The following is a 57,671-nucleotide window of genomic DNA, read 5'->3' on the forward strand; positions in this document are numbered from 1 at the left end:
GGAACAGCGCTGCGGTGATCGAGCCGCCGCCGATCCTGCGGTCCTCGGGCACGTGCCGCAGGTCGGCGACCGACGACCGGACGGCCTCCTCGTAGTCGGCCACCAGCGGCATGTGCCACGTCAGCTCGCCCGTGCGGTCGCCCGCGGCGGACAGGGCCGCGACGAGCGCGTCGTCGGTCCCGTAGAGCGCGGCGTGCTGCCGGCCCAGGCCGAGGCTCGCGGCGCCCGTGAGGGTGGCGACGTCGACGAGCACGTCGGGGTCGAGGGTCGCGTCGGCCCACGCGAGGGCGTCGGCGAGCACGAGACGCCCCTCGGCGTCGGTGTTCGCGATCTCGACGGTCGTGCCGCCGTGGATCGTCACGACGTCCCCCGGGCGGTACGAGGCGGCGCCGACGTGGTTCTCCGCGAGGGGCAGGACCGCGGTGACCCGGTCCGCGACCTTCGCCTCCGCGGCCGCGAGCACGGTCGCCAGCGCGACGGCGGACCCGGCCATGTCGGTCTTCATCGGCACCATCGCCTCGCGCGGCTTGATCGACAGCCCGCCCGTGTCGTAGGTGATGCCCTTGCCGACGACGACGACGTGCCGGCCGCCGCCACCCGCCGGGGTGTAGGTGAGCCGCACCAGGCGCGGCGGGGACGCGGAGCCCGCGCCCACGGCGAGGATGCCGCCGAAACCTCCCGCGGCGAGCTCGCGCGGTCCCAGGACCTGCACGTCGAGCCCGGCCGCGGTGCCGAGCCGACGGGCCCGGTCGGCCATCCACGCAGGGTCCTTGACGTTCGAGGGGGTCGTCGTGAGGTCGCGCGCGAGCCAGGTGGCGCTCGCGCCGATGCGTGCGGCGTCGACCGCCGCGGCGACGGCCGGCCCGTCACGGCCCAGCAGCACCAGCTCGGCCGGCGGCTTCTCGTCCGGCGTCGCCGTGATCCGCGGCGCCCGGTAGGCCGCGAGCAGGTAGCCCTCGACGACGGCGCGCGCGGCCTGCGCCGCCCCCGCCGGGTCGTGGTGCGTCTGGGCGCCGACGGTCGTGGCCACGCGGCGCAGGCCCCGGGTCGCGCGCGCCAGCGCGGCGCCCGCCCGTCGCAGGGCCGTCGTGCTCTCGTCCCCCACACCCACGAGCACGATGCGGGCGGGCAGACCTGCCCACGGCAGCTCGACCGACGACCCCACGGGCAGCGGCAGGTGCACGGTGAACGCCTCGCCGGCCGCCCCGGTCAGGCCGGCCCGCTCCGCCAGCTCGGCGAGGTCGATGCCGTACCGCGCGGCCGCCTGCGGGGTCCCCGACCGGGGCTGCAGCGCGTCGTCTCCCGCCCGCCCGGGGGCGACCTGGACGGCGACGGCGTCGACGGACCCGTCCGCCAGCAGCGGGGAGTCGCCGACACCCGCGTCGTGCAGCGTGACGGTCGGGGGCGTGCGCGGCGCGGGGGCGGCCGCCGCGCCGGTGGTCCGAGGGCTCATCCGCGGGTCGTCAGCCGACGACGGAGGTGAGGGCCTCGCCCAGCTCGGCGGCCTCGGTCGCGTTGAGCTCGACCACCAGCCGTCCGCCGCCCTCGAGCGGGACGCGCATGACGATGCCGCGCCCCTCCTTGGTCACCTCGAGCGGTCCGTCGCCGGTCCTCGGCTTCATCGCGGCCATCCGGGGCCTCTCCTTCGCCTCGTACGTTGCCGGCCGACAGTCGTCGGGCAGCCCCGACAACCTCCTGGTCAGCCGGTTGTCCAGCGACCATCCTAGTTCACCGCGCGCCGCCCCGGCCCGGGTCCCGCCCGCGCGAACGGGTCACGGCGGCCAGTCGCCGGACGGGTTGAACTGCCACATCTGCCGGACCCAGAGCACCTGGAGCCCGAGCATGAGCACGAGCACGGCCGCGAACCACGCGCGCCGCGCCCAGGCCGGACGCAGCACGGCACCGGCGGTCGCGGCCCCGAGCGGGAAGGCGAGCAGCAGGAAGCGCGCGAGGCTCGACCCCGGCTCGATGACGGCCAGGATGTACACGACGTACGCCGCCGACCACGCGTGCAGCTCCGGCCCCAGCCGCCAGGCGGCGGGCACGAGCAGGACGGCGGCCGTCAGGGCGAACCCCGCGACCATGACCGGTGTCCCCCACGCGCCGAACCAGAACTGCGGCACGTACGTCCACCCGGAGAACGGCACGACCTCGCGGACGCCCCGCCAGGCCTCCTGGGTCTGCAGGTAGCCGTCGGGCACACCCGTGACCCACCCGCAGATCGCCGGCCACGCGACCCCGGACACCCCCGCCGCGGCCGCCAGGCCCGCCAGGCCCGCGCCGTCCCGCCACCCGAAGGTGTCCTCGCCGCGGCGCGCCCGCCACCACCGCACGGCCGCGTGGACCACCACCACGGCCGCCATCGGCAGCGCGACGGCCCGCGTGAACCCGAGGGCGACGACCACGAGGGCCGCCCACCCGTACCGCCGGCGCACGAGCAGCAGCAGCGACGAGGCGACCAGCAGCAGCGCGGCCGACTCCGTGTACGCGACCTGCAGCACCGCCGCCGTCGGGAACGCGCACACGAGCGCGACCGTGGCCAGCGGCAGGCCGGGTCGCGCCGCCACCGCCCGCGGTGCCCCGTGCCGCACGGCCTCGTGGACGACGAGCACCGCGGCGCCGCCGAGCAGCAGCGCCACGGTCGGCGCGACGACGACCCAGGTGCCGCCCGTGAGCGTCATGACGGTCCGCACGAGCATCGGGTACAGCGGGAAGAACGCCCACGGGTTCTGCTGGACCAGGCCCTGGTCGTCGCGCGGCAGCTCCGCCGGGTACCCGCCCTCCGCGATCTGCCGGTACCAGCCGGCGTCGTAGAACAGCCCGACGAACTCCTGGTACGACGGGTGCGCGCCGGTCCACAGGTTGGCCTCCTGCACCGTCGCCGTCCACAGGAACGCGACGAGCACGAACACGCGCGAGGCACCCCACACCAGCAGCACGTGGACCCACCACGGCCACGCGCGCACACGCTCCCACCAGGACACGGTCACGACGGCGGTGTCGGCGGCGTCGGTGTCGGCGGCGTCCGTCCCGGCGTCCGGCGCGCCAGGGGCGGCGACCGCGTCCCGGGTGCGCGCGCGTGGGGCGTCGGCGCTCACAGCATGCCCCGCAGGGCGTGGGCCGGCGCCCGCTCGGCGCGCAGGGCCGCCACCATGTCCAGCGCCCGCCGCGTCGCCGCGACGTCGTGGACGCGGAACACCCGGGCCCCCAGCCAGGCCGCCACCGCCGTCGCGGCCAGCGTGCCCTCCAGCCGCTCCTCCGGCGGCAGGTCCAGGGTCTCCCCGACGAGGTCCTTGCGCGAGATCGCCATGAGCACAGGGTGCCCGATCTGCACGATCTGCGGGGTCCGTCGCAGCAGGTGCAGCGAGTGCCACGTCGTCTTGCCGAAGTCCAGGGTCGCGTCGACGAGCACGGACGCGGGGTCGACGCCCAGGTCGACGGCCCGCGCGGCCGCGGCCGTGAGCGTCGCGACGACGTCGGCGACCACGCCGTCGAGCGGGTCGACGCCCTCGGGTGCCGGGTAGGTCACGCGGAACGGGTCGCTGCGCGGGGTCGCGCCACCGGTGTGCGAGCACACCACGCCCAGGCCGCGGTCCGCGGCGACCTCGACGAGTCCCGGGTCGTGCCCGGCCCACGTGTCGTTGAGCAGGTCCGCTCCGGCGTCCGCGACCGCCCGTGCGACGCCCGCCCGCCACGTGTCCACGCTCACCAGCAGGTCCGGGTGCCGGGCGCGCACCCGCCGGACGACCGGCAGGACGCGCGCGATCTCCTCGGCCTCGTCGACGGCCGGCCCGCGGCCGGCGCGCACACCGCCGACGTCCAGCACGTCGGCGCCCTCCTCGACCGCGCGGTCGACCGCGGCGTCGACCGTGTCGTCACCGTGGCGTGCGGCGGCGTAGAACGAGTCGGGGGTGCGGTTGACGACCGCCATGACGACCGGGTGGTCGACGCCGAACGTGCGCCCCCGCAGACGCAGCGGTGCCGCGCCGGCGGGGACGCCGGGCAGCGGGCCGCTCGTCACCACCCGCCGTCCGCCAGGGCGTCGTCGGCGTGCGGGTCCGCCGCCGCGCGCTGGTCGCGCGCCGCCGCACGCACCGCCGCCTGCTCCTGGGCGCGCAGCTCGGCACCCCGCCGCACGACGATGTCCACGGCCTCGTCGGCGTCCGCCGCGACCTGCAGCAGCTCGACGTCGGCGGCGGCGATCATCCCGTGCGCGTGGACCGTGTCGCGCAGCCACGTGAGCAGCCCCGACCAGTAGTCCGCCCCGAGGAGCACGATCGGGAACCCGGTGACCTTGTGCGTCTGGACCAGGGTGAGCGCCTCGAACAGCTCGTCGAACGTGCCGAACCCCCCGGGCAGCACCACGAAGCCCTCGGAGTACTTGACGAACATCGTCTTGCGGGCGAAGAAGTACCGGAAGTTGACGCCGAGGTCGACCCACCGGTTCATGCCCTGCTCGAACGGCAGCTCGATGCCCAGCCCCACCGAGAGCCCGTCGGCCTCGGCGGCCCCGCGGTTGGCGGCCTCCATGATCCCGGGCCCGCCCCCGGTGATGACCGCGTACCCCGCCTCGACCAGCCCCCGGGCGACGTCCTGCGCCATCGCGTAGTACGGGTCGTCCGGTGCGGTGCGCGCCGATCCGAAGACGCTGACGGCGGGGCCCACCTCGGCCAGCGCACCGAACCCCTCGACGAACTCGCTCTGGATCCGCATGACGCGCCAGGGGTCGTCGTGCAGCCACGAGGCCCCCTCGGCGCGCGAGAGCAGGCGCTGGTCGGACGTGGTGGCGGGGATCTGGTCGCGGCGCAGCAGGACCGGGCCGCGGCGGTACTCCGGCGTCGGTGCCGACGAGTCGTCGTGGGTCATCGTCCGAGCCTATGCGCCGACCTCAGGACAGGCCGAGCGGCAGGTCCTCCGGCTGCGCACCGGTCAGCCAGGCCCGCAGCGCGCGGTGGCACAGCTCGATCTGCGCGACGGGCACGCGCTCGTCGTCCTTGTGCGCCAGCAGCGGGTCGCCGGGGCCGAAGTTCACGGCCGGCACCCCGAGCGCGCTGAACCGCGCGACGTCCGTCCACCCGTACTTGGGCGCCGGGCGCCCGCCGGTGACGGCCAGCACGGCGGCGGCGAAGTCCTGCGCCGCCTCGGCGTCGAGGCCCGGGCGCGCACCCGCCGCGGAGTCGGTGACCACCACGTGGTACCCGTCGAGGAGCTCGCGGACGTGGGCCGTGGCCTCCTCGACCGTGCGCGACGGGGCGAACCGGTAGTTCACCGTGACGACGCAGGAGTCCGGGATGACGTTGGTCGCGACGCCCCCCGAGATGAGCACGGCGTTGAGGCCCTCGCGGTAGGCCAGGCCGTCCACCTCCACGGTCGCGGGCTCGTACGCCGCGAGCCGGCGCAGCACCTCACCGGCCGCGTGCACGGCGTTGACGCCGACCCACGCGCGCGCCGAGTGGGCCGCGACACCCGTCAGCCGGACCTCCGCGCGCAGGGTGCCGTTGCAGCCGCCCTCGATCCCGCCGTCGCTCGGCTCCCCCAGCACCGCGAAGTCGCCCGCCAGCCAGTCGGGGTGGTGCGTGACGACCCGGCCCAGCCCGCTGAGGGCGGCGTCGACCTCCTCGTGGTCGTAGAAGACCCACGTCACGTCGTGCACGGGGGCGTCGAGCGCCGCCGCCAGGTGCAGCGCCACGGCGACGCCGGCCTTCATGTCGACGGTCCCCCGGCCCCACAGCACGTCGTCCTCGAGACGCGTCGGCAGGTTGTCCGCCACCGGAACCGTGTCCAGGTGGCCCGCCACCACGACGCGCCGCGCCCGGCCCAGGTGCGTGCGCGCCACCACGGTGTCGCCGTCGCGCAGCACCTCCAGGTGCGCGTGCGCGCGCAGGGCGGCCTCGACGGCGTCGGCCAGCCGCGTCTCGTCGCCGCTGACGGACGGCACGTCGCACAGCTGACGCGTCAGCGTCACGACGTCGGCGGACAGGTCGAGGAGGTCGTCGGCAGCCACGTGCGCGACCCTACGCGCGCCGCCGCCCGACCGGGTGGCCGCGTCCGCACCGTAGGCTTGTCCGCCATGACCGACCGCACGGCCTGGGGCCTCGGCCTGGCCACCGTCACCGAGTCCGGCACCACCCTCGACGTCTGGTACCCGGCACCCGCCCTCGGGGCGCCGCCCGCGACGCTGGACGTCGCGGACCCCGCCTCGGTGCGGCTGCACGCCCCGGAGGACCTCGCGGCGTGCGAGCGTGCGGACGCCGCACGCGGTGTCCGCGTGACCCTCGTCGCGACCGTGGTCGACCTCGCGGACCCGCCCGCCGGGACGGCCGACGCCTACCTGCGCCTGCACCTGCTCTCCCACCGCCTCGTCGCGCCCCACGGGCAGAACCTCGACGGGATCTTCGCCGTGCTGCCCAACGTCGTGTGGACGGACCGCGGACCGTGCGCCGTCGAGGACTTCGAGACGACGCGCCTGCGGCTGCGCGCGGCGACGGGCACGCCCGTGACCGTCTACGGCATCGACAAGTTCCCGCGGATGGTGGACTACGTCCTGCCGTCGGGGGTGCGGGTCGCCGACGCCGACCGGGTACGCCTCGGGGCCCACCTGGCGGCGGGGACCACCGTGATGCACGAGGGCTTCGTCAACTTCAACGCCGGCACCCTGGGCACCTCGATGGTCGAGGGCCGGATCTCCGCGGGAGTCGTCGTGGGCGACGGGTCGGACGTGGGTGGCGGAGCCTCGATCATGGGCACGCTGTCCGGCGGGGGGCGGGAGGTCGTCTCGATCGGACGTCGCTCGCTGCTCGGCGCCAACTCCGGGCTGGGCATCCCGCTCGGTGACGACTGCGTGGTCGAGGCCGGCCTGTACGTGACCGCCGGGACCAAGGTCAGGCTCGTCGGGTTCGACGTCGACGGCGCCGTGGACGAGGACGGGGCGCGGGTCCTCAAGGCCCGTGCGCTGGCCGGCGCGGACAACGTGCTGTTCCGGCGCAACTCGCGCACCGGTGAGGTCGAGGCCGTCGCCCGCTCCGGAGCCGGTGTGCAGCTCAACTCCGCGCTGCACGCCAACTGACGCGATGGCCCGACGCCGTCGTCGTGGCGGGTGCCTGCCCGCTCTCGCCACCGCTGCCCTCGCCGTGGTCCTCGTGGCCGTCGCGGTGGGCGCCGTCGTCGCCCTGCTGCGCAACGCCCGGCCCGTCGCGCCGGTCGCCGAGGGGTGCGTCGCGCACCTGGACGGGACCGACTGGGGGCTGAGCCCGGACCAGGCGCAGAACGCGGCCCTCGCGTCCGCGGTGGCGACCCGGCGCGGCCTGCCCGCGCGGGCCGTGACCATCGGCATCGCGACGGCCCTGCAGGAGTCCCGGCTCGTCAACATCGACTACGGCGACCGCGACTCGGTCGGCCTGTACCAGCAGCGCCCGTCGCAGGGCTGGGGCACGGTCGAGGAGATCATGGACCCCGTCTACTCGACCACCAAGTTCTTCGAGGGCCTCGAGAAGGTCGACGGCTACCAGGACATGGCGGTGACCGAGGCGGCGCAGGCCGTGCAGCGCAGCGGGTTCCCGGACGCGTACGCGCAGCACGAGGTCCGAGCACGCGCGTGGGCGTCGGCCCTGACGGGCCACTCGCCGGCGGCGCTGCGGTGCACGCTGCGCCCCGTCGAGCAACCGGGCGGCACCGACCCGGTGCTCGCGCGCGTCGCCCGCGACCTCGGGGACCTGCCGGCCGCCGTCACCGCCGGCGCCGAGGGGACGCCGTCGGCGATCGACCTCACGGGGTCCGCGCTGCCGATCGACGACCCGGCACGTGCCGGCTGGTCGCTCGCGCACTGGGCGGTCGCGGTCGCCCGGGACGTGGGCGTGGAGACGGTGACGGTCGGGGACACCACGTGGTCGCGCGCCGAGCCGACGTGGCAGCCGTCGGGCGCGGCACCGCTGCCGGCCGGGCAGGTGCGCCTCACGGTGCCGGGCTGAGCCCGGCGCGCCGTGCAGGGCGGCGACGTGCGGTCGGGGCGGCCCCGCTCGTCAGCGGCGCTCGACCGGGACGTACGCGCGCTCGGTGGCTCCCGTGTACACCTGCCGCGGGCGACCGATCTTGGTCTGCGGGTCGTTCATCATCTCGCGCCACTGGGCGATCCAGCCCGGCATGCGCCCCAGGGCGAACAGCGGCGTGAACATGCGCTCCGAGAAGCCCATGGCCTTGTAGATGAGGCCCGTGTAGAAGTCGACGTTCGGGTACAGCTTGCGCGAGATGAAGTAGTCGTCGGACAGCGCGATCTCCTCGAGGCCCATCGCGATGTCGAGCAGCTCGTCGGCGCCGCCGAGCGCCTCGAGCACCTCGTGGGCGCTCTGCTTCACGATGGCGGCGCGCGGGTCGTAGTTCTTGTAGACCCGGTGGCCGAAGCCCATGAGGCGGACGCCGTCCTCCTTGTTCTTCACGCGGCGCATGAACTCCGTCGCGTCGCCGCCGTTGGCCTTGATCTGGTCGAGCATCGTCAGCACGGCCTCGTTGGCGCCGCCGTGCAGCGGGCCGGAGAGGGCGTTGATGCCGGCGGAGACCGAGGCGTAGATGTTGGCCTGGCTCGAACCGACGACCCGGACCGTCGACGTCGAGCAGTTCTGCTCGTGGTCCGCGTGCAGGATGAGCAGCTTGTCGAGCGCGTTCACGACGACCGGGTCCGGGTCCCACTGCTGGTACGGCACCGCGAACGTCATCCGCAGGAAGTCCTCGACGTAGCCGCGCGAGTAGTCCGGGTACAGCAGCGGCTCACCCTTGGAGGCGCGGTGGACGTACGAGGTGATCGTGCGCGTCTTCGCGAGGATCAGCACCGTCGCGAGCTCGACCGTCTCGGGGTCGAACGGGTCGAGGGACTCCGGGTAGAACGTGGACAGCGCGTTGAGCGCCGAGGCCATGACGGCCATCGGGTGCGCGTTGCGCGGGAACGTCCCCATGAAGGTGCGGAAGTCCTCGTGGACCAGCGTGTGCCGGTTCACGCGCTCCTCGAAGGCCGAGAGCGCCTGCGGGCTGGGCAGCTCGCCGTTGATGAGCAGGTAGGCGACCTCGAGGAACGACGAGTGCTCCGCCAGCTGCTCGATGGGGTAGCCGCGGTACCGCAGGATGCCGGCGTCACCGTCGATGTAGGTGATCTGCGACTCGCAGGACGCGGTGTTCATGAAGCCCGGGTCGACGGTCACCATGCCGGTGTCACGCAGCAGGGACGACACGACGATGCCGTCGTTGCCGTCGGTGGCGGGCACCACGGGCAGGTCTCGCACCTGCCCGTCGACCACGAGCTGGACGGGGGCCTGCACCGGTGCGGTGACGACGTCCGACATGGGTGTTCCTTCCTGCGCCGACGAGCGGGTCCAGCCGGCCCGGGCGGGTTGCCGTGCGGTCCGGTGGGGTGACCGACGCGCGGTGATGCCCCCGTCGGCCCACGTGACGGTACCTGCGATAGCGGTGTCTTGACCAATGTGCGACAGACCCTTGGCCCGGATGTGAGGTTCCTCACAGACGGTGCGGTCAATGTACGTCGTCCGGCGCCGTGGGGCCACGGCACGGGACCGACGGTCGCGGGCTACGCGCCCGACAGCCGCGCGGCGGCCTCCGCGACGTGCTCGTCGGAGGCGGTCAGCGCGACCCGCACGTGGCCGGCCGCGGCCGCGCCGTAGAACGCCCCGGGCGCGACCAGCAGCCCCAGACCCGCCAGGTCGTGCACGGTCGTCCACGCGTCCTGGACCGGCCCGTCCGGCCGCACCCACAGGTACAGCCCGGCCTGCGACCCGTCGACCACGTAGCCCGCGTCCTCGAGCCCCGCGCGCAGCGCGGCCCGGCGTCGGCGGTAGCGCTCACGCTGCTCCGCGACGTGCGCGTCGTCCCCGAGCGCGACCGTCATCGCCGCCTGCACGGGCGCCGGCACGATCATGCCGGCGTGCTTGCGCGTCTCCAGCAGCCCCGCCACGAGCGCCGGGTCGCCCGCGACGAACGCCGCCCGGTACCCCGCGAGGTTGGACTGCTTCGACAGCGAGTACACGGCCAGCAGGCCCGTGGGGTCGCCGCCGGTGACCCGCGGGTCCAGCACGCTCGGGACGCCCTCGGTCGCCCACGGCTCGTCCCAGGCCAGCTCCGCGTAGCACTCGTCCGACGCCACGACCACGGGGCGACCCGTGCGCGCGCCCGCCGCCCGCGCCGCCGCCACCACGCCCCGGAGCCGGTCGACCCCCAGCACCGTGCCGTCGGGGTTGCCCGGGGAGTTCAGCCAGACGAGGCGCACGTCGTCCCGCTGCGCCAGCAGCCGCGCCGGGTCGTCGGCCGGCACCGGCGTCGCACCCGCGAGGCGCGCCCCCACGTCGTACGTGGGGTACCCGGTCGCCGGGTGCAGCACGGCGTCGCCGGCTCCCAGCCCCAGCAGCGAGGGGAGGAACGCGACGAGCTCCTTCGAGCCCAGGGTCGGCAGCACCGCCGCGGGGTCGAGTCCCGGCACGCCGCGGCGCCGCGCGAACCACGCCACGACGGCCTCGCGCAGCGCGGGCGTGCCGTGCGTCGTCGGGTACCCCGGGGCGTCGGCCGCGGCCGCGAGCGCCGCGCGCACGACCTGGGGGGTCGGGTCGACCGGTGTCCCCACGGACAGGTCGACCAGACCGCCCGGGTGCGCACGGGCGCGCGCGGCGACGGGTGCCAGCGAGTCCCAGGGGAAGTCCGGCAGCGCGCCGGTCAGCAGACCCACGAGTCCCCCACGGCCCGGCGCGCGGCGCTCACTCGCCGTGGACGCGCAGCGGGAGCGTGGCGATGATCGGGTGGTCGTGCGCGATCTCGCCCATCTTCGCGGCGCCGCCGGGCGAGCCGATCTCGTCGAAGAAGTGGACGTTGGCCTCGTAGAACGGGGCCCACTGCTCGGGGACGTCGTCCTCGTAGTAGATCGCCTCGACGGGGCACACCGGCTCGCAGGCGCCGCAGTCCACGCACTCGTCGGGGTGGATGTACAGCGACCGCTTGCCCTCGTAGATGCAGTCGACCGGACACTCCTCGATGCACGCCTTGTCCTTGACGTCCACGCAGGGTTCGGCGATCACATACGTCACGGGGCTCCTCCACGGGTGCAGCGGTCGACCTAGTATCCCCCACGTGCGACCTGTCACGCCCCGCCGTCCAACCTCCGACACGAGGTGCTCCGCGTGAGCCCCGACACGTGGCGCGGCTGGGCGCCGGGCACGCGGGTCGTCGTGCGCCGTCGCCGCGACGACCTGCCGGCCGGGGCCGTCGCCGGAACGCTGCGCGGCGGCGAGCCGCCGTTCACCGACGTCCTCGGGGACGTCGTGCACGTCGACGACGACGGTCTGACCGTGCGGACCCGGCGCGGGGACGTGCACGTGCCCGCGCGGGACGTCGTGCGCGCCAAGACCGTCCCGCCCGCCCCGCCGCGGCGCGGACCGCGGCGGGGGGCCGACTGACGTCAGGGCGCTGCCGGCGTCCCCGGTGCGGGGGCGGTCCCGCAGATCACCCGGTTCTGCGGCTTGTACTTCCACGTGTGCGACTCGGTGTCCACGAGCTCGCCCGCCAGGTAGACCCGCCGGGTGTTCGTGACCGTGAAGCCGGGGTTGCCCATGCTCTGCGCCTCGCACGTCGGCGACTGCGAGTACACGGTGGTCGGCGCCTGCACCCCCGAGCGTCCGCTCTTCGTCGTCTCGACCGTGAAGTGCTTGGTGCTCCAGATCCGCACGTGCGCCGCGCCGTCCGCGACGTAGCCCTGCACGAGCGCGCCGTACGGGGTGTTGTTCTTCCACTTCATGTCGATGACGCCCGTGAAGATGGTCGCCTCGCGCCCCTCGGGGTACCGCTGGAACCACTCGCTGTGCGGCGTGTGCTCCACGTCCTCGAAGCCGGCGAAGTACGCGGCGTTGTACGTGGTCGTCGACACCTGCGACAGCCCACCGCCCCAGGCGTCCTTGTGCTCGCCGTTGACGATCGCGCCGGCCTGCACGAAGCCGTGCGCAGCGTCGATCGGGCCCAGCGCCTCCGTGAGGCTGAACGTCTCCCCCGGTCGCACCAGCGTGCCGGTGATGTTCGCCAGACCCGTCGCGATGTTCGACGTGCGTCGCGGCTCGCTCGTCAGCGGCGTCGAGAACTCGGACACGACCTCGGTGACGCCGAGCGCCTCGAGCGCGGCGGTCGTCTGCGCGGGGTCCGACTGGACCAGCTCGACGGGCGCGACGCGGTCGGTCCCGGTCGTGGCGGCCTGGGCGACCGACGTCGCCAGCGCCGCCGGGTCGAGGGTCGTCCCGGGCGTGCCGGGGACGATGACCGGGGCACCCCCCTGGAACTCGAAGCGCGCGTCGGACGCGGTCGTCAGCAGGTCGGGCACCTGGCCCAGCACCGCCTCGGACAGGGCCGCGCCGTCGAGCTGCAGCGTGAGCGTGCCCTCGACCGGGACGACGGCCGCGCCGGCGGTGAGGGTCGGCACGTCGAGCACGGCCTGGCGCTCGCCGACCTGCACGGTGACGGGGGCGGACGCCAGGGGCTGCGCGAGCTCCGCCAGCGCACGGTCCGCCTCGTCCTGGGACACGGCGGGCGCCACCGCGCTGGTCGGCAGCTCGACCGGACGCGGCGCCGTGAGCCACCCCTCGGCGAGGACCGCGACGGCACCCTCGGTGTCGAGCTCCCAGCCGTCGACGGCGTCGGTCGCGAACGCGGCACCGTCGGCGAACACGACCGTCCCGTCGACCGGTGGCAGGGTCAGGGAGCCGGAGAGCTGCGTGAGCGCGTCGTCGAGCGCCTCCTCGTCGACCCGCGTGACGGGAGGCTGCTCCCCGACGCCGGTGACGTGGCGCCACAGCCGCACGGGCTGCGTCAGGTCGACCCCCGTGAGGCGGGCGACGGTGGCCTCCGCGTCGAGGACCAAGCCCGCGGCTGCCGGGTCGAGGTCCGCCTGCACGTCCTGCGCCGCGACCGGCACCGCCGCCGTGGCACGGTCCCCGAGACCGTCCACGAGCGCCTGCTCCGCCTCGTCGGAGGACATCGAGCCGATCTCGACGCCCGCGACGGTGGCGCCGCGCGGCACCTGGTCGGCCAAGGCGTAGGACGACCCGACGTAGAGCGCGGCGAGCAGCGCGACCGCGCCACCGGTGATCGCGAGCGCCCGGGGCCAGTGCGACCGCCCGTCCTCGGGCTCGAACTGGTCGAGCGGGGAGGGCTCGCGCTCGGCGAGGGGTGTGCGGTCGACGGGGCCGCCCGGCGTCGGGCGCGGTCCGTCGCCGCCGCGGGCCGTGCTCGGCCACGACGCGGGCGCCACCACGGGCGCGGCCCGGGTCTCGACGTCCTCGGCCGCAGGAGCGGCGGCCGTCGGGGCCAGGACCGCCGTCTCGTCCGCGCGCGGCGAGACGGGCGACGTGACAGCGGCGGCCGCGGGCGCCAGGACCGCGGTGTCGTCCGCTCGCGGCGAGGAGGGCGCCGCTCCCGGGGCGACGGCCGTCGCCGCGGCGGTGTCCTCGCCCGGGGCGCGCGCCGCGGCCCGGTCGGCGTCCTGGCGGTCGGCGTCCCGGCCGTCGGCGCCCCGGCCGTCAGTGTCCTGGCCGTCGACGTCCTGGCCGTCGGTCTCCGGGGAGTCGGTGTCCGGGGAGTCGGCGTCCTGCGGGTCGGCGTCCGCCTGCTCCGCCGACGGCGTGCCGGCGGACGACGTCCCGGCGCCGTCGTCCGGCTCGGACGTCGGCAGCGGGCTCTGCGGCAGGGCGTGCGCCGGGACGCCCACCGAGGCCGCGTTGAGGGCGGTGAACGCCAGCGCCGACAGCCCGCCGAGGTCGAGCGGCGGCAGGGGCGCCGGCGCCCCCCGGTCGTCGTCGCCGGGTGCGGCGGGTGCGGGGCCGTCAGGAGCCTCCTGCCGGACGGCCGCCTCGTCAGCCCGGTCGGCGGGCGCCGGCGCGGAGGCAGCCGGTCCGTCCTGCTCGGGCGTCGGGGCCTGCGCCACCTCCGCGTCCGACGCCGGCGGCGCCGTCACGGCGACGTCGTCCCACGAGGGCCACGCGGCGAGCGGCTCGGCCGTCGGCGGGGCCAACGGGCGCGTGCCGGACGGGACCCGCGTCACGACGGGGCGCGGTGCCGCGTCGGGCACCGGGGCCGGCTCCCGGTCGGCGGCCGCGTCATCGGGGCCGTCGGCACCGGGCTGGTCGGCGGAGGGCTCGTCCGCGGTCGCCGCGCCAGGGGTGGGGGAACCGTCGGGGGCGTCGTGCGGACGCGGCACGTCGACGCGGTCGTCGTCCGCGGCCGTCCGCCCGGGCGCTGCGGAGGCATCACGGTCGGCAGCGCCCTCGGTCGGCGTGTCGCGGTCGGTCCCGTGCGTCATCGATCCCCCGTGATGGTCGTGCGCGCGCACGACGCGCGCGCGGTGATTCTACGGTGGCTGCTCACGACGGCGGGGCAGGTGGGCCCGTGCAGACCATTCCTCACCCGGTCCGCACCTCGTCGTCGCACCACGCGCACACCAGGCGCTACCGGACGCCTCGCAGCCGCCCCCGCAGGTGCACGAGCGCACCACCGTCGGCTGCCCCCTCCGCCGCGACCTGCACCCGTCCCACCACCACGTCGTGGTCGCCGGCGCGGTGCACGACCTCCGTCCGGCAGTCGAACCAGGCGACGGCGCCGTCGACCCACGCCGCGCCGGACACGGGACCGACGCGGTGCGGGACGCGCTCGAGCTGGCCGACCGCCGGCCGCCCCGGCGACGCCAGCCAGTCCGCGACGTCGCCCTGGTCGTCCGCCAGCACCGACACCGCCCACACGTCGACGTCGTCGAGCACGTCGCGCAGGCGGGCGTCGACGTGCACGCAGAACAGCAGCAGCGGCGGGTCGAGCGACACCGAGGCGACCGAGCTGACCGTCGCGGCGTGCGCCACCCCGCGGCGGACGGCGCTCACCACGACCACCCCGGCGGCGAGCCGGGAGACGATCGCCCGGAACGCGTCGGGGGTCACGCCGTCGGGGCTCACGACGCCGGGCTCACGACGTCGACGGCGCGTCGTCCTCGACCCAGCGCCGCGGGACGAGCGCGACGGCCCCGAGCGCCAGGACCACGCCGATGGCCCAGCCCCAGCCCCACAGGTCGCTGCCGGGGACCAGCACGTCGCCTCCCGGCCCGCTGCCCGCGAGCACCTGGACCGCGACGAGCGTGCCGACGACGCCCGCGAGGTAGCCGGACCACCCGACCCAGGCACGCGCCGTCAGCACGACGACGAGCACGAGCAGCAGGCAGACGAGCAGCCCCCAGGGGCGCACCGCCCGGTGCATCACGGTGCCCAGCGTGCCGGCCACGACGCCCAGTCCGGTCGAGGCGAGCACACGCCAGACGGTCGCGGCGGGGGGCAGCTGCACGGCGCTCAGGCTACCGGGTGCACACCGGCGGGCCACGCGACCCCGGCGTCCTCGGCGCGCAGGCTGCCGAGCCCGTAGCGGTAGGCCTCCGCCGCCGGGACGGCCGCCAGCACGTCGTTGCTCAGGGCGTAGCACCCGACCAGCGCGTCCTCGCCCTCGACGGCGCGGACCGCCTGGACCTGCGTCGCGTGCGCCCGCAGCGCCGCGAGCACACGGTCCCGGACGGGACCGACCTCGACCAGCACGTCCACCTCGTCGTCGAGCACCGCCATCGTCGGCGGCTCGGCGGCCGGGTCCGGCAGCGTCAGGTCGGCGATCGACCGGCCCAGGGCCGCGAGCACGGCGTCGCCGCCGAGCGCGACGTGCGCGCGTCGCAGAGCCGACCGTCCGACCACCGACCAGAGCACGACCGGGACGGTGTGCGCCGGGGAGTGGACGTCGTCCTCGCGGGCGGCGAGCTCGAGCGCGAGCGACGTGACCTCGTGCGCGCGCACGTGGTCCGGGTGCCCGTACCCGCCTCCGGGCTCGTACGTGACGACGACCTGAGGCCGGCGTGACCGCAGCACGCGGGCCAGCGCGTCGGCGGCCGCCTCCAGGGGGGCGAACGCGAACGCGTCGGGCGGGACGTCGTCGGCGGCTCCCGCGCGGCCCGTGCCGAGCCACGCCATGCCGGAGTCCTCGTACCTCGCGTCCACCGCGACGGCCTCGTCGAGGAACCCGTGGTCGTGCACGCCGAGCGCTCGCAGCGCGGCCGCGAGCTCGCCCTCACGGTGCTCGGCGAGGGCGCCGCCGTCGCCCTCGAGGTGCTTCCACCGGGCCCCGATGACCTCGCCGCGCTCACCGCGGGTCGCGGTCACGACGGTGACGGGCCTGCCCGACGCCGCCCACGTCGCGAGGAGCGCACCGGTCGCCAGGGACTCGTCGTCGGGGTGCGCGTGCACCGCCAGCAGGCCGCCGGTCACGCGTCGCCGTCCACGGGTCGCGCGGCGGCCGCGGGGTCGGCGTCCCGCGGTCCCCCGCGCCCGGCGCGCCGCACGTCGAGCGCCCGGGCGACGCGCTCGCGCTCCGCCGCCACCCCTTCCCCGATCGCCTGGGCGAGCAGCTCACGCTGGGCCAGCCGCTCGGCGACGAGGGTCGCGTGGTGCTCCGCCCGGAACGCGCGGACCGTCGAGGCGACCATGGCGAGCATGACGACCGAGAACGGCAGCGCCGTGAGGATCGCCGCGGTCTGCAGGGTCACCAGACCGCCCGCGACGAGCAGCGCCGCGGCGAGCAGCGCCGTGACACCCGCCCAGGCGACGCGGATCCAGGTCCGCGGCGAGGGGTGGCCGCCGGTCGTGAGCATCGCGACCACGAACGAGCCCGAGTCGGCGCTGGTCACGAAGAAGAGGCCGATGAGCAGCACCGCGCCGGCGGCCAGGACCACACCCCCGGGCAGCGAGGCGAGCATGTCGAACAGCGCGTTGGTGGTGTCCACCGCGCCGTCGGGCCCGACGAGCCCGCCACCGCCCCACAGCTCGGTGTGCAGGGCGGTGCCACCCAGCACGGAGAACCAGAGGAACGTGGCCAGCACGGGCACGCCGAGCACCCCGACGACGAACTCCCGGACCGTGCGACCGCGCGAGATGCGCGCGATGAACACCCCGACGAAGGGCGCCCACGAGATCCACCAGCCCCAGTAGAACGTGGTCCACGCGGCCTGCCACGCCTCACCCTCGACGCCGGTGAAGGCGCTGACGTTGAACGACAGCGGCACGATCCGCGACAGGTACACGCCGATCGACTGCACGAACTCCCGGAGCAGGAAGAGGGTGGGACCCAGGACGAGCACGCAGGCCATCAGGGTCCCCGCGAGGCCGACGTTGACGTTCGACAGCCACTTCAGGCCGCGGTCGAGCCCCGAGACGACGGAGACGGTCGCGACGGCCGTGATCCCGATGACGAGGCCGACCTGCAGGCCCGTCGACGCCGGGACGACGCCCAGGTGGTCCAGCCCGCCGGAGATCTGCAGCACGCCCAGGCCCAGCGACGTCGCCAGGCCGAACACCGTGCCGACGACCGCGACGACGTCGACGACGTCCCCCAGGGCGCCGGCGGCACGACGCTCACCGACGAGGGGCTCGATCGCCCAGCGCATCGACACCGGCCGGCCCCGGCGGTGCACGGCGTACGCGAGCGCCAGGCCGACCACGACGTACACCGACCAGGCGTGCACCCCCCAGTGCATGTACGTCTGGACCATCGCGGTCTCGGCGAGCTGCGCGGGTGTCCCGCTCGCGCTCGGCCGCGGCTGCGCGAAGTGGTTGAGCGGCTCCGCGACGCCCCAGAAGACCAGGCCGATGCCCATGCCCGCGGCGAACAGCATGGAGAACCACGAGCCGAGCGAGAAGGCGGGGCGGGCGTCGTCCGGGCCCAGCATGATGTCGCCGAAGCGGCTCAGGCCCATCCACAGGGCGAAGACCACGAACCCGGCGACGATGAGGACGTAGTACCAGCCGAACGCCCCGATCACGTCCGCCTGCAGGAGCTCGACGGTCCGCTCCGCCCGCGCCGGGAACGCGACGGCCAGCCCTGCGAGCAGCACGATGAGGACCGCTGCGGGGGCGAACACCCGCCACGCCACCCGCGACGGCGCCGCCGGCACCGTCGCGCGCTCGGCGGGGTCGTCGGACTGCACCTCGGGCGTCGTCACGTCGTCGTCCTGCGGTCGGCCGTCAGGAACGCTTGTTGCGCGCCGTCTGGCGGGCCCGCTCGGTCTGGTCGAGGACGACCTTGCGGATGCGCACGACCTCGGGGGTGACCTCGACGCACTCGTCCTCGCGGGCGAACTCGAGCGACTCCTCGAGCGTCAGCTTGCGCGGCGGCACCAGGTTCTCGAACGACTCCGCCGTGGAGGAGCGGATGTTGTTGAGCTTCTTCTCCTTGGTGATGTTGACGTCCATGTCCTCGTTGCGCGAGTTCTCCCCCACGACCATGCCCTCGTAGACCTCGGACGTCGGCTCGACGAAGAACGCGCCGCGCTCCTGCAGGTTGAGCATGGCGAACGGCGTCGCGACCCCCGAGCGGTCCGCCACGAGCGAGCCGTTGACACGGGTGTCGATCGGGCCCGCCCACGGCTCGAAGCCCTCGGCGATGGACGACGCGATGCCGGTGCCGCGCGTGTCGGTGAGGAACCGGGTACGGAACCCGATGAGACCGCGCGCGGGCACGACGAACTCCATGCGCACCCACCCGGTGCCGTGGTTGCTCATCGTCTGCATGCGGCCCTTGCGCTGCGCGAGCAGCTGCGTGACCGCGCCCAGGTACTCCTCGGGCACGTCGATCGTCATGCGCTCCGTCGGCTCGTGGACCTTGCCGTCGACCAGCCTGGTGACGACCTGCGGCTTGCCGACGGTGAGCTCGAAGCCCTCGCGGCGCATCTGCTCGACGAGGATGGCCAGGGCCAGCTCGCCACGGCCCTGCACCTCCCACGCGTCCGGGCGCTCGGTGGGCAGGACGCGCAGCGACACGTTGCCGATGAGCTCGCGGTCGAGGCGGTCCTTGACCTGGCGCGCGGTGACCTTGTGGCCCTTGCCGCCCTTGCCGGCCAGCGGGCTCGTGTTGATGCCGATGGTCATCGAGATCGCCGGGTCGTCGACCGTGATGAGCGGCAGGGGCCGCGGGTCGTCGGGGTCCGTGAGCGTCTCGCCGATCGTGATGTCCTCGATGCCGGCGACGGCGACGATGTCACCCGGCCCGGCCTCGTCGGTCGGCACCCGGTCGAGCGCCTTCGTCTCGAGCAGCTCGGTGATGCGGACGTTCTGCAGGGTGCCGTCGTGGCGCGCCCACGCCACGGTCTGCCCCTTGCGCAGGGTCCCGTTGTGGATGCGCAGCAGCGCGAGACGCCCGAGGAACGGGGAGGCGTCGAGGTTCGTGACGTGCGCCTGCAGCGGCGCCTGCGGGTCGTACGTCGGCGCCGGGATCTTCTCGAGGATCGTCGCGAACAGCGGCTCGAGGTCCGCGCTGTCCGGCAGGCCGCCGTCGGCGGGCTGCGTGAGCGAGGCCCGGCCGGCCTTCGCAGCCGCGTACACCACCGGCACGTCGAGGATCGCGTCGAGGTCCAGGTCCGGCACGTCCTCGTGCAGGTCCGACGCGAGACCCAGCAGCAGGTCCGTCGCCTCGTGGACGACCTCCTCGATGCGCGCGTCGGGGCGGTCCACCTTGTTGACCACGAGGATCACGGGGAGCTTGGCCTCGAGCGCCTTGCGCAGGACGAACCGCGTCTGGGGCAGCGGCCCCTCGGAGGCGTCCACGAGCAGGACGACGCCGTCGACCATCGACAGCCCGCGCTCGACCTCGCCACCGAAGTCGGCGTGGCCCGGGGTGTCGATGACGTTGATGGTGATGCCGTCGGGCTCGCCGACCGCCGCGGCCGCCGGCCCGGAGTACCGGATCGCGGTGTTCTTCGCGAGGATCGTGATGCCCTTCTCGCGCTCCAGGTCACCCGAGTCCATCGCGCGCTCGTCCACGTGGTCGTGCGCGCCGAACGCGCCCGACTGCCAGAGCATCTTGTCCACGAGGGTGGTCTTGCCGTGGTCGACGTGCGCGACGATGGCGACGTTGCGCAGGTCGGAGCGCACGCCGGTGCTGGTGCCGGTGGCGGGCATACAGGTACTCATCTCAGGAGGTTGAGGGGGATGCGCCGACGACGGCGCGCCCCCATCCTACCGGCCCTCCCCAGGACGGTCGCCCGGAGGCCCCGACGGCGGCGGCGTGACGGTCAGCCGTCCGCCGTCCGCGCCCAGTCCCACCACGACGTGAGGTCGGCGAGCGACGCGGACAGCACGGGCACGTCGGTCACCACCGGCAGGCCGGGGTCCTGCTCGCGGTCCCGCACAGCCGCGAGCGTCAGGGCCGGCGTGCGCACGACGGGCAGCGCGGCTCCCCCGGCGAGCAGGGCGTCGGACGCCGCGGCGAGGGACTCGGCGGCCCCCTGCGGGTCGGCCTGCGCGGCGAGGGCGTCGAGCACCGCGTCGAGCGCGGCGTCGGAGTGGCCCGTGACGTTGGTCGCACCGCCCGAGCGCCAGCGGGCGACGAACGCCGCGACCGGCAGGTCCTCCTGCGCGACGGGCACGAGGGCCGCGTCCCAGTCCTCGGGCCGCGTCCGCAGGGTCTGGGACGGGTCGTCCGCGTCGACGGGCACGACGTCGAAGCCCGCCTCCGCCGCGGCCGCCGTCAGCAGCTCGAGCGCCGTGGCGCGCACCGGGTCGGCGGTGTTCGTCAGGACGCGCACCGTGAGCGGGTCGTCCGTCACCGGCGCCCCGGGCTCGGCCTGCTCCCCCGGCGCGGCGGCGGGGCCGGTCGGCCCGACCTGCGCGGCGACGACGTCGGAGACGTCCGCCCGGGCCCACAACGGCTGCACGGCACCGGCCACGACGCGGTCGCGCGGCACGCTCGCGAGGAACGCGCGCCGCAGGTCCGTCGCCGTCGCCGCGGGGTCGGCTGCCGCCGCGTGCGCCGCGGGGTCGAAGACGCCGCCGGCGGACTCCTGGACGACCAGCTGCAGCACGGCGTCGCCGTCGGTGCGCAGGGCGACCGCCTCGAGGCGCTCCGCCGCGGCGAGCACGTCCGTGGTGCTCAGCGGCGCGGCGACGTCGACCTCGTCGGCCGCCAGCGCGTCGACCTGGGCGAGGGGGTCCAGGTCGGTCCGCACCTGCACGCGGTCGTAGGCCGCGGGGGCTGCGCCGTCGTAGTGGGCGTTGCGGACGGCCTCGACGCCGGACGCGTCGACCCGCGCGAGGACGTAGGGGCCGGTCGTCGTGGTCAGGGTCGGGTCGGCCGTCACGTCGCCCGCGCGCCCGGCGGCCCGCCAGACGCGGGAGAGCGGCACGAGCGCGGCACGGTCCTGCTGCTGCACGGCCGTCGTGACCGCCAGGGCCCAGGCGGCCGCCTCGTCCGTCGCGTCGGCGTCGTCGGTCGCGTCGGAGGCGTCGGCCGCGTCGGAGTCGTCGGTCGCGTCGGCGTCGTCCGTCGCCGTGGGCGTCGGCGTGCCCGGGGCGTCCGTGGCGGGGGTGGTCGCCGCGCCCGTGCCCGGTGACGTGGCACCGGCGGCCGGCGTGCCCGCGGCGGCCGGGACGGTCGGGGTGCCCGTCGGCAGCGGGGGCGCCGCGGGGTCCAGCGCGAGCCTGCCGACGACGTGCGCCGGCAGGTTGACGTCGAGCGCGACCTGCCAGTCGGCCACGGGGCTGTCGTAGACGACGGTCACGGTGGCCCCCTCGACGGCCGGGACCGCGGAGGCCCGCACGAGCGCGGCCGACGCGGCACCGAACACGACGACGTCGTCGGGGGTGGTCGCCACGACGCCGTCGGCGTCGAGCTCCGGGACGATCTCGTCGAGCTGGGCGCTGCGGGCCGCCCACTCGAGCAGCAGGTCGGCGGGGGTGACCGGGACGCCGTCGGACCACCGGGCCGTCGGGGCGATCGTGTAGCGGACCGTCAGGGGCGCGTCGGACACCTTCTCGACCGTGCCGAAGGACTCGTCGGGCACGACGGTCCCGTCCGCGGCCAGCGTCGTGAACCCCGACTGCACCAGACCCCGCACGAGCACGCTGCCCGGAGCCCGCCCCGCAGCGGTGGCACCGTTCAGCGACGCGAACGGCAGGTCGGCCGAGACGACGACGGTACCGGCCCGGGCCGGGTCGACCGGGTCGGACGAGCAGGCCGTCAGCCCACCCAGCGCCAGACCCAGCAGCGCCAGGACCACGCTCCCGCGCGCCGCGGGTCGCGTCACGACCCATGTCCGCCTCGTCGTCACGGTCACCCGTCCGCCTCCTGTCCGCCGCACCGCCCGCCCCGTACGGACGGGACCTTCCCACGACCACCCGGTCGTCGGCGGCCCGACGCGCGGTCGGACCCGCACGAAACGGCGGAAGACGCGCGTACCCGCCGGGCTGCGGACACACCCGGCGGGTACGGACGGTGGTGCAGGTCAGCCGTGGTCGACGAGCATCCCGCGCAGCAGCCGGCGCTCGCGCTGCTTCTCCGGGTTCGGCAGCGGCACGGCGGCGATGAGGCGCTGCGTGTACGGGTGCTGCGGGCGGCGCAGGATCTCGTCGCGCGAGCCCTGCTCGACGATCTCGCCGCGGCGCATCACCACGATGCGGTCGGCGAGCATGTCGACGACGGCGAGGTCGTGCGTCACGAACAGGCAGGCGAACTGCAGGCGTCGCTGCAGGTCCTGCAGCAGCTCCAGGACGCGGGCCTGGACCGACACGTCGAGCGCCGACGTCGGCTCGTCGGCGACGAGCAGCTGCGGCGACAGCGCGATGGCCCGCGCGATGCCCACCCGCTGCTTCTGCCCGCCGGACAGCTCGTGCGGGTACCGGTTGCGGTACGCGCGCGGCAGCTCGACCTGGTCGAGCAGCTCCTCGATGCGCCGCTGCAGCGCGACGCCCTTGGCCTCCCCGGCGAGGAACAGCGGCTCGCCGATGCTCTCGCCGATCGGCAGCCGCGGGTTGAGCGAGGACGACGGGTCCTGGAAGACCATGCCCACCTTGCGACGCAGGGCGCGCATCTGCGCGCGGTCCGCCGTGCGCAGGTCCAGGCCGTCGACGGTCAGGCTGCCCTCGACCGTCGGCAGCAGCCCCACGGCGGCACGGCCGATCGTGGTCTTGCCCGATCCCGACTCCCCGACCAGGCCGACGACCTCCCCGGCGTGCACCACGAGGTCGGCGCCCTGGACGGCGCGGAACGCCGGCATGCGGCCCTGCTTGGGGTACTCGATGGCGACGCCCGCCAGCGCCAGGACGGGCGCCCCGGCGCTCGCCAGCCGGAGGCGCTCGCGCTCCGCGGCTGCTGCCAGCCGCCGCGCGTTCTCGGCCTCGCGGGCCTCGAGGTCGGCGGCCGACACGTTCTGGACGAGGTTCTCGGCGCCCGTGGCGGAGGCCAGGGCCGCGGTGAGGTCGATCTCCGGGCCGCCCAGGTGCGGGACCGCGGCGAGCAGCTCCTGCGTGTAGGGGTGCTGCGGCCGGTAGAAGATGTCCTCGGACGTGCCGGTCTCGACGATCAGCCCCTGCCGCATGACCGCGATGCGGTCCGCCAGGTCGGCCACCACCCCCATGTCGTGGGTGATGAGGATGACCGCGGAGTCCAGCCGGTCGCGCAGGTTGCGCATGAGGTCGAGGATCTCCGCCTGGACCGTGACGTCCAGCGCGGTGGTCGGCTCGTCGGCGATGAGCAGCGCCGGGTCGCACGCCAGCGACTGCGCGATCATCGCGCGCTGCCGCTGCCCGCCCGACAGCTGGTGCGGGTACGACCGGAACGCCTTGTCCGGATCGGGCAGCTCGACCATCGTCAGCAGCTCGATCGCCCGCTCGCGCGCGTCGTCCGGGGACATCTCGCGGTGCAGCCGGAGGGTCTCGATGATCTGGAACCCGATGGTGTACGCCGGGTTCAGCGCCGTCATCGGCTCCTGGAAGATCATCGCGACGTCGTTGCCGCGGATCTTGCGCATCCGGGACGCGGACAGGCCGCGCAGCTCGGTGCCGCGCAGCTTGATCGAGCCGCGGACCCGTGCGTTGCGCGGCAGCAGGTCGAGGATCGCCATGGAGCTCACGGACTTGCCGGAGCCGGACTCGCCGACGATCGCCAGGACCTCGCCGGCGTGCACGTCGTAGCTCAGGCCGATCGCGGCCGGCACCCAGCGGCGGTTGACCGCGAAGTCGACCGACAGGTCCCGGACCTCCAGCACGGCGTTCGAGCTCGGAACGGGCGTGGTCATCGCGGGGCTCCTGGGATCATGGGCGTATGGAACGACGGTGGACGTACAGGCCGCGCAGCTCGGCGCTGCTCGCAGGCGCGACGGTGCTCGCGGCGCTCGCCGCGACGGCCGCGCAGCTCGCGGCCGACGGGCCGGCGGCGGGTCTGCGAGCGTTGCCCGCCGGCGCCGCCGTCGCGCTCCTGGGGTGGGTGGTGTTCGCGCGTCCCCGCGTCGACGTGGACGACACGGGCGTGCTCGTCGTGAACCCGTTCACCACGACGCACGTCCCGTGGGGCGCGCTCATCGAGGTCCGCACGCGCTACACCTGCACGTTCGTGACCCCGCACCGGCGGGTCGAGGCGTTCGCCGCACCCGGCCCCGGTCGCCACGTCGCCGCGTCGGCCACCGCCGCCGACCTGCGGGGCGTCGGCCCCGGCGCCGCCGACGGTCGTGGGTCGGTGCAGATCGGCGAGGTCCCCGGGTCGTCGTCCGCGACCGTCGCGACGTACGTCCGCCGGCGCTGGAACGACCTGGCCGAGGACGGCCTGCTCGACCTCGGCCAGGCCGAGCAGACGCCGGTGCGCCGCGAGGTGGACGTGCGGGCGCTCGCCGCGCTGGGCGTGCTCGTCCTGCTGGCGGTGGCGGCGCAGCTCGTCTGAGCCGACGGCGCGAGCATGACGCGCCGACGTCATGCGCCGGTCCCGTCGGACGGGCCGACGTCCCCGTCCGACGGACCATCGGGCCGGGCGGCCGTGCCCTCGAACCGGCCGTACGGCGCGGCCCCTGCGACGACCGCGCCGGCGGCCGGGACCGTCTCGCGGACACGGCGCGTCGAGATCTTGCGCTGCCGCGGGTCGAACGCGTCACGCAGGCCGTCACCGATGAAGTTGATGCACAGGCAGATGATGACGATGAACATGCCGGGGAACCAGAAGAGCCACGGCCGGGTCGAGAAGGCCGCCTGGTTGTCGCTGATGAGCCGGCCCAGGGAGGTGTCCGGCGGCGTGATGCCGAAGCCGAGGTAGGACAGCGACGTCTCCAGGAGGATCGCCGAGGACATCAGCAGCGTCGCGTTGACGGTGATGACGCCCACCGCGTTCGGCAGGATGTGCTTGAAGATGATGCGCCGGTCCGACGCGCCCGCGAGCCGCGCGGCGTCGACGAACTCCCGCTCGCGCAGCGTGAGGAAGTCACCGCGGACCAGACGGGCCATGCCCGTCCACGTCGTCAGCCCCAGCAGGACGCCCAGGATCAGCACGCCGCCGCCCGCGTTGTACGCGATGACCGCGCCGACGAGCAGGACCGGGACGATGATGACCATGTCCGTGAACCGCATGAGGACCGTCTCGAGCCAGCCGCGGAAGTACCCGGAGAAGGCGCCGATCACGACGCCGATGAGCGCCGAGATCAGGCCGACCATCGCGGTGACCGCGAGCGAGATCTGCGTCCCGCGCATCGTCATGGCGAAGTAGTCGCGGCCGACGCTGTCCTGGCCGAACGGGTGCTCGCCCAGCGAGAACGGGAACAGCTGCAGCGTCGGGCGGCCGCCGTCCATGAGGACCGGCGTCTGCGTCCAGCGGTACTGCCACCAGCCGTGCCAGGGGCCGAGCCCGACCGAGGTGATGGCGAGCAGCACCACGAGCGTCAGCACGACGAGCGACACGATGGCGCCGGTGTGCCCGAGGAACCGCTTGCGGACCAGCGCCCCCTGGCTCAGCCCCTTGAGGTCCTCCGGGACCTCGCGCGAGTCGTCCGGGGCGGTGTCCTGCTGCGTCGTGCTCATGACTTCACCCTCACGCGCGGGTCGAGTGCGGAGTACGCCAGGTCGGCCAGCAGGTTGAACACCACGGCCGTGATCCCGACGACGAGGAAGACTCCCATGATGGGATTCGGGTCCTGCAGGGTCAGACCGGTGATGAAGGTCTGTCCCATGCCCTTGAACGAGAAGACCCGCTCGGTGATGACGGCACCGCCCAGCAGGCCGCCGATGTCGAACGCGACGATCGTGGCCAGCGGGATCAGCGCGTTGCGGAAGGCGTGGCGCACCACGACGACCCGCTCCGGCAGGCCCTTGGCGCGCGCGGTGCGCACGTAGTCCTGACCCATCACCTCGAGCATCGACGCCCGGGAGTACCGGGTGTACGACGCCAGCGAGATCAGCAGCAGCGCGGCCGTCGGCAGCACCAGGTGCGTGAACTTGTCGATCCCGAGGATCCAGAAGTCGTCGCTGAGGTTCGGGGTCTCGGACCCGATCGTCGCGATCGGCCTGCCCCGCACCAGCCGGACGTACGCGGGCCACGAGATCATCATCCGGTCGAGCATGACGAGCGCGGCGACGAAGAACGAGGTCAGCCCGGCGACCTTCATGGACTGCCGGTAGTCGTACCCGCCCATGAGGCGCCCGACGAGCACACCCGCCGCGACGGCGGCCACGCCCAGCACCACGATGAGCGGCAGCGTGGCGCGGTCCAGCAGGGGCCGCAGGGCGAACATCGCCACGACGCCCAGCCCGACGGTGATGAGGGCGGAGTACAGCGCCCGCCGGTTCTGCAGGCCGGCGAGCAGCGTCGTGATGCCGACCGCGATGCCCACGCCCGTCACGACGACGAGGGCGGGGCCCAGGCCCGGGTAGCGGAACCACTGCGTCGCACCGAGGTACCACAGCACACCGCCACCGACCACGGCCGCGACGGCGAAGGTCAGCAGGCGCCGTCGGAGCGAGCCCCCGATGACCACGGCCCACACGAGGCCGGAGACCAGCCCCACCCCCACGACGGTCGGCAGCGGCACGACCGGGTCGGCGAGGAAGTCGTTGAAGCGGATCGCGCCGAACTCCTTGAGCAGGACGGCGACCCAGAAGACGGGGAGCGAGAAGAAGAGGAACGTGAAGAACGTGACGCCGTAGTCGAACGCCGAGTACTGCCGCAGGGCCGTGACGATCCCGATCGAGATGCCGATGACGATCGCGAGGACGGTGGCTCCGGCGACGAGCTGCAGGGTGGTCGGGATCGCCGAGGACAGCGCGGCGGTCACCTCCTGCCCCTGGAGGGTCCTGCCGAGGTCGCACTGACCAGGGACGACGCACCTCGCCGCGCCGCTGAGCCAGATGAAGTACCGCAGCGGAGCGGGGACGTCGAGGTTGAGCAGCGCCGTGCGCTGCTCCATGAGCTGCTCCCGGTTCGGCCGGTTCGACTCACGGAACTCGGCGAGCGGGTCGCCGGAGATGGCGACCAGCTGGTACACGAGGAAGGAGGCACCCAGGAGGATGAGCAGCGACACCCCGAGGCGCCGCAGGACGTACGAAGTCATGGACTCTCGCTCTCGCGCAGGCCGGACCCGCCCTCTCGGGCGCGCTCCGGACCCGCGGCGGCACGTGCTGGACGCGGCCGGGCTCGGCGCCGGCCGACAAGTGGACAAAACTCTACTGCTCGCGCGCACCGACCCGATCCGCCACGTGGCGGGCAGTGCGACGCCGGGACCCCTGAGCAGCGGGTCCCGGCGTCGCCTGTCAGCACGGTCGGGTCAGACGCGGATCAGGACGCGTCGACCGTCCACTCCCACACGTTCCACCAGACACCGGCCTGGTTCGGGTTGTACTCGTCGATCCCGCCGACGTGGTCGCCCACGGCGTCGACGCCGACCGACTGGAACAGCGGCAGGCCGTACGCGTCGGCGAACAGCAGCGGGTCGATCTGCTCCTGGATCGCGGCCTGCTCGTCCGTGTCGAGCGTGCGCACCAGCGTCGAGGCCAGCGTGTCCACCTCGGAGTTGGAGTAGCCGTTGTAGTTGCCACCACCGGTGGACGAGAAGATCTGCGGGACACCGGCGACGCCGATACCGCTGTTGATCCACCCGAAGATCGCGGCGTCGTACGAGCCGTCCGACAGGCGCGAGCCCCAGGCCGCGTCACCCTGGTCGTCGATGACGAACCCGGCCTCGGTGGCCGCGGCCGCGATCAGCGTGTACGCGTTGACGCGGTTGGGGTTGTTGATGTTGTAGAGGATCCGCACGGTGGGGCTGGTCACGCCGGCCTCCGCGAGCAGCGCCTGGGCGGCGGCGATGTCCCCGTCGAGCGGGTAGTCGGCCGAGCCGTTGTTCGCCACGGTGTCCTCGTACGAGGCCTGGGCCGGCACGAAGAGCTGCGAGTTCAGGACCGCCGCGTCGTCCTTCTGCGGGGTGATGATCGCGTCGAGGATCTTCTGGCGCGGGATCGTCTTGAGGAACGCCTGGCGCACCTTGAGCGCCGTCTCGGCGTCGCCGCCGTACGTCGCCGGGTCGAACGGACCACCGTTGTTGAAGGTCAGGTCGATGTGGTCGTACGCGAGCTGGTCGTCCTGGTGGACGACGACACCGTCGAGCGCGTTGAGCGCGGTCAGGGTGTCGGCGCTCGACTGCGGCGAGATGACGTCGACCTCGCCGTTGTTCAGCGCCTGGACGGCCGCGGTCGCGTCCGGGATCGTCCGCATGACGATCTCGTCCAGCTGCGCGACGAGGTCACCGGCGTACGCCTCGTTCGGGACCAGGGTGACGGACTGGTTCTCGACCACGTCCGACACGATGTACGGGCCGGAGGAGAGGTAGAGCTCGGGGTCCGACGGCAGGATCGTGGAGTCGAAGCCGGTGTTCCAGAAGTCGGCGACGGCCTGCAGCTGCGGGTCGGGCTCCGTCGCGGTCGCGGCCGACTCGGACAGGCTCTCGAACAGCTCGATGAGCGCCTGGCCGTCCTCGAGGCCGGCGTTCTTCGCGATGACGTGCGCGGGCATGTCGGCGGCGTAGGCCACCTCCCAGTCCGCGGCGGGCTCCGAGTAGCTCAGGGTGACCGAGCGGCCGTCCTCGCCGATCTCCGGGAACTGGGTCAGGCCCAGGGTGCCGGTGTCGCCCGCGTAGTCGAAGTACGTGACGTCCTCGGAGTTGAAGTGACCCGACTGGATCGCCCACGCCAGGATCAGGTCGTCGGCGTCGACGGGCTCGCCGTCCGACCACACGATGTCCTCGTTGACCGTGTACGTCACCACGAGCGGGTCCTCGGACTCGACCTCGTAGGTGCCGAACGACTCGTCCTTGGCCAGCGAGGGGTTGCCCGCGGCGAACGAGGACCCGTCCACGTAGTTGAACCACGCCCGGGTCGGGTAGGTCACGATCTTCGAGTTGATGTCCGTGTTGCCGTTGGACGTGTTCGGGTTGAAGGAGAAGAACTGGTTCGTCTCCGCCACGGTGAGCGTGCCGCCGCCGGCTGCCGCCCCCGTGTCGCCGTCCCCGTCGCCGTCGCCGTCCGGGGTGTTCGCGCACGCGCCGAGCACGAGCGCGCCCGTCGCGAACAGGGCCACCACGGTGCTGGTCCGCCTGATCTTCAATGTTCCTCCTGAGACGTGGTGGACGTGGCCGCACGACCCCGACCGAGCCGGGGCATGGGCGCACTCGCCCGCCTGAATTGGGGCCACGCTAGCCCCGGGAAGCGCGACATTGGAGACATGGACGAACGCCCATGTCGATCGTTACCTGATTGATACTGGTCGGTACCGTCCAAGATGCGAGACATGGCCAGGAGAAACACCCCTGAAACACCGCTGACACATCCCACGATCGGGTGGTTCACACGGCCTGGGTACTGCACCGCAGCCGGAAGTCTGCTAAGGCGACCGAGCGGCGGGTCCGATCTGTCTCATCCCGGGCCCCGCTCGTCCTGCCACGTGCACAGGCAGGAACGGTTGCCGTCCGCGTCCGCGAGCACCCAGAAGCTGGGCGCGTGGGTCGCGTCGACCACCCGCCCACCCGCCGCGACGGCCGCGTCGATGCGCTCCGCGACCGCGGCGGGATCCACCCACACGTCCAGGTGCCACCGCTGCCGCGACTCCTGCGCGTCCGACCCCTGCACCCACAGCGCCGGGTGCGCTCGCGCCGGGTCCCGGACCTCGTCGTCCGCGCCCGGCGGGCGCTCGTAGCCGAGGAGCGCACCCCAGAACGGCAGGACCGCCGCCGCGTCCGGCGCGTCGAGCGCCAGCTCCAGGCTCTGCACGCCGGAGCAGTCGGGTGCCAGCCCCGCCTCCCCGGCCAGGCGCGACACGGTGCGGGCCAGCTCCACGTCGCGCGACGTGACCCCGTCCGCGTCGTGGCTCCACAGCCGGACGTCGACGTGCCCCCAGCGCAGGTCGAGGTCCGGGTGGTGGTCCGCCTGCTCGGCCGCGGCACCGATGGCGTCGACGAGCGCCAGCCCCGTCGCGAAGCCCCCCGTGACCACCCGGGTCCGCAGCCCGTCGCTCACGAGCGCCCAGCCGACCAGACCGCTGTCCGCGATCTGCTGACCCGTGAGCGCCGTCGCCATCCACCCATGGTGGCGCGAACCCCCACCGAACGCCCGCCGAACCGCGCGACGGCGCGTCGCCACGGCACACTGGACCGGTGGACGACCTGCGCGTCTCCCCGGGCCCCGGTGCCCCTGCCGGCCTCACGGTGCCCGCCGGGGACCTCCTCGAGCAGTTCTCCCGTGCGTCGGGACCCGGCGGCCAGGGCGTCAACACCGCGGACTCGCGCGTGCAGCTCAGCCTCGACCTCGCGACCACCACGGCGCTGGACGAGGTGCAGCGCGCGCGGGTCCTCGACCGGCTGGCCCCCCGGCTCGCGGGCACCGTCCTGACGATCAGCGCGGCCGAGCACCGCTCGCAGCGGCAGAACCGGACCGCGGCGCGGCAGCGGCTCGCCGACCTCCTGCGCGAGGCGGTCGCGCCACCGACGCCCCGGCGGCCGACCCGCCGCACGCGGGGCTCGCACCGACGGCGGCTGCAGGACAAGAGCGAGCGGTCGGCGCTCAAGCAGGACCGCCGGCGGCCCCGCCCCGACTGATCCCTACCCCAGCCGCTCCCACACCCGGGCCGCGTCGTCCCAGGTGCGCGTGCGCAGCTCGGCGGCCCGCCGGACCGCCTGCTCCCAGCGGATCGGTATCGGGGTCCGCAGGCTCCGACCACCCGGACCCCGCAGCTCGAGGAACACCTCGTCGTCGTGGGTGTCGCGGCCGTCGCGCCGTCGCGCGGCCGGGACGAGGACGACCGTGGGGCGGTCGGCGCGCGGCAGGCGCATCGCCGTCACGGCAGGGGCGCCGTCCTCGGGACAGCGGGCGACCTCGTCGGGGACGCTGCGGACGTCGGGCGTCCAGGCGTCCCAGGCGTGCCCGTCGTCGCACACGAGCGACCAGCAGACGTCCAGCTCGCCGTGGTCCACCGGGGCTCCCTCCCGATCGGGGGTCCGCACCCGTCAGACGTTGAAGCGGAACTCCACCACGTCGCCGTCGTGCATGACGTAGTCCTTGCCCTCGATGCGGGCCTTGCCCGCGGCACGGGCGGCGGCGACCGACCCCGACGCGACGAGGTCGTCGAACGAGATCACCTCGGCCTTGATGAAGCCCTTCTGGAAGTCCGTGTGGATGACGCCCGCGGCCTGCGGCGCCGTCCAGCCCTGCCGGATCGTCCAGGCGCGCGACTCCTTGGGGCCCGCGGTGAGGTATGTCTGCAGGCCGAGGGTGTGGAACCCGACGCGCGCGAGCTGGTCGAGACCCGCCTCGCTCTGGCCGTTCGCCTCCAGCATCTCGCGCGCCTCGTCCTCCTCGAGCTCGACGAGCTCGGACTCGAACTTCGCGTCGAGGAAGATCGCGTCGGCCGGCGCGACCAGCGCGCGCAGCCGCTCCTGCATCGCGCTGTCGGCCAGGCCCGCGTCGTCGGTGTTGAAGACGTAGATGAAGGGCTTCGACGTCATGAGCTGCAGGGCGCGCACGTGCTCGTCGTCGGCCAGGCCCGCGGCGAACAGGGTCCGTCCCGTCTCGAGGACCGCGAACGCGCGCTTCGCGGCGTCCAGCACCTCGGGCTCCGTCTTCTTGCCGCGGACCTCCTTCTCGAGCCGCGGGATCGCGTTCTCGAGGGTCTGCAGGTCCGCCAGGACCAGCTCGGTCGCGATGATCTCGATGTCGCCCTCGGGGTCCACCTTGCCGCTGACGTGCACCACGTCGGGGTCGGCGAACGCGCGCGTGACCTGGCAGATCGCGTCGGCCTCGCGGATGTTGGCGAGGAACTTGTTGCCCAGGCCCTCGCCCTCGCTCGCACCCTTCACGATGCCCGCGATGTCGACGAACGACACGGTCGCGGGCAGGATCCGCTCCGAGCCGAAGATCTCGGCGAGCGTCGCCAGGCGCGGGTCCGGCAGCGGGACGACACCCACGTTCGGCTCGATCGTCGCGAACGGGTAGTTCGCCGCGAGGACCTGCGCACGGGTCAGCGCGTTGAAGAGGGTGGACTTGCCGACGTTGGGCAGTCCGACGATGCCGATGGTGAGAGCCACGGGCGTCGAGTCTACGCAGCCGTGCGCCTCGCCGACGGCGCGGGCGTCACGTGAAGGCGCGCATCCGCTGCAGCAGGTCGGGCCCGCGGCGGTCGAGCATCGACCCGCCGACGCGGACGCCCACGACCAGGACCGCGGTCCCGACCACGAGGCCGACGACGGCCGCGGCCCAGCCCAGCACCGCCGACTCGCGCACGACCGCGAGCAGCGCGAGCACGGCGGTCGGGGCTCCGAGGGCACCGACCGCGAGGAACCCGACCATCTGCGAGGTGAAGGCGGCCGCGCTCGTGCCCTGCTTGGTGCCGAAGGGGTTCTCCCCCGGCTGCTGCACCGGGTACACGACGGCCGCGGACACCACGCTGGCGCCCCCGAGCGACGTCAGGAGCAGCCCGGCGCTCGCCCCCAGCAGCGCCGGGAGCGCGTCCCAGCGGTCCGCGTACCAGACGGTGCCGAGCACCACGACCAGCGTGAGGGCCATCCCCAGCGACCCCGCCACCGCCACGCGCCCCCACCGGTCCGCGACCCCGCGCAGGGGGGACACGAGGTGCGTCCAGAACGCCGTGCCGTCGTACGCGACGTCGGCAGAGATGCTCCAGCCGACCGTGAAGGCCGCCGCCGGCCCGGCGATGAGCACGAGCGACGCCCCGGGGGCGGTGACGGCCAGCAGGATCGGCAGCACGGGCACGATCGCGACCGCGACCGCGTAGCGCGGGTCGCGGACCCAGTACGTCGCGGCGCGCGCCGCCACGGCACCCGTCGGGGTCGCGGGCAGGCGACCGAACCAGCCCAGGCCGCGCGCCCGGGAGTCCCCGCCCGCGCTGACCGGGTCGGTGAGCGTGCGGTCCAGCGCCCAGGACCAGACCCGCAGGGCCACGACGACCGTCGCGAGCGACACGGCCAGGCGCACGGCGACGCCCACCCCGTCACCGGCCGCCACGGCCGGCGCGAGGGCCCACGGTGCGCCGAGCGGCGTCCACGACAGGAACCCGGCGATCCCGCCGAGCCCGCCCACCCCGGACGCGGTCGCGGCGACCCCGTTGAGGATCGGCCCGAGGAAGATGAACGGCAGGATCGCCAGCGCGGCGACGACCTCCCGGACCCGTCGCCGCCCGATCACGGGCGCAAGGACCGTCGTCGTAGCGCGGGCGCCGACGGTGCACGCGAGGACCGCGAGGACCGCGCCGACCAGCGCCGCGACCGCGGCGAGCGGCTCGCGCCACCACGCCAGGGGCGTCGCCAGCGCGCCGAGCGCCGTGACGACGCCCGGGATCCCGATCAGCCCGGCGAGGGTCAGCCCCACGAGCAGGTCGCGGCGCGGGACGCCGAAGGTGACGAAGCGCCGGGGGTCGAGCGTGGAGTCGACACCGAACGCGACGAGCGGGACCACCCACCAGCCGAGCACGACGAGCGACCCCACGACCACCAGGACGTCGCCGCGCAGCTGCGGCTCCGCGAAGCTCAGGCCGATCGCGCCGGCGACCGCGGCGACCAGCACCGAGAGCCCGTACAGCGCCGCGACGACCAGGCCGACGACCTGCCACGCGCTGCGGCGCAGGCCGTTGCGCAGCAGCGCGAGCTTCAGTCGGACGAGGTGCGCAACCACGCGATGCCCTCCCCCGTGATCCTGCCGCCGACGAGGTCGACGAAGCGCTCCTCGAGCGACCGGCCGGCGCGCACCTCGTCCACCGTGCCCGCGGCGAGCACGTGGCCCTCGGCGATGACGGCCACGTGGTCGCACATGCGCTGCACGAGGTCCATGACGTGCGACGAGACCACGACCGTGCCGCCGCCCGCGACGTACTGGTGCAGGATCTCGCGGATGTTCGCCGCCGAGACGGGGTCCACGGCCTCGAACGGCTCGTCGAGCACGAGGACGCGCGGCGCGTGCACGAGCGCGCACGCGAGGGCGACCTTCTTGGTCATGCCGGCCGAGTAGTCCACGACGAGCGTGTCCGCGTCCTGCTCGAGCCCGACCGCGGCGAGCAGGTCCCGGGTGCGCGACACGACCGTGGGCCGGTCCAGCCCCTGCAGCAGGCCCGCGTACGTGACGAGCTGGGCGCCCGTCAGCCGGTCGAACAGGCGCACGCCGTCCGGCAGCACGCCGAGGGTGCGCTTGACCTCGACCGGGTGGGCCCACAGGTCGACGCCGTGGACCAGGACGGTGCCGGCGTCGGGGCGCAGCAGGCCGGTCGCCATCGACAGCGTCGTCGTCTTGCCGGCGCCGTTGGGTCCGACCAGCCCGTAGAACGACCCGGCGGGGATCTCCAGGTCGATGCCGGCGACCGCGACCTTCTGGCCGAACCTGCGCCACAGGCCGCGCAGGGTGATCGCGGGTGCGCCGGGCACGGGGGCGGGGCCGACCGGGGTGGAGCCCGGCAGCGGGCCGGGGGCCGGCTGCGGGAGCGGGGCTGGCGTCGTCACCCGACCGAGGATAGGGGCGGGCACCGACGCCCCGGATCCGTCGCGGGACGGAGGTGCGCCTCCGTCCCGCGACCGGTGCTCCGGCCGAGGTCCGGCGCGCCCCCGACGGGCGTGTGGGTGGTCGCTGGCACGCTGCGGACCATGGACCCCGACACCGCACTCGGTACCGCGCCGCTGCTCCTCGGCGCCCTGCTCGTGGGCGCCCTGCTCGGAGGGGTGGTCGCCTGGGCGCTCGCGTCCGCGCGTGCGGCGCGCACGTCCGACGAGCGGGTGCGCGCCGCCGAGGTCGACGCCGCACGGGCCCGGGCGCACCTGGAGGCCGAGCGCGCGGGCGCGTCGGACCGCTTCCGGGCGCTCGCCGACGAGGCCCTCGCGGCGACCAGCGAGCAGTTCCTCGCGCTCGCGCACCAGCGGCTCGCCGCCGAGCACCAGACCCAGGTCGGTGAGCTCGCGCAGCGGGAGCAGGCCGTGCGGGCGATGGTCGAGCCCCTGTCGCGCACGCTGGACCACGTCCGCTCCGAGCTCGTGGCCGCGGAGCAGGCCCGCGTCGAGGGCAACGCGGCCCTCGGGGAGCAGGTGCGGGCGATGCGGGCGGCCTCCGAGCAGCTGCGCGGCGAGACGTCGCAGCTCGTGACGGCGCTGCGCTCCTCGCAGGTGCGTGGCCGCTGGGGCGAGGTGCAGCTGCGCCGCGTGGTCGAGGCGGCCGGCATGATCGCGCACGTCGACTTCGTCGAGCAGGAGCAGGTCCGTACCGACGACGGGCTGCAGCGACCCGACATGGTGGTCAGGCTCGCGGGCGGCAAGCAGGTCGTCGTCGACGCCAAGGTGGCGTTCCTCGGGTTCCTCGACGCCGCGCAGACCGACGACGAGACCGTCCGCGCGCAGCGGCTCGCGGCGCACGCGCGGCACGTCCGCAAGCACGTCGACGACCTCGCCTCCAAGCGCTACTGGGACCAGTTCGCGCCCGCGCCGGAGTTCGTCGTCATGTTCGTGCCCGCCGAGTCCTTCCTGCACGCCGCCGCCGAGCAGGACCCGACGCTCATCGAGTACGCGTTCGAGCGCGACGTCGTGATCGCGACGCCTGTGACGCTGCTGACGCTCCTGCGGACGGTCGCGTACGCGTGGCGCCAGGACGCGCTGGCTGCCAACGCCCAGCAGGTGCTGACGCTCGGCAAGGAGCTGCACGGGCGGCTGGCCACCATGGGTGGCCACCTGGCCCGCCTCGGGCGCTCCATCGACGCCGCCGCCGGCGCCTACAACCAGGCGGTCGGCTCGCTCGAGTCGCGGGTGCTCGTCAGCGCGCGGCGCTTCGCGGACCTGCACGTGGTCGACGGCGACCTGCCGACCCCGGCGCCGTCCGACCCGCGCCTGACGGCGCTCAGCGCGCCGGAGCTCGTCGCGTCGGCCACGGACCACGTGGTCGCCCTCGACGACCTGGTGCTCGGCGAGCGGGCGGCCCGCCGCGACGCGCAGGCGCTGGCGGACGAGGCGGCCGAGCGCTCGCACGGTGCCGGGGGCGCCTCGAGCGCGTGAGCCGCGGCCCGGCCGGCGTCAGACGGGCTGGACGTCCAGCCGGCGCCGGCCGTCGGGACGCGGCCGGCCGGCGGGCTCGCCCGCGGCCTTGAGGTCGGCGCGCAGCTCGCGGGGCAGCGAGAACATGAGGTCCTCCGTCGCGGTCCGCACCTCCTCGACGTCGGCGAATCCGTGCCGGGCGAGCAGGGCGAGCACCTCGTCGACGAGGACCTCGGGGACCGAGGCACCCGACGTCACGCCCACGGTCGTCGCTCCCTCGAGCCAGGCGGGGTCGATCTCGGCGGCCTTGTCGACGCGGTAGGACGAGCGCGCGCCCGCGTCGAGCGCGACCTCGACGAGCCGCACCGAGTTCGAGGAGTTGGCCGACCCGACCGTCAGCACGACGTCGCACGCCGGCGCCAGCTTCTTGACCGCCACCTGACGGTTCTGGGTCGCGTAGCAGATGTCGTCGCTGGGCGGGTCCTGCAGGTGCGGGAACTTCACGCGCAGCCGCCGGACGGTCTCCATGGTCTCGTCCACCGAGAGCGTCGTCTGCGAGATCCACATGACCCGCTCCGGGTCGCGCACCTCGATGTGGTCCGCGTCGGCCGGCGAGTTCACGACCTGGATGTGCTCGGGCGCGTGCCCCTGGGTCCCCTCGACCTCCTCGTGGCCGTCGTGGCCGATGAGCAGGATGTCGAAGTCCTCGGCGGCGAAGCGCACGGCCTCCTTGTGCACCTTGGTGACCAGCGGGCACGTGGCGTCGATCGTCTGCAGGTTGCGGGCCGCGGCGCTGGCCTTCACGGCCGGCGAGACGCCGTGCGCCGAGAACACCACGCGGGCACCCTCGGGCACCTGGTCCGTCTCGTCGACGAACACCGCGCCACGCGCGGCGAGCGTGTCGACCACGTGCCGGTTGTGGACGATCTCCTTGCGGACGTACACCGGTGCGCCGTAGTGCTCGAGCGCCTTCTCCACGGCGACGACCGCGCGGTCCACGCCCGCGCAGTACCCGCGGGGGGCCGCGAGCAGCACGCGCTTGCGCGGGCCGGGGGCGTCGGACGCGCGCGCGTCGACGGGGTCGGGGAGAGCCTGGGTCACCGTCCCAGTCTAGGCCGGGACCCGCTGCGGCTCCGGGTGACGGCCGCCACCGTCACCCGACCTCCACCACACCCCCCGCCCCCGCCCCCGCCGCCGCACCCGCCGCCGGGCGACGTGTCGGACGCGTGCGGCAGGCTGGTGCCCGTGCAGCACGAGACCACCGCGGCGACCACGCCCGCCGACGCGCCGTCCGCGGCACCCCTGCCGCTGCCGCTCAAGGCCGCCGACACCACGCCCGAGCGACCGTGGCCGGTGCGGCACCTCGCGCCCAAGGTCGCGGACTACGTCGCCCGCATGCCGCCCGTGTGGGTCGAGGGTCAGGTGCTCAACGTGCGGCGGTGGAACTCCCTGCTGTTCCTCACGCTGCGGGACACCGACCTCGACATGTCGTTGTCCGTGACGCTGCCCGCCGTCGCGGCGATGAGCCTGGGCGACCGGTTCACGGACGGCGCGCACGTCGTGGTGCACGCGCGACCGCAGTACCAGGTGAAGAAGGGGTCGCTGGGGTTCGCGGCGGACCGCGTGCGCCTCGTCGGGCTGGGCGAGCTGCTCGCGCGCATCGAGCACCTCAAGGGCGTGCTCGCGGCCGAGGGCCTGTTCGACGAGCGCCGCAAGCAGCGTCTGCCGTTCCTGCCCGCGGTCGTCGGCCTGGTCTGCGCGCAGCAGGGGGACGCCGAGCACGACGTGGTGTCCAACGCGCGCGCCCGCTGGCCGGCCGTGCAGTTCGAGATCCGCCGGGTCACCGTCCAGGGGCCGTCCGCGGTGCCCGAGGTGAGCGCGGCCATCGCGGACCTCGACGCCGACCCGCGCGTCGAGGTCGTCGTCGTGGCGCGCGGCGGCGGGTCGTTCGAGGACCTGCTGCCGTTCAGCAACGAGACGCTCGTGCGCGCGGCCGCCGCGTGCCGCACGCCGCTGGTCAGCGCGATCGGCCACCACATGGACACCCCGCTGCTCGACCTCGTCGCGGACCTGCGCGCGTCCACGCCGACGGACGCCGCCAAGCGGGTCGTGCCGGACGTCACCGAGGAGCGGGCCCGCGTCGTGCAGGCGCGCGCCCGCACCCGGGCCGCCCTCGGCCACCGGCTCGCCCGCGAGGAGTCGACGCTCGCGCACTGGCGTGCGCGGCCCGTCCTGGCCCGCCCCGAGACGCTCGTCGACCCGCACGAGGACGCGCTGCACCGGCACTCCGCCCGCGGACGTGCGCTGCTGGACACCGCGCTCGCGCAGGCGGCGACGGCCACGGCGCGCCTCGCCGGGCAGGTGCGCGCCCTGTCCCCCGCCGCGACGCTGGAGCGCGGGTACGCGGTGGTCCAGCGCGCCGACGGCTCGGTGGTGCGCCGGCCCGACGACGTGGAGGTGGGCGACGCGCTGCGGGTGCGGGTCGCCGCCGGCGAGATCGCCGCGGCCGTCACCAGCGCCTGACCAGCGCCCGACCGGCGACCGCCGGCCGCTCGGGACCAGCGCCCGGACGACGCGGCCCGTCCCGCCGCGGGCTGGTTGACTGTGCGCGTGGCACGACGCGAGACGACCGAACCTGCCGGGTCGAACGACCCGGGGGTCTCCCCGCCCGACCCCGCGACCCTGGGCTACGAGCAGGCCCGGGACGAGCTCGCCTCGATCGTGGCGCGCCTGGAGTCCGGCGCCGGCACCCTCGAGGAGTCGCTGGCGCTGTGGGAGCGCGGGGAGGCGCTCGCCGCCCGCTGCCAGGAGTGGCTCGACGGTGCGCGGGCACGGCTGGCCGCAGCGCGCGGTGACGCAGGGACGACAGGGGCCGCCGACGCGGCCGACGAGGAGGAGCGGTGAGCGACAGCACGCACGGCCGTGCGCTGGTGATCGGGGAAGCGCTGGTGGACGCGGTCCGCCGGCCCGACGGGTCCCGCGAGGAGCTGCCCGGCGGCAGTCCCGCCAACGTGGCGCTCGGCCTCGCGCGCCTGGGCCGCCGCGTCGACCTGCTCACGTGGCTGGGGCCGGACGCGCGCGGCGACCTCGTGCGCGCCCACCTGGAGTCGGCCGGGGTCACGGTGCTGCGCGGCGACCGGTCGCCCGCGACGACGCCCGTCGCGACCGCCCACCTCGACGCCGCCGGTGTCGCGACCTACGAGTTCGACCTCGAGTGGGACCTGCCGAGCACGTGGGACGAGGCCGACGACGACGCGCTCGTCGTGCACACCGGGTCCATCGCCACCGTGCTGACGCCCGGCGCGCCGCGCGTGGCAGAGCTGCTGGAGAGCCGGCGCGCCGTCTCGACCCTCACCTACGACCCGAACCTGCGGCCGGCGCTCATGGGCGACCCCGCCGACGTGCTGCCGGTCGTGGAGCGACTGGTGCGCGCCGCCGACGTCGTCAAGGTCAGCGACGAGGACCTCGCGTGGTTGCTGCCCGGCGTCGCCCCGGCCGAGATCGCCGAGACGTGGAGCCGGTCCGGTCCTGCGCTCGTCGTGGTCACGCACGGCGGTGAGGGGGCGTTCGCGACGACGTCCGCGGGGGCTCGACTGACGGTCACCGCCCCGCGGGTCACCGTCGCCGACACCGTCGGCGCCGGCGACTCGTTCATGGGCGGCCTGATCGACGGCCTGTGGACCGCCGGCCTGCTCGGCGCCGACCGGCGCGGCGCCCTGCACGACGTGAGCAGCGCGACCGTCGAGCAGGTCCTGGCACGCTGCGCGCGGATCGCGGCGATCACGGTGTCACGCCCGGGGGCGAACCCGCCCTCCACCCAGGAGCTCGACCCGACGACGGAGGTCACGGCATGAACGCCACGGCGACGACCCCCCGCACGCCCGCCGAGGCGTGGGCCGAGCTCTGCGCGGGCAACGTGCGGTTCGTCGAGGACCGCATGGAGCACCCGTCGCAGGGATTCGACCGCCGCACCGAGCTGAGTGCGGCGCAGCACCCGTTCGCCGTGGTGTTCGGCTGCTCCGACAGCCGCGTCGCGGCCGAGATCATCTTCGACCGGGGCCTGGGCGACCTGTTCGTCGTCCGGACGGCGGGTCACGTCCTCGACACCACGGTCATCGGGTCGATCGAGTACGGGGTCGGGGTGCTGGGCGCTCCGCTGGTGGTGGTCCTCGCGCACGACTCGTGCGGTGCGGTCGCCGCGGCGGTCGACGCGATCACGCACGGCAACGTGCCGCCCGGGTTCGTCCAGGCCGTGGTCGACCGGGTCATCCCCTCGATCGTCGGGCTGACCGCGACCGGTCGGCCGCTCGACTCCTTCGACGCGGCGACGCTCGGCCACGAGCACGTGCTGCACACCGCCCGCCAGCTGCACGGGTACTCGGTGTCGCTCGCGGACGAGATCGCCGCCGGGCGCTGCGCGGTCGTCGCGGTGGAGTACACCCTCGCCGACGGGCGCGTGCGCCTGTCTCACGTCATCGGGGACATCGGCGCCGGCATGGGGGTCGTCCCGCCCCAGGAGTGAGGGCGGGCGGCGGGTCAGGCGGCCGTGTCGCGGTCGCGCGACCGGTCGGCGCGCTTGCGCGCCCGCTCGGTGGCCCGCCGCCGCTCCTCGACGCTCTCCTCGTCGGAGCGGCGCGCCGACTCCTCGTCGTAGGTGAGGTTGTCACCGGACTCGGGGTCGAAGACGAGCAGCCGCGCCGGGTCGAACCACAGCTCGGCGACGTCGCCGTCGCGCACGTGCGACTCGGCCCCGAGGGCCGCGACGAGCTGTGTGCGCATGTTCTCCCCGTCGAGCTCGCGGTCGAGCTCGGCGAGCGTGTCGGCGACGTCGTCGCGGGTCTCGAAGGGGATGTACGCGTACAGCTCGGCGCCGAGCCACTCGACGACGTCCACGTCCGCCTCGAACGTCACGCCGTGGCCGCGGGTCTCGTCGTCGAGCGTGTCGGCGTCCTCGAGGTGCTCCGGCCGCAGCCCGACGATGACGAGGTCGCGGTCCCCGATCCGCGAGCGCAGCTCGTCCGTCAGCGGCACCTCCGCGAGCGGCAGCCGCAGCACGTCCCCGTCGACCTCACCGGGCAGGAAGTTCATGGGCGGCGAGCCGATGAACCCCGCGACGAACAGGTTGACGGGGTGCTCGTAGAGCGCGCGGGGGCTCGCGACCTGCTGCAGCACGCCCTTCTTCAGGACGGCGACGCGGTCCCCCAGCGTCATGGCCTCCGTCTGGTCGTGGGTCACGTAGATCGTCGTCGTGCCGAGGCGCCGCTGCATGCGGGCGATCTCCGTGCGCATCTGCCCGCGCAGCTTCGCGTCGAGGTTGGACAGCGGCTCGTCGAACAGGAAGGCGCGGGCCTCGCGCACGATCGCGCGGCCCATCGCGACGCGCTGCCGCTGGCCACCGGACAGGTTCGCGGGCTTGCGGTCGAGGTGCTCCTGCAGCTCGAGGGTCGACGCGGCCTTCTCGACCCGCCGGCGGACCTCCTCCTCGGAGTACCGGCCCTTCTCGAGGCGCAGCGGGAACGCGATGTTCTCGAAGACGCTCAGGTGCGGGTACAGCGCGTAGTTCTGGAAGACCATCGCGAGCTTGCGGTCGCGCGGGGCCTTGTCGTTCACGACGTCCCCGTCGATGGAGATCTCCCCGTCGGTGATGTCCTCCAGCCCGACGACCATGCGCAGCAGCGTCGACTTCCCGCAGCCCGAGGGCCCGACGAGGATGACGAACTCGCCGTCCTCGATGTCCAGGCTCACGTCGTTCACGGCCGCGAACCCGTCGCTGTACTTCTTCACCACGTGGCTCAGCGTGATGGCAGCCATGGCGTTCCTCCCTCGTGCGGTGCGCGGGTCAGCCCTTGACGGCGCCCTGGGTGAGCCCGGCGACGATCTGGCGCTGGAACAGCAGCACCAGGACCACGACGGGGATGGTGACGATGACGGCGGCCGCGGAGATCGCGCCCGTCGGCTCCTCGAACTGGGAGGCCCCGGTGAAGAACGCGAGCGCGGCCGGCACCGGCCGGGCGGCCTCGGTCGACGTCAGGGAGATGCCGTAGACGAAGTCGTTCCAGGCGAGGAAGAACGCGATGATCGCGGTGGTCGCGACGCCCGGCCCGGCGAGCGGGACGATGACCTTGCGGAACGCCTGGGCGGTCGTCGCCCCGTCGACCTGCGCGGCCTGCTCCATCTCCCACGGGATCTCACGGAAGAACGCGGTCAGCGTCCAGATCGACAGCGGCAGGGTGATCGACAGGTAGGGGATGACCAGGCCGGCCCAGGTGTCGAACAGGCCGATCGCCCGCCAGATGTTGAACAGCGGGGTGACGATCGAGATGACGGGGAACATCGAGACCGCGAGCGACAGCCCGAGCACGAACGCCTTGCCGGGGAAGTCGAGCCGCGCGACCGCGTAGGCGCACAGCGCCGCGAGGACCACGGCGATCCCGGTGGCGATCAGGCAGATCCCCACGGAGTTGCGCAGCGCGGGCAGGAACAGCTCCGAGGCGCTGCCGGTGAGGATGAGCTCGTAGTTCTGCCACGTCACGGCCGACGGCAGGAACGAGCCGTTGTCCAGGTCGGACGGCGCCTTGAGCGACAAGGACACGATCCACGCGACCGGGAACATGCAGTACAGGACGATCGCCAGGGCACCGACCCACCACCACGCCGTCGAACGTCCGCTCATCGTCCCGCCCTCGTCGAGCCCGCCAGGTTGACCTTGAAGCCCTTGACGAACATCACGGCGATCAGCGCCACGGCGATCGTCAGCAGCACCGAGACCGCCGACCCGATGCCGATCTCGAGGCGCTGGATCGTCTGCCGGTAGGCGAGGAACGCGACCGACTCGGTGCCGGCGGCGCCGTTCGTCATGATGAAGATGTTGTCGAAGATGCGGAACGCGTCGAGCGTGCGGAACAGCAGCGCGACCATGATCGCGGCCTTCATGTTGGGGATCGTCACGCGGCGCATGCGCTGCCACCACGTCGCGCCGTCGACCTTGGCCGCCTCCTGCAGCTCCCCGGGCACCTGCGCCAGGCCCGAGAGCAGCAGCAGCGAGATGAACGGCGTCGTCTTCCAGATCTCCGAGAGCGCGACGACCGCCATCGACGTCCCGAACGACCCGAACCAGTCGAGGTCCTCGGGGACGAACGGGAGCCACAGGTTCATGAACCCGCTGGTGAGGTCGAACATGAACCGGAACGCGAACGCCGAGACGACCGTGATGATCGCGTACGGGATGAGGATGGCGGTGCGCAGCGCGGGCCGCAGGGTGCTCAGCGCGTTGTTCATGACGAGCGCCAGCGCGAACCCCAGGACCAGCTCGACGGCGACCGTGACGACCGTGATGAGGACGGTCACGCCCAGCGCCTGCCACCAGATGGAGTCGGACAGCACGAGCACGAAGTTGCCGAGGCCCACGAACGACCGCGCGTCGGGGTTGGTGAGCTTGTAGCTGAACAGCGAGTCCCAGACCGCCTGCAGGATCGGGTAGCCGACCACCGCGAGGAGCACGAGGATCGCCGGCGCGCACAGCATCATGCCCAGGCGGGCCTCCTGCCGCGCACGGTCCGACCGGTGCGGGGTCCGCGGCGCCCGCTGCGGCGGGGGCGCGGTGCTCGTCGTCGCGCTCACAGCAGCGCCCTCCCCTGCAGCACGTCGGCGATGAGCTGGTCGGCACGCCGCGGGCTGGTCTCCGGCGAGGCGGCGCCCGGCGGGTGCCACGTGCGCTGCACGCTCGAGGAGACTTCGTTGTAGAACGGCGTCTGCGGGCGGGGCGCCGCGTTCTGCAGCGACTCGCGGATGACGTCCGCCATGGGGAACGTGTCCTGGACCTCCGGGTCGTCGAACGCCGTGAGCGACGCCGGCGGGTTGCCGTCGGACAGGAAGTACTCGGCCTGCTTCTGCGGGTCGGCGATGCACTGCGCCGCCTCGAAGGCCAGGTCGACGTGGTCGCTGAACGCCCCGACGCCCAGGTTGATCCCGCCGTACGGGGGGCGCGCCTGCTCGCCGGCGACGGCCTGGGGGTACATCGCCCAGCCGATGTCGTCGAGCGCGGACTGCTCGAGGCTGCCGCCCTCGACCGCCGCCTGCGCGCGGGGCCACACGAACGGCCAGTTGACCATGAAGCCCGCCGACGAGCCCTCGAACATCGAGGCGTTGATGTCCTCGTTCGCGTTGGACAGCTGGGCGCCGCCGACCCCGGCGGCGGCGAGGTCCGCCATGATCTGCGCGGCGACGCGGCCGGCGTCCGAGTCGAGGCTGGGGACGACCTCCTGCGGGTCCTGCTCCTCGGGGTTCTCCAGGATGTGGCCGCCGGCGGACTCCACGAGCGCGTTGACCCACACGGTGAGCGACTCGGCGCGCACGCCCTGCACCGCGACCGTCACGTCCTGGGAGGCCGCCGCCTCGACGACCTGGTCCCACGTGACCGGCTGCGACATGTCCAGCCCGGCGGCCTCGGCGACCGACCGGCGGTACCAGAGCAGCTGCGTGTTGGCCCAGAACGGCACGGTGACGAGCTCGTCGTCGAAGCTCGCGCCCGCGACGGCGCCCTCGGCGACGTCCTGGGTGACGGCCTGCGCCACGTCGTCGGGGACGGGGGCCAGGAAGTCGGCGTTGGCGAACTCGGGGATGAACGGCGGGTCGATGCTCATGAGGTCGATCGACCCGTCGCCCGCCGCGAGCCGCCGCACGAGCTGCTCGCGCTGGCTCGGGGAGTCGCGCGGCAGCAGCGCGGTCTGCAGCCGGTACGCGCCGTCCGACTCCTGCGTGCACTGCGCGGCGATCCGCGCCTGCCCGCCCGAGTCCGGGTTGATGTACCACAGCAGGGTGGGCGGTCCCGCCTCGGCGGTCGCGCACGCCGCCAGGGGCGCGGCGAGCGCCAGGGCGAGGAGAGCCGCGCGTCGTCGCACGAGCGTCACCGGGCCTCTCACGTCGTCGGGAAGGACCGAACCGGACGAGGACATCCGACTACGCCGTGCGAGGTTCCGCCACCGGAGCGCGCGATCGCGGCCGCGGCCCCGCGCACGACACCGCGGCGGTGGAAGGATGAGCCCATGACTGACACGACCGGTCCCGACGTCGCGGCCACGGGGGCAGACGCTCCGCAGTACCGCATCGAGCACGACACGATGGGCGAGGTGCGCGTCCCGGCGCACGCCCTCTACCGCGCGCAGACGCAGCGCGCGGTAGAGAACTTCCCGATCTCGGGCAGCACGCTCGAGCGGGGTCACGTCGAGGCGCTCGCCCGCGTGAAGAAGGCCGCCGCGCGCGCCAACGCCGAGCTGGGCGTCCTGCCGCAGGACGTGGCGGACGCGATCGCGGCGGCCGCCGACGAGGTCGCGTCCGGCGTCCACGACGCGCACTTCCCCGTCGACGTGTACCAGACCGGCTCGGGCACCAGCTCGAACATGAACACCAACGAGGTGCTCGCGACGCTGGCCACGCGCCTGCTGGGCCGCGACGTCCACCCCAACGACCACGTCAACGCCTCGCAGTCCTCCAACGACGTGTTCCCGACCTCCGTGCACGTCGCCGCCACGGCGGGCGTCGTGCGCGACCTCGTACCCGCGCTGGAGCACCTCGCCGGAGCACTCGAGGAGAAGGCGACCGCGTGGGCGCACGTCGTGAAGTCCGGTCGCACGCACCTCATGGACGCCACCCCCGTGACGCTCGGCCAGGAGTTCGGCGGGTACGCCGCGGCGATGCGGTACGGCGTCGAGCGGCTGCGGGCGGCGCTGCCGCGCGCGGCCGAGGTCCCGCTGGGCGGCACCGCGGTCGGCACCGGCATCAACACCCCGGCCGGCTTCCCGCAGCGGGTGATCGCGCTGCTCGTCGAGGACACCGACCTGCCGCTGACCGAGGCCCGGGACCACTTCGAGGCGCAGTCGTCCCGCGACGGCCTCGTCGAGCTCTCGGGTGCGCTGCGCACCATCGCCGTCAGCCTCACCAAGATCTGCAACGACCTGCGCTGGATGGGCTCGGGCCCCAACACCGGCCTCGGCGAGATCGCGCTGCCGGACCTGCAGCCGGGGTCGTCGATCATGCCGGGCAAGGTCAACCCGGTCGTCCCCGAGGCCGTGCTCATGGTCTGCTCCCGCGTCGTCGGCAACGACGCGACGGTCGCCTGGGCCGGCGCGTCCGGGTCGTTCGAGCTCAACGTGCAGATCCCCGTCATCGCCTCGGCGGTCCTCGAGTCGATCCGCCTGCTGTCCACCGCGTCGCGCGTGCTGGCGGACCGCACGGTCGCGGGCACGACGCCCAACGTCGAGCGGGCGCGGGCGCTGGCCGAGTCCTCGCCCTCGATCGTCACGCCCCTGAACCGGACCATCGGCTACGAGAACGCCGCGAAGATCGCCAAGCACGCCGTCAAGGCCGGCGTCACGATCCGCCAGGCGACGATCGACCTGGGCTTCGTCGAGCGCGGCGAGCTCACGCTCGAGCAGCTCGACACCGCGCTCGACGTGCTCGCGATGACCCGCCCGCCGCAGGCCTGAGCCCGCGGGGGCGTCCGGCGACCCGCGCCCGGACGCCCCCGCACGGGTGAATGCACCCGTCAGCCGACCCAACCTTTTCTGTCACTCGAACGGGTGTTGGGGTGCCGCCCACCTGCGGCTTTGCGTCACCTAGCATCGCCGTCAGCCGCCCGGCACCCGGGCGGCTGACGGTGGCACGGTGAGAGGCAGGGCACATGGGGTGGCGGTCGCAGGTCCTCCTGGGGCGCCTCCGCGACCAGGCGACCGTCATCGCGACCGTCGCCGTCGTCACCTTCGTCGCGACGACGCTGCTCGGGACGTTCGCGTTCCTGCTCGACGTCACCAGCAACGACGCGGTCGACGCGGCGATCGCCCGCGTGCCCGACTCCGCGGTGAGCCTCGAGGCCGTCATCCGGGTCAACAAGAAGGACGCCGCCGCGGCGCTCGCGGCCGCCGACGCGACGTTCGCCGCGACCCTGGGCGACGCCCCCACCGACTCCACGACGTGGCTCACCGGGCGCATGTGGTCCCTGCCCCGCCCCGCGACCGACCGGCTCGCACCCGTCGCGTACCCGGCGAGCACGCCCCTGCTCCCGGAGCAGGGTGAGCTCGTGGCGGGCGCGTGGCCGGACCGTGCGCGCGACGCCGACGGCCGCCTCCTGGTCAACGTGCCCGACGTCGCCGCGCAGCGGTACGCGTGGACGGTCGGGACCGTCCTGCCGGTCCGCACGCTCGGCGGCCAGACGGACGACACGTGGGTCGTCGTCGGGACGCACCGGCTCACCGGCTCCTCGGCGTCGTGGTCCCGCGACCTGCTCAAGGGTGCCGGTCACGACAGCCGCTACCCCGCGCTCGGCACCGGCGGCAGGCTCACCGTCGACGCGTGGGGACCGATGGTCGTGGCGCCCGACGCGCTGCTGGGCGTCGGCACCGTCGAGACCGCGCACGTCGTGACGACGCCCGACCTGACGGGTGCCGCGCGGGGCACGCTCACCCAGGTCCGCGAGGAGCTCGAGTCCACGCAGGCCAGGCTGTCCGCCGCGCTGCGCGACGCCGGCTCCAGCGGGTTCGTGCGCACGCGGCTCGGGCAGACCATCGACGCCGCGTGGCGTGAGCTCACGGTCACCCGCGTCGGGGTCGTCGTCGTGGGGCTGCTGCTCGTGGTGCTCGCCACCTCCGTGATGCTGCTCGCCGCGCGCCTCCTCGGGGAGCGACGCGCCGCCGAGGGCGAGCTCGTCGCCGCGCGCGGCGCCTCCCCGGCGCAGCTGCGCTCCCTGGCGGTCCTCGAGGCGGCGGCGATCGCGGCACTCACCGTGGCCGTCGCACCGTGGGCAGCACGTGCCGCGTACACGCAGCTGGCCGACGCCGGAGGTCTGGGTGCAGCCGGCCTGGGCACGCCCGCGGGGGTCCCCGCGTCCGTCTGGGTCGCCTGCGCGACCGTCGCGAGCGTCCTGGCCGTGTCGCTGGTCGTGCCGTCCTGGCACACCACCGGCTCGTCCAGCGCCGCCGCGCACGCCGGCCTGGTCCGCGCGGGGGCCGACCTCGCGCTCGTCGTCCTCGCGGGCCTGGCCCTGTGGCAGCTGCTCGACTACGGCGCGCCCCTCACCCGCGGGCCGTCCGGCGCGAACCTCGACCCCGTGCTCGTCGTCGGGCCCGCGCTCGTCACGCTCGGGGCGGCCGTCCTGGCGCTGCGCGCGGTCGCGCCGCTGGCCCGCGGTGCCGACGTCGTCGCGCGCCGCAGCACCTCCCTGGTCGTCCCGCTCGCCGCCTGGCAGGTCTCGCGACGGTTCGCCGCGGCGACCGGCACGACCCTGGTCGTCGTCCTCGCCGTGTCCGCCGCGACGTTCTCCCACGCGTTCCTCACGACGTGGCGCACGTCGCAGGTCGAGCAGGTCGACCTCGCCGTGGGCGCCGACGCGCGCGTCGACGGCGTCCGTGGCGACCACCTGACCGCGTCGGCCGACGCCCGCGCGGCCCTGGCGGACGCCCCACCCGGTGCCCACCTGCAACCGGTCGTGGACCGCCCGGGGATCGTCGGGCGCACCCTCGGGCCCGAGCAGCGCAGCTCGGGGTTCGAGGTGCAGGTGCTCGCCGTCGACACCGGACGCCCGCAGGCGCTGCGGGGCCGCACGGAGGTGCCCTGGGCCACGCTCGTGGGTGACCTCGCGGCTCCCGTCGGCGCCCCGGGAGCGGACGACGCCGGGACGGTGCTGCCCGGCGACCCCCAGTGGCTCGTGGCGACGATGACGGCGGGCTCGTTCCCCTCCTGGGTGGGCTCGCTGCACCCCGTGCTGGCCGTCGAGGACGAGGCGGGCGTGCGCGCGTGGCTCAGCGTCCCGGAGCTCTACCTCGACGTGCCGACCACCGTCGTCGTGGCGGTGCCGCGCGCGCTGGGCCCCCTGCGCCTGGTCGCCCTGTCGGCCGTGGTCTCGCTGTCCGGGACCGCGCCGGCGGAGGACGGCGACGACGCACCCACCGGACGCCTCGGTCAGGTGTGGCTCGCCGTCGACGACGTCCACGTCGTGGACCGGGCCGTCGGGGCGACCTCGCAGGAGCAGGCCGCGGCGCTCGTGCCGACGCACGGCACCCCCGTGGAGCTCGTGACCACCGGCTGGCAGGGCAACGCCACCAGCGGAGGGACCGTGCGCGGTGTGACCACCGGACCCGACGTGGGGCCGTACGCGTCGGGCGAGGGCGTCGGTCCCGGTGCCCTCGTCCTGGACGGCTCGTTCGACCTGGTCGCGATGGACGGCGGCAACGGCCGGCTCGTCGCGCACGCGTGGCCCACGCACGGCCCGGTCCGTGCGCTCGTCACCGAGGCCGTCGCCGAGCGCGCGCAGCTGCGACCCGGGGCGCGGTTCTGGGTCCGCGTCGGGGACGCCCAGGTCCAGGCGTACGTCGAGGGCGTCGTGCCGTACCTGCCGGGTGTGCCGCGCGGACCGGCGATGCTCGTGGACCGCGACGCTCTGGGACGCGGGACGGTCGAGGCCTCCGGCACCGCGTCCCTGCTCGACTCCTGGTGGCTGACCGCGTCCGACGCCGACGCACCGCTGCTCGCCGCGGCGGTCGGCCGCGCCACCGACGGTGCGGCGACCGTGCGGGCCACGGAGCGGACGGCCGCCGTCGCCGGTCCCCTGCGGGCGGCCGTGCCCGCGGCCCTGTCGCTCGTGAGCGCCGCGACCCTCGTGCTCGTGCTCGTGGGGCTCGGCGCGAGCGCCGCCGCCGCGATCCGCTCCCGGCGCCTCGAGCTCGCGCGGCTGCAGGCGCTCGGCGCCGCGCGGACGTCCCTCGTGCGTGGCCTGGTGGGCGAGCACACGGTCCTGGTCGTGGTCGGCGCGCTCGCGGGCGTGGCGATCGGGTACGGCCTGTCGAGGGTCGTCACGCCCGTCCTGACGGTCTCCCCCGACGGCCGACGACCCGTCCCTGCGCCCCTGCCGGCCTGGGAGGACGGGGCGGCCCTGGTCATCACCGGCGGCCTGGTGCTCGCCGCGTGCGCCGTGGTCGCACTCCTGGCGGTCGTGCTCGTGCGGCGCGCCTCCGGCGCGCTGCTGCGGCTGGGGGACGACCGATGAGCGACACCGCGACCCGCGCCCGCGCGGCGACGGCCGACGCGCTCCTGGTGACCGGGCGGCGGGCCCGGCAGGACCGGGGCCTGCTCGTCGGCAGCGCCCTCCTGCTGCTCGCGACGCTGCTCCTCACGCTCGCCGTGCCGCGCCTCGTCGAGCGCACCGCCGACCTCGCGGTGCGCGAGACGATCACCGCGGCCGGCGCCGACGCCGAGCTCGTCGCGGTCAGCCAGCCCGATCCCGTGACCGGGACCGTGCGGGCCCCCGACGACGCGGGCTACTCGGCCGCCGGGTGGCTCGCCCAGGAGTTCGGCGACACCGTCGAGACGCCGGTCGTCGCCCTGACGTCGGCGCACGCCACCATGCGCACCCCGGTCGGCGCGTTCGCGCTCAACCTCGTGCACGTCGGGATGCCCCGCGCGCCCGGCCCGATCGTCCGCTGGGTCGCGGGCACGGAGCCGGGTGCGGTCCCCGAGAGCCAGCAGCACCGGGGCAACGGGGACGGGCCGCGCGTCGTGCACGTCGGGCTCAACGTCGACGCCGCCGCGGAGCTCGGCATCACGCTCGACGACGGGCCGTTCGTCATGCGCCGGCACACGACGGGCGACTACGACCACGTCGTCGTGACCGGGCTGTACGAGGCGGTCGACCCGGGCGCCCGCGTGTGGGGCGACCACCCCGGTCTCCTCACGGCGATCACGTCCCCGCCGGGGACCGCGACCGCCCTGCAGACCACGGCGTACGTCCCGTTCGACGCGATCCCCGACATGGTGCACGTGGTGGGGCGCAACGGCGTCGCGGTGACCGCACGGGCGCCGGTGCGGACGGACGGCATGACGGTCGCCGACGCCCACCGGCTCGTCGACGCGGTCGAGGCGAGCGCCGCCCGCTCGGCGACCATCGCCAGCGGCCTGCCGGACGTCGTCGCCGCGTTCGACGCCCGCATGTCCGCCGCGCGTGCGCAGGCGTCGCTCGTGGTCGCCGGCGTCGCGACCGCCGCCGCCCTGTGCCTCGTGCTCGCCGCCTCCCTGCTCGTGACGCGACGCCGGCCGTTCCTGGCCGCCGAGCGCGCGCGGGGTGCGTCGATCGACTCGGTCGTGGCACGCGCCCTGCTCGAGTCCGCACCGGTGGTGCTCGTCGCCCTGGTGCTCGCGGGCACGACCGTCGCCGTGACGCTGCCCGACCGGCGGGGCTCGGTGCTGCTCGCCGCGGCCGTGGCGGCCGTCGCCGTGCTCGCGCCGGCGGTCCTGGCGGCACGCACGGCCGCCGGTGCGTGGGACGGCCGGCGCGTCCCCGCGGACCGGCGGGCCCGCGCGGCCCAGCGCGCACGTGGGCAGGCCCGGCGGATCGTCGTCGAGGCGCTCGTCGTGGTGGTCGCGGCCGCGGCACTCGTCTCGGTCCGGGGTCGCGGGCTCGTCCCGCTCGGTGCCGGGGAGGTCGACCCGCTGCTCGCGGCGGCCCCCGTGCTGGTGGCGTCCGCGGCCGCGCTGGTCGTGGTCCGCCTGTCCCCCGCGGCCGTCCGCGCCGCCGGGTGGTGGGCGGCGCGCTCGCGCGGCCTCGCGGCACCCCTCGCGGTCGCACGCGCGCACGGCGCGACGACGGCGGTCGTGCCGCTGCTGACCGTCACGGTGAGCGTGGCGCTCGTCGTGCTGTGCGGCACCCTCGTGCACACCGTCCGCACGGGTCAGCAGGCCGCGGCGGACCACCTGGTCGGCGCACCGGTGCGGCTCGACGGGCGGATCACCGCCGGCAACGGCGCCGACGCGCTCGCCCGGATCGCGACGGACCCGGGCGTCACCGCGGTGGCGACGGCGGCCCAGGTGCGCGACCGCGCCTTCGGCGTGCGCACCGGGCTGAGCGCCACGCTGCTCGTCGTCGACGCCGCGGAGCTCGCGCAGGTGCGGGCGGCCGCCGGGCTCCCGGTCGACGACGGCCTGGCCGCGCTCGCGGAGCCCGGGCCCGCCGGGACGGTCCCGGCGCTCGTGAGCACCCCGCTGCTGGAGCGCGCGCAGGCGCTGGACGCCGAGCCCGTGATGTCCGCGCTCAACGCCTCCGTGCAGCTCGACGTGCGCGGCACCACGGAGCTGCTGCCCGACGGCGGCGCCCCGACCCTCGACGCCCGCGTCACGACCCGGCCGACCGACGACGACGGGGTCGTCGTGGTGGACCGGGCGGTGCTCGCCGCCGTCGCCGACCAGCGGCCGACCGTGGACCGCGCCTGGGTGAGCGGCCCGGGCGCCGTCGCGGCCGTCGAGTCCGCGGGTCTCGCGCCCACCGCGTCCTCCGGCGTGGTCGTCACGACGCGGGACGGCTGGTGGCAGGCGTGGTCCCGGGCACCGCTGACGTCGGCGCTGACGACGCTGCTGCTCGCCGCCGCGGCCACGCTCGCCGCGCTGTCGGTGCTGGCCCTCGTCCTGGTCGTCGTGGCCACCGCCCGCGAGCGCGGCCGGACCCTGTCGGCCCTGCGGACGCTGGGCCTCGACGCGCGGACCGCCCGCTGGGCGACGCTGGGCGAGCTGGCGCCCCTCACGCTCGGCGGGCTCCTCGGCGGTCTGGTCATCGGGCTGGGGGTGCCCGTGCTGATCGGCGACGCGCTGGGGCTGCAACGCCTGACGGCGGAACCGGGAGGTGTCACGGTGGACGTCACGTGGTGGCCGGTCGCGCTCGCGGTGGCGGCGCTCGGCGTCGCCCTCGTGGTCGCGATCGCGGTGGAGCAGGCCGTGCGCCGGCGGGACCGGCTCGGCGAGGTGCTACGGGTGGGTGAACGATGACCAGGAGGGAGCAGGCCATGGACCACGGGTCGACGGTGCAGGGCGCACCCGCGACGAGCCTGGCGACGCTGGAGGAACGTGCCCGGGCCCGTCCCGAGGCGTTCGGGCGGACGTCGCTGATCGTGTGCGAGTCCCTCGTGCGCATCTACCAGTCCGAGGGGATCGAGGTGCAGGCCCTGCAGGGCCTGGACCTGCTGGTCGACGAGGGCGAGCTCGTCGCCGTTGTCGGGGCGTCGGGCTCCGGCAAGTCGACGCTGCTGTCCGTGCTGTCGGGGCTCGACGTGCCGACCGCCGGCCACGTGCGCGTCGCCGAGTGGGACCTCATGACGATGACGGCCCGCGAGCGCGTCGAGTACCGCCGCTCGACCGTCGGGTTCGTGTGGCAGCAGACCGCCCGCAACCTCGTGCCGTACCTGACGGCCGCCGAGAACGTCGCCCTGCCGATGGCGCTGGCGGGGCGCCCGCGCCGGCAGCGGCGCACCGAGGCCGCCGCCCTGCTGGACGTGCTCGGCGTCGCGTACTGCGCGGACCGGCGGCCCAGCCAGATGTCCGGCGGCGAGCAGCAGCGCGTGGCCATCGCGGTCGGCCTGGCCAACTCGCCGCGGGTGCTGTTCGCCGACGAGCCGACCGGTGAGCTCGACACCGCGACGTCGAACGACGTCCTGGAGGCGATGCGCGCGGTCAACCGGGACCTGGGCACCACGGTCGTGGTCGTCACGCACGACCCGAGCGTGAGCGACCACGTGCAGCGCACGGTGGAGATCCGCGACGGCCGCACCAGCTCGGAGGTGCTGCGCCGCACCGCGACCCGCGACGACGGCACCGAGCACGAGGTCGCCGAGGAGTTCGCCGTGCTCGACCGCGCCGGCCGCGTGCAGCTGCCGCAGGACTACCGCGAGACCCTCGACCTCGTCGGGCGCGTGCGCCTGACGCTCGAGCAGTCGCACATCGCGGTGCGCCCCGGTGACCGCGGCGCACCCGGCGGCGAGCACGCGGGCCGGACCGGCCGCGACGACCAGCCCGGACACGGACGGAGAGCGCGATGACCGCCACCAGCACGGCCCGGCCGGGTCCCGACCAGGCCGCCGACGGCCCGCTCGTGCTCGTCGAGCACGTCGACCGCACCTACGGCTCGGGGCACGCGGCGGTGCACGCGCTGCAGGACGTGTCCCTCGAGGTCGCCCCGGGCGAGCTCGTGGCGCTCGTGGGGCGCTCCGGCTCCGGCAAGACGACGCTGCTCAACACGATCGGCGGGCTCGACCGGCCCGACGCCGGGCGTGTCGTCGTGGCGGGGCGCGAGGTGTCGTCCCTCGACGAGAAGGGGCTGGTGTCGCTGCGCCGGGACGTCGTGGCGTTCGTGTTCCAGACGTTCGGGCTCGTCCCGGTCCTGACGGCCGCGGAGAACGTCGGGGTGCCGCTGCGGATGCTGCGCACGCCCGTGGCGCAGCGCGAGGCGCGGGTGCAGCTGCTGCTGGACCTCGTGGGCCTGGGGCCGCACGCCCAGCAGCGTCCCGGGCAGCTCTCCGGTGGTCAGCAGCAGCGCGTCGCCATCGCCCGTGCGCTGGCGAACTCCCCGCGCCTGCTCATCGCCGACGAGCCGACGGGCCAGCTGGACTCCGAGACGGGGCGGGCGGTCATGGCCCTCATCCGCGCGGTGGTGGAGGCCGAGGGCATGACGGCGATCGTGTCGACCCACGACCCGGTGATGGTCGCGCTGGCCGACCGGGTGGTGCACCTGGCCGACGGCCGGCTCGTCGACGCCTGACATGCCCTGGCGTCCCCGCGTGCTGCGCGGCCGGCTGCGCGACCAGGCGCCGGTCGTGCTCGTGGTCGCGCTCGTCGCCGTCACGGCGACGACGCTCGTGGGCGTCCTGGCCGGGCTGCTGCACCTCGCCCAGACCGACGCCGTGCCGGCCGCGCTGGGGCAGCTCGCGCCGGAGCGGGTGCGCCTCGAGGCCACCGTGCGGGTCGACGGCGAGGACACCGACACCGCGCTGTCGGCGACCCGGGACGGGCTCGCGCGCCTCACCGGTGACGTGCCCACGACCGAGGAGACGTGGCTGACCAGCCCGCTGTACGCCCTGCCGGCCGAGGTCCCCGCCCAGCCGCACCTGGTGTACCTGTCGGCGCTGCCGCACACCGACGACCTCGTGGAGCTCGTCGACGGGCGGTGGCCGCAGCGTGCGACCGACGACGCCGGCCGGGTCGAGGTCAACGTCCCGGCGCTCGCGGCGCGCGAGCTGGGCTGGCAGGTCGGGGACCAGGTCGACGCCCGGCCGTGGGGCACCGCCGCGTACGGCGCGTGGGTGGTCGTCGGGACGCACGAGCGCACGGGTCCGCGCAGCAGCTGGTCGCGGGACCGCCTGCTCGGGGGCGTCGTCGACCGCGGGTTCAGCGTGCCCGGCACGATCGGTCGCGAGAGGACGACCCTGTGGGGGCCCGCGCTGGTCGACGCGGACGCGCTGCGCGGCACCGAGCGGGTGCACACCGCGTACGTCACCGTGCTCCCGGCGCTCGGGGACGCCTCCAGCGAGGCCGTCGCCGCGCTGCGGGCGCAGGTGCGCGACGGCGCGGCGATCCTGTCCGAGACCCTCGGCGCGCAGTTCAGCGGCCGCCTGCGCACGGACGTCGGTGCGACGATCGACGCGACGTGGCGCGAGCTCGTCGTCACGCGCGCCGGGGTCATGACCACCGGGATCCTGCTCGCGACGCTCGCCGCGACGGTCATGCTGCTCGCCGCGCGGCTGCTCGCCGAGCGGCGCGCGACGGAGAGCGAGCTGCTCGCGGCGCGGGGCGCGTCCCCCGGGCAGCTGCGGTCGGTCGTCGTGCTGGAGGCGGCCGCGCTCGCGGGCGGCACCTGGCTGGTGGCGCCGTGGCTCGGGCGGGCCGTGCTGGACGCGATGACGCGGTCCGGTGCCCTGGCCGACGCCGGTTACCGGGTGGGCGCCGGGGTGCCGGCCGGCGTCCTGCTCTCCTGCGCCGTGATGGCGGTCGTGCTCGCGGTCGCGCTGTGCGTGCCCGCGTGGCACACCGCGGGCTCCAGCACCGGGACCTCGCACGCGGGCCTGCTCCGTGCGGGCGGCGACGTGGCGCTGCTCGCGCTCGGCGGGCTGGCGATGTGGCGGCTCGTGGTCCACGGCTCCCCGCTCGTGGGCGGCGCCGACGGCCCGCAGGCCGACCCCGTGCTGGTCGCCGGCCCGGCGCTGGTGACCCTCGCCGCGGCGACGGTGTCGCTGCGGCTCGTCGCCCCCGTGGCCCGGGTGGCGGACGTGCTCGCGGGCCGCGCCAGGTCGTTGGTGGTGCCGCTGGCGGCGTGGCAGGTCGCGCGCCGGTCGTCGGTGGCCTCGGGCACGGTCCTCGTGGTGGTCGTGGCGGTCGTCGCCGGCACCTTCAGCGCGGCGTTCGCGGGGACGTGGCGCACCTCGCAGCTCGCGCAGGTCGACCTCGCGACGGGCACGGACCTGCGGCTCGACGACATCGCGGACGCCCCCTTGACGGTCTCGGCGGCCGCTGCCGCCGCGGTCGCCGGCCTGCCCGGCGCGCACGGCCAGCCCGTCGTGGACCGGGTCGTGGGGATCGGCCGCCGCGGCAACGTCGGCGGCCTGTCGGCCCGGGTGGTCGCGGTCGACGTCACGCGCCCGCAGGACCTGCGGGGGGCACCCGACCGTCCGTGGCACGGGGCGCTCGCCGGCCTGGCGCCCGACGTCCCCGCAGCCGCCGCGGGCCTGCCCCTGCCCGTGGACACGCAGTGGCTCGTCCTCGACGCCGAGGTGGACGTCCCGGAGGGCACCGAGGGACGCGCGTCGGTGTCCCTGACCGTCGAGGACGACCAGGGGGTGCTCACCACGTTCCGGAGCGGGATGCCGCTGCGTCAGTCCCTCGCCCTCGAGCACGAGATGCCCGCCGTCGGCCCGCTGCGGGTCGTCGCCGTCTCGGCGGACGTCGTGGTCGAGGCCGCGCCCCCCGAGATCGCCGAGGTCAGCTACCAGCGGGGCATCCGGCAGCCGCTGCCGCTGACCCTCACCCTGACCGACCTGCGCACCGTGCCGCGCTCGGCCGGCGCCGTGCGGGGGGCCGACGCGCACACGGTCGAGGGCACCCCGGTGACGCCGGCGACCGCCGGGTGGGACGCCGCGGTCCTGCAGGACGGCGCGTCGGTCGGTGCGACGGCCGAGGGGACGCCGGCCGACGCCAGGGGCGCGACCCTGCGGCTGGCCGGCGAGATGTGGATAGACGTGTACCGGATGATGCCCGCCCGCCTGACGGCCCGTGCGTGGACGCCGGCCGACCACGTGCCGGTGGCGGTCACGCGCTCGATCCTCGACGACATCGACGTGTACCCCGGCCAGGCCCTCACCCTCGCCGTCGACGGCGTGGCCGTCGACGCGCGGGTCGAGCGCCTCGTGGAGCACGTCCCCGGCGCACCGCGCGGCGTCGCCGTCCTCGCCGACCGCACCACCCTGGCGCGTGCCGTCCTGGACGCCGGTGGCGACCCCTCGCTCGTCGACGCGTGGTGGGTCGC

46 protein-coding genes (2 of these 46 cut by a window edge) are annotated in these 57,671 nt (G+C 74.9%); 16 read left to right on the top strand and 30 right to left on the bottom strand.

Features of this window, described 5'->3' with window-relative positions; translation table 11 throughout:
• From Cph01nite_RS10855 to dapE, 6 genes are all read right to left on the bottom strand, one after another.
• A protein-coding gene (locus tag Cph01nite_RS10855) for a leucyl aminopeptidase family protein (protein WP_203674053.1) crosses the window boundary here: on the bottom strand, window positions 1-1,453 show its 5' portion. Its footprint begins 146 nt before the window's first position; only the first 1,453 of its 1,599 coding nucleotides appear in the window; it begins with the start codon at window positions 1,451-1,453; the stop codon falls past the left edge of the window.
• Between the two features lie 10 nt (window positions 1,454-1,463).
• Window positions 1,464-1,631 (bottom strand): DUF3117 domain-containing protein, encoded by a 168-nt coding sequence (locus Cph01nite_RS10860; RefSeq protein WP_013116243.1) that lies wholly within the window; start codon window positions 1,629-1,631, stop codon window positions 1,464-1,466.
• 141 nt (window positions 1,632-1,772) lie between these two features.
• A complete protein-coding gene (locus Cph01nite_RS10865) occupies window positions 1,773-3,098 on the bottom strand; it encodes a hypothetical protein (protein ID WP_203674054.1) in 1,326 nt (441 codons plus the stop codon).
• The gene (folP, locus tag Cph01nite_RS10870; protein WP_203674056.1) at window positions 3,095-4,021 is read right to left on the bottom strand and encodes a dihydropteroate synthase; all 927 of its coding nucleotides are present in this window, start codon (window positions 4,019-4,021) and stop codon (window positions 3,095-3,097) included. The genes Cph01nite_RS10865 and folP overlap by 4 nt, the downstream gene beginning before the upstream one ends.
• Window positions 4,018-4,866 (bottom strand): LOG family protein, encoded by an 849-nt coding sequence (locus Cph01nite_RS10875; protein ID WP_203674058.1) that lies wholly within the window; start codon window positions 4,864-4,866, stop codon window positions 4,018-4,020. Before Cph01nite_RS10875 ends, folP begins: the two co-directional genes overlap by 4 nt.
• 22 nt (window positions 4,867-4,888) lie before the next feature.
• A complete protein-coding gene (dapE, locus tag Cph01nite_RS10880; RefSeq protein ID WP_203674059.1) occupies window positions 4,889-6,004 on the bottom strand; it encodes a succinyl-diaminopimelate desuccinylase in 1,116 nt (371 codons plus the stop codon).
• Window positions 6,005-6,070: 66 nt separating this feature from the next.
• Here dapE and dapD point away from each other — a divergent pair, with 66 nt between their 5' ends.
• Window positions 6,071-7,066 carry a 2,3,4,5-tetrahydropyridine-2,6-dicarboxylate N-succinyltransferase gene (gene dapD, locus Cph01nite_RS10885; RefSeq protein ID WP_203674061.1) on the top strand — a complete coding sequence of 332 codons (996 nt, stop codon included), beginning with the start codon at window positions 6,071-6,073 and terminating at the stop codon, window positions 7,064-7,066.
• 4 nt (window positions 7,067-7,070) lie between these two features.
• The gene (locus Cph01nite_RS10890) at window positions 7,071-7,967 is read left to right on the top strand and encodes a hypothetical protein (protein WP_203674063.1); all 897 of its coding nucleotides are present in this window, start codon (window positions 7,071-7,073) and stop codon (window positions 7,965-7,967) included.
• A gap of 51 nt (window positions 7,968-8,018) precedes the next feature.
• Here the strand turns inward: Cph01nite_RS10890 and Cph01nite_RS10895 are convergent, their stop codons facing one another.
• The 3 genes from Cph01nite_RS10895 to fdxA all read right to left on the bottom strand — a co-directional run bounded on the left by Cph01nite_RS10895 (window position 8,019) and on the right by fdxA (window position 11,075).
• The gene (locus Cph01nite_RS10895; protein ID WP_203674065.1) at window positions 8,019-9,329 is read right to left on the bottom strand and encodes a citrate synthase; all 1,311 of its coding nucleotides are present in this window, start codon (window positions 9,327-9,329) and stop codon (window positions 8,019-8,021) included.
• A gap of 242 nt (window positions 9,330-9,571) precedes the next feature.
• Window positions 9,572-10,720, bottom strand: coding sequence for a succinyldiaminopimelate transaminase (gene dapC, locus Cph01nite_RS10900; protein WP_203674067.1), 1,149 nt, complete (start codon window positions 10,718-10,720; stop codon window positions 9,572-9,574).
• 28 nt (window positions 10,721-10,748) lie between these two features.
• Entirely contained in the window at window positions 10,749-11,075 is a 327-nt protein-coding gene (gene fdxA / locus Cph01nite_RS10905; protein ID WP_203674070.1) for a ferredoxin, read from the bottom strand.
• Between the two features lie 93 nt (window positions 11,076-11,168).
• On the opposite strand from fdxA, the gene Cph01nite_RS10910 reads away from it, so the two are divergent.
• Complete coding sequence (locus Cph01nite_RS10910) at window positions 11,169-11,444, top strand: putative acetyltransferase (protein WP_203674071.1); 276 nt, start codon at window positions 11,169-11,171, stop codon at window positions 11,442-11,444.
• A gap of 2 nt (window positions 11,445-11,446) precedes the next feature.
• Here Cph01nite_RS10910 and Cph01nite_RS10915 read toward each other — a convergent pair whose 3' ends face one another.
• The 8 genes from Cph01nite_RS10915 to Cph01nite_RS10950 all read right to left on the bottom strand — a co-directional run bounded on the left by Cph01nite_RS10915 (window position 11,447) and on the right by Cph01nite_RS10950 (window position 24,112).
• Window positions 11,447-14,329: a VanW family protein gene (locus Cph01nite_RS10915; RefSeq protein WP_203674073.1), complete on the bottom strand. Its 2,883-nt coding sequence runs from the start codon at window positions 14,327-14,329 to the stop codon at window positions 11,447-11,449.
• 145 nt (window positions 14,330-14,474) lie between these two features.
• Window positions 14,475-14,972 carry a flavin reductase family protein gene (locus Cph01nite_RS10920; RefSeq protein ID WP_203674075.1) on the bottom strand — a complete coding sequence of 166 codons (498 nt, stop codon included), beginning with the start codon at window positions 14,970-14,972 and terminating at the stop codon, window positions 14,475-14,477.
• Window positions 14,973-14,982: 10 nt separating this feature from the next.
• Window positions 14,983-15,354 (bottom strand): hypothetical protein, encoded by a 372-nt coding sequence (locus Cph01nite_RS10925; protein WP_203674077.1) that lies wholly within the window; start codon window positions 15,352-15,354, stop codon window positions 14,983-14,985.
• Window positions 15,355-15,359: 5 nt separating this feature from the next.
• Window positions 15,360-16,316: a PIG-L family deacetylase gene (locus tag Cph01nite_RS10930; RefSeq protein WP_203674079.1), complete on the bottom strand. Its 957-nt coding sequence runs from the start codon at window positions 16,314-16,316 to the stop codon at window positions 15,360-15,362.
• On the bottom strand, window positions 16,313-18,046 hold the full coding sequence (locus Cph01nite_RS10935) for a BCCT family transporter (RefSeq protein ID WP_239069193.1): 1,734 nt from the start codon (window positions 18,044-18,046) through the stop codon (window positions 16,313-16,315). Before Cph01nite_RS10935 ends, Cph01nite_RS10930 begins: the two co-directional genes overlap by 4 nt.
• Before the next feature lie 22 nt (window positions 18,047-18,068).
• Window positions 18,069-20,000 carry a translational GTPase TypA gene (gene typA / locus Cph01nite_RS10940; RefSeq protein WP_203674080.1) on the bottom strand — a complete coding sequence of 644 codons (1,932 nt, stop codon included), beginning with the start codon at window positions 19,998-20,000 and terminating at the stop codon, window positions 18,069-18,071.
• 113 nt (window positions 20,001-20,113) lie between these two features.
• Entirely contained in the window at window positions 20,114-22,123 is a 2,010-nt protein-coding gene (locus tag Cph01nite_RS10945) for an ABC transporter substrate-binding protein (RefSeq protein ID WP_203674081.1), read from the bottom strand.
• A 198-nt stretch (window positions 22,124-22,321) separates the two neighbouring features.
• Window positions 22,322-24,112: an ABC transporter ATP-binding protein gene (locus Cph01nite_RS10950; RefSeq protein WP_203674082.1), complete on the bottom strand. Its 1,791-nt coding sequence runs from the start codon at window positions 24,110-24,112 to the stop codon at window positions 22,322-22,324.
• 26 nt (window positions 24,113-24,138) lie between these two features.
• Between Cph01nite_RS10950 and Cph01nite_RS10955 the strand changes: the two genes are divergently transcribed.
• Complete coding sequence (locus tag Cph01nite_RS10955) at window positions 24,139-24,750, top strand: PH domain-containing protein (RefSeq protein ID WP_203674083.1); 612 nt, start codon at window positions 24,139-24,141, stop codon at window positions 24,748-24,750.
• A 29-nt stretch (window positions 24,751-24,779) separates the two neighbouring features.
• Here Cph01nite_RS10955 and Cph01nite_RS10960 read toward each other — a convergent pair whose 3' ends face one another.
• The 4 genes from Cph01nite_RS10960 to Cph01nite_RS10975 all read right to left on the bottom strand — a co-directional run bounded on the left by Cph01nite_RS10960 (window position 24,780) and on the right by Cph01nite_RS10975 (window position 30,413).
• Window positions 24,780-25,874: an ABC transporter permease gene (locus Cph01nite_RS10960; RefSeq protein WP_203674084.1), complete on the bottom strand. Its 1,095-nt coding sequence runs from the start codon at window positions 25,872-25,874 to the stop codon at window positions 24,780-24,782.
• Window positions 25,871-27,400 carry an ABC transporter permease gene (locus Cph01nite_RS10965; RefSeq protein ID WP_203674085.1) on the bottom strand — a complete coding sequence of 510 codons (1,530 nt, stop codon included), beginning with the start codon at window positions 27,398-27,400 and terminating at the stop codon, window positions 25,871-25,873. Before Cph01nite_RS10965 ends, Cph01nite_RS10960 begins: the two co-directional genes overlap by 4 nt.
• A gap of 224 nt (window positions 27,401-27,624) precedes the next feature.
• Window positions 27,625-29,445, bottom strand: coding sequence for an ABC transporter family substrate-binding protein (locus Cph01nite_RS10970; RefSeq protein WP_203674087.1), 1,821 nt, complete (start codon window positions 29,443-29,445; stop codon window positions 27,625-27,627).
• A 308-nt stretch (window positions 29,446-29,753) separates the two neighbouring features.
• Entirely contained in the window at window positions 29,754-30,413 is a 660-nt protein-coding gene (locus Cph01nite_RS10975) for a 4a-hydroxytetrahydrobiopterin dehydratase (RefSeq protein ID WP_203674089.1), read from the bottom strand.
• Between the two features lie 77 nt (window positions 30,414-30,490).
• On the opposite strand from Cph01nite_RS10975, the gene arfB reads away from it, so the two are divergent.
• On the top strand, window positions 30,491-30,931 hold the full coding sequence (gene arfB, locus Cph01nite_RS10980) for an alternative ribosome rescue aminoacyl-tRNA hydrolase ArfB (protein ID WP_203674091.1): 441 nt from the start codon (window positions 30,491-30,493) through the stop codon (window positions 30,929-30,931).
• 3 nt (window positions 30,932-30,934) lie between these two features.
• Here the strand turns inward: arfB and Cph01nite_RS10985 are convergent, their stop codons facing one another.
• Genes Cph01nite_RS10985 through Cph01nite_RS11000 form a run of 4 tightly spaced genes read right to left on the bottom strand, consistent with a single transcriptional unit; the run spans window position 30,935 to window position 34,837 of the window.
• Window positions 30,935-31,306 (bottom strand): hypothetical protein, encoded by a 372-nt coding sequence (locus Cph01nite_RS10985; RefSeq protein WP_203674093.1) that lies wholly within the window; start codon window positions 31,304-31,306, stop codon window positions 30,935-30,937.
• A gap of 33 nt (window positions 31,307-31,339) precedes the next feature.
• Entirely contained in the window at window positions 31,340-32,416 is a 1,077-nt protein-coding gene (ychF, locus tag Cph01nite_RS10990; RefSeq protein WP_203674095.1) for a redox-regulated ATPase YchF, read from the bottom strand.
• A 46-nt stretch (window positions 32,417-32,462) separates the two neighbouring features.
• The gene (locus tag Cph01nite_RS10995; protein WP_203674097.1) at window positions 32,463-34,019 is read right to left on the bottom strand and encodes a hypothetical protein; all 1,557 of its coding nucleotides are present in this window, start codon (window positions 34,017-34,019) and stop codon (window positions 32,463-32,465) included.
• Window positions 33,995-34,837 (bottom strand): ABC transporter ATP-binding protein, encoded by an 843-nt coding sequence (locus Cph01nite_RS11000; protein ID WP_373307563.1) that lies wholly within the window; start codon window positions 34,835-34,837, stop codon window positions 33,995-33,997. The genes Cph01nite_RS10995 and Cph01nite_RS11000 overlap by 25 nt, the downstream gene beginning before the upstream one ends.
• A 141-nt stretch (window positions 34,838-34,978) precedes the next feature.
• On the opposite strand from Cph01nite_RS11000, the gene Cph01nite_RS11005 reads away from it, so the two are divergent.
• Complete coding sequence (locus tag Cph01nite_RS11005; RefSeq protein WP_203674099.1) at window positions 34,979-36,370, top strand: DNA recombination protein RmuC; 1,392 nt, start codon at window positions 34,979-34,981, stop codon at window positions 36,368-36,370.
• A gap of 18 nt (window positions 36,371-36,388) precedes the next feature.
• Here the strand turns inward: Cph01nite_RS11005 and Cph01nite_RS11010 are convergent, their stop codons facing one another.
• Window positions 36,389-37,450 carry a 4-hydroxy-3-methylbut-2-enyl diphosphate reductase gene (locus Cph01nite_RS11010; protein WP_203674101.1) on the bottom strand — a complete coding sequence of 354 codons (1,062 nt, stop codon included), beginning with the start codon at window positions 37,448-37,450 and terminating at the stop codon, window positions 36,389-36,391.
• Window positions 37,451-37,588: 138 nt separating this feature from the next.
• Between Cph01nite_RS11010 and xseA the strand changes: the two genes are divergently transcribed.
• The 4 genes from xseA (at window position 37,589) to Cph01nite_RS11030 (ending at window position 40,871) form a co-directional block, all read left to right on the top strand.
• Window positions 37,589-38,872 (top strand): exodeoxyribonuclease VII large subunit, encoded by a 1,284-nt coding sequence (gene xseA / locus Cph01nite_RS11015; RefSeq protein ID WP_373307564.1) that lies wholly within the window; start codon window positions 37,589-37,591, stop codon window positions 38,870-38,872.
• A gap of 87 nt (window positions 38,873-38,959) precedes the next feature.
• Window positions 38,960-39,253, top strand: coding sequence for an exodeoxyribonuclease VII small subunit (locus tag Cph01nite_RS11020; RefSeq protein WP_239069195.1), 294 nt, complete (start codon window positions 38,960-38,962; stop codon window positions 39,251-39,253).
• Window positions 39,250-40,203, top strand: coding sequence for a carbohydrate kinase family protein (locus Cph01nite_RS11025; protein WP_203674103.1), 954 nt, complete (start codon window positions 39,250-39,252; stop codon window positions 40,201-40,203). The genes Cph01nite_RS11020 and Cph01nite_RS11025 overlap by 4 nt, the downstream gene beginning before the upstream one ends.
• Window positions 40,200-40,871 carry a carbonic anhydrase gene (locus Cph01nite_RS11030; RefSeq protein ID WP_203674104.1) on the top strand — a complete coding sequence of 224 codons (672 nt, stop codon included), beginning with the start codon at window positions 40,200-40,202 and terminating at the stop codon, window positions 40,869-40,871. Before Cph01nite_RS11025 ends, Cph01nite_RS11030 begins: the two co-directional genes overlap by 4 nt.
• A gap of 14 nt (window positions 40,872-40,885) precedes the next feature.
• On the opposite strand, the gene Cph01nite_RS11035 is transcribed toward Cph01nite_RS11030, so the two are convergent.
• Genes Cph01nite_RS11035 through Cph01nite_RS11050 form a run of 4 tightly spaced genes read right to left on the bottom strand, consistent with a single transcriptional unit; the run spans window position 40,886 to window position 45,249 of the window.
• Window positions 40,886-42,160 (bottom strand): ABC transporter ATP-binding protein, encoded by a 1,275-nt coding sequence (locus Cph01nite_RS11035; RefSeq protein WP_203674105.1) that lies wholly within the window; start codon window positions 42,158-42,160, stop codon window positions 40,886-40,888.
• 28 nt (window positions 42,161-42,188) lie between these two features.
• Window positions 42,189-43,022: a carbohydrate ABC transporter permease gene (locus Cph01nite_RS11040; RefSeq protein ID WP_203674106.1), complete on the bottom strand. Its 834-nt coding sequence runs from the start codon at window positions 43,020-43,022 to the stop codon at window positions 42,189-42,191.
• Window positions 43,019-43,969: a carbohydrate ABC transporter permease gene (locus tag Cph01nite_RS11045; protein ID WP_239069196.1), complete on the bottom strand. Its 951-nt coding sequence runs from the start codon at window positions 43,967-43,969 to the stop codon at window positions 43,019-43,021. Before Cph01nite_RS11045 ends, Cph01nite_RS11040 begins: the two co-directional genes overlap by 4 nt.
• The gene (locus Cph01nite_RS11050) at window positions 43,966-45,249 is read right to left on the bottom strand and encodes an extracellular solute-binding protein (protein ID WP_239069197.1); all 1,284 of its coding nucleotides are present in this window, start codon (window positions 45,247-45,249) and stop codon (window positions 43,966-43,968) included. Before Cph01nite_RS11050 ends, Cph01nite_RS11045 begins: the two co-directional genes overlap by 4 nt.
• 144 nt (window positions 45,250-45,393) lie before the next feature.
• Between Cph01nite_RS11050 and Cph01nite_RS11055 the strand changes: the two genes are divergently transcribed.
• The 6 genes from Cph01nite_RS11055 to Cph01nite_RS11080 all read left to right on the top strand — a co-directional run.
• The gene (locus tag Cph01nite_RS11055; protein WP_203674110.1) at window positions 45,394-46,833 is read left to right on the top strand and encodes a class II fumarate hydratase; all 1,440 of its coding nucleotides are present in this window, start codon (window positions 45,394-45,396) and stop codon (window positions 46,831-46,833) included.
• Between the two features lie 194 nt (window positions 46,834-47,027).
• Window positions 47,028-50,384 carry an FtsX-like permease family protein gene (locus Cph01nite_RS11060; RefSeq protein WP_203674112.1) on the top strand — a complete coding sequence of 1,119 codons (3,357 nt, stop codon included), beginning with the start codon at window positions 47,028-47,030 and terminating at the stop codon, window positions 50,382-50,384.
• Entirely contained in the window at window positions 50,381-53,149 is a 2,769-nt protein-coding gene (locus Cph01nite_RS11065; protein ID WP_203674114.1) for an FtsX-like permease family protein, read from the top strand. The genes Cph01nite_RS11060 and Cph01nite_RS11065 overlap by 4 nt, the downstream gene beginning before the upstream one ends.
• A 17-nt stretch (window positions 53,150-53,166) precedes the next feature.
• Complete coding sequence (locus Cph01nite_RS11070) at window positions 53,167-54,195, top strand: ABC transporter ATP-binding protein (RefSeq protein WP_239069198.1); 1,029 nt, start codon at window positions 53,167-53,169, stop codon at window positions 54,193-54,195.
• Window positions 54,192-54,914 carry an ABC transporter ATP-binding protein gene (locus Cph01nite_RS11075; RefSeq protein WP_203674116.1) on the top strand — a complete coding sequence of 241 codons (723 nt, stop codon included), beginning with the start codon at window positions 54,192-54,194 and terminating at the stop codon, window positions 54,912-54,914. Before Cph01nite_RS11070 ends, Cph01nite_RS11075 begins: the two co-directional genes overlap by 4 nt.
• A gap of 1 nt (window position 54,915) precedes the next feature.
• A protein-coding gene (locus Cph01nite_RS11080; protein ID WP_203674119.1) for an FtsX-like permease family protein crosses the window boundary here: on the top strand, window positions 54,916-57,671 show its 5' portion. It continues 547 nt past the right edge of the window; only the first 2,756 of its 3,303 coding nucleotides appear in the window; it begins with the start codon at window positions 54,916-54,918; its stop codon lies off the right edge, out of view.

Origin of the sequence: Cellulomonas phragmiteti (genome assembly GCF_016862775.1) — a bacterium.
GTDB classification, from domain to species: domain Bacteria; phylum Actinomycetota; class Actinomycetes; order Actinomycetales; family Cellulomonadaceae; genus Cellulomonas; species Cellulomonas phragmiteti.

Coding starts and splice junctions, on each gene's coding strand:
- Cph01nite_RS11065 (WP_203674114.1), top strand. CDS start 50,381: ATGAGCGACACCGCGACCCGCGCCCGCGCGGCGACGGCCGACGCGCTC.
- Cph01nite_RS10950 (WP_203674082.1), bottom strand. CDS start 24,112: ATGACCACGCCCGTTCCGAGCTCGAACGCCGTGCTGGAGGTCCGGGAC.
- Cph01nite_RS11055 (WP_203674110.1), top strand. CDS start 45,394: ATGACTGACACGACCGGTCCCGACGTCGCGGCCACGGGGGCAGACGCT.
- Cph01nite_RS11040 (WP_203674106.1), bottom strand. CDS start 43,022: ATGAGCGGACGTTCGACGGCGTGGTGGTGGGTCGGTGCCCTGGCGATC.
- Cph01nite_RS11070 (WP_239069198.1), top strand. CDS start 53,167: ATGGACCACGGGTCGACGGTGCAGGGCGCACCCGCGACGAGCCTGGCG.
- Cph01nite_RS10890 (WP_203674063.1), top strand. CDS start 7,071: ATGGCCCGACGCCGTCGTCGTGGCGGGTGCCTGCCCGCTCTCGCCACC.
- Cph01nite_RS11060 (WP_203674112.1), top strand. CDS start 47,028: ATGGGGTGGCGGTCGCAGGTCCTCCTGGGGCGCCTCCGCGACCAGGCG.
- typA (WP_203674080.1), bottom strand. CDS start 20,000: ATGCCCGCCACCGGCACCAGCACCGGCGTGCGCTCCGACCTGCGCAAC.
- Cph01nite_RS11035 (WP_203674105.1), bottom strand. CDS start 42,160: ATGGCTGCCATCACGCTGAGCCACGTGGTGAAGAAGTACAGCGACGGG.
- Cph01nite_RS10875 (WP_203674058.1), bottom strand. CDS start 4,866: ATGACCCACGACGACTCGTCGGCACCGACGCCGGAGTACCGCCGCGGC.
- Cph01nite_RS10975 (WP_203674089.1), bottom strand. CDS start 30,413: ATGGCGACGGCGCTCACGGGTCAGCAGATCGCGGACAGCGGTCTGGTC.
- Cph01nite_RS11005 (WP_203674099.1), top strand. CDS start 34,979: ATGGACCCCGACACCGCACTCGGTACCGCGCCGCTGCTCCTCGGCGCC.
- Cph01nite_RS10860 (WP_013116243.1), bottom strand. CDS start 1,631: ATGGCCGCGATGAAGCCGAGGACCGGCGACGGACCGCTCGAGGTGACC.
- Cph01nite_RS10960 (WP_203674084.1), bottom strand. CDS start 25,874: ATGAGCACGACGCAGCAGGACACCGCCCCGGACGACTCGCGCGAGGTC.
- Cph01nite_RS10965 (WP_203674085.1), bottom strand. CDS start 27,400: ATGACTTCGTACGTCCTGCGGCGCCTCGGGGTGTCGCTGCTCATCCTC.
- Cph01nite_RS10895 (WP_203674065.1), bottom strand. CDS start 9,329: ATGTCGGACGTCGTCACCGCACCGGTGCAGGCCCCCGTCCAGCTCGTG.
- dapD (WP_203674061.1), top strand. CDS start 6,071: ATGACCGACCGCACGGCCTGGGGCCTCGGCCTGGCCACCGTCACCGAG.
- Cph01nite_RS11030 (WP_203674104.1), top strand. CDS start 40,200: ATGAACGCCACGGCGACGACCCCCCGCACGCCCGCCGAGGCGTGGGCC.
- Cph01nite_RS10915 (WP_203674073.1), bottom strand. CDS start 14,329: ATGACGCACGGGACCGACCGCGACACGCCGACCGAGGGCGCTGCCGAC.
- Cph01nite_RS11075 (WP_203674116.1), top strand. CDS start 54,192: ATGACCGCCACCAGCACGGCCCGGCCGGGTCCCGACCAGGCCGCCGAC.
- Cph01nite_RS10955 (WP_203674083.1), top strand. CDS start 24,139: ATGGAACGACGGTGGACGTACAGGCCGCGCAGCTCGGCGCTGCTCGCA.